The sequence below is a fragment of the Streptomyces sp. ADMS genome, from assembly GCF_033441795.1.
Classification (GTDB): Bacteria; Actinomycetota; Actinomycetes; order Streptomycetales; family Streptomycetaceae; genus Streptomyces.
On the sequence record NZ_JAVFVX010000003.1, the window covers coordinates 31,660 to 82,545 of the forward strand.

A 50,886-nucleotide genomic window follows, 5' to 3' on the forward strand; every position below is an offset into this window, starting at 1 on the left:
GGAGTTCGGCGAGTTGTTCGGGTCCGACGGGGGTGGGGCTGGGGAAGCGTTCCTGCAGGACGCCCATGATCTCGACACGCTTGATGGAGTCGATGCCCAAGTCAGCCTCCACGTCCATGCCGAGGTCGAGCATCTCGGCCGGGTAGCCGGTCTTCTGCGACACCACGTCGAGGAGCGCCGCCTGAACGTCGTCCGCCGTGACATCGGCCGACGGAGGCCCGGATACCTCGGGGGCCGCGGCGGGCGCGGGGACAGCGGCAGCAGCGGGAGCGACCGGCGGCGCGAGGGCTGCTGCGACGGGAGCCGCCGGCGGAACAGCAGACGCCGCGACCGAAACCGGAGCCACGGGAGCAGCCGGCGTCAGCGTGCCGATCTCCATCGACGCCAGGTCCCGCAGGATCTCGTTGGCCCGCAGATGCGTACGCCCGATGGCCAGCCCGTGTTCCTTCACGGTGGCCACTCCGGAGATCACCGCATCGATCCTGCCCTGTTCGTCGGCCCGTTCCAGGATGCCCATCAGGCGCTGGGCGCTGTTCAGCTGGCCGTTGAGATAGTCGTCGTGCAGGGCCAGATGGTCGGCGATCAGTCCGGAGAGCCTGTCGGTGCCCGGGGCGGGTGTTCGGTCGTGTTCTTCCACGGGTTGGCTCTCCATGATGTGGGCGGCGGGGACAGGCGGCGCGGCAGGCGCCGGCGGGTGGGCGACCGGCCGTACGGCAACCGTGTTCGCGGCGGACACGGGCGCGGGCTCGGGACCGGGCGAGGAAAGCGGCGGCGTGGCTGGGACGCCCACGGCCGCGGCACTCGCCACGGGCACGGATTCCCGGACGGCGCGCGCGGCCGCGGCGCCTGCGGCCACGTCCCCGCCCGCCACCCGGTAGCCGTTCTCAAGCGCCTCCCGGTACGCGTCCCGGCGGGACTGCGGCACATGGTTGATGCCGTTGAGCGGCACGGTCATGCCCTTCACCGGCTCGACGGCCACAGGCTCGGACACATAGCGGTCGGTGGTGGCCAACGGCAGCCCCAGTACGACGAGTTGGGCGATCGCCCGCTTCAACGCCATGTCGGCGTCGCCGCCGCTGCCCGGGTCGAGCTGGACCGCGAAGTGCTCGCGCTCGCCGAGGATGCGACGGACCAGCTGGGTCAGTACCCCCTTGGGGCCGAACTCGACGAACGTACGGAAACCGGCCGCGTACATCTCCTCGACCCGGTCGGCGAACCGGACCGGCTTGACGAGCTGGTCCACCAGCGTCCGCCGGTTGGCTTCGAGGTCCGGACCGTAGGCGGCCTCAGGGGAGTTGGCGAAGACCGGGCGGCGCGGTTCGAGGATGCTCGCGTCGGCGACGCGGCGGCCGAAGGCGTCCACGGCGTGGGCGACGAACGGTGTGTGGAAGGCTGCCGACACCGGCAGCCGCAGCGCTCGTACGCCGGCCGCGCCCGCCGCCTCCACCAGCCGCTCCACGGCGTCGGTGGCGCCGCCGATCACCACCTGGTCCGGCGCGTTGCGGTTGCAGAGGATCAGCCCGGGATGGGCGGCGAGGAGTTGCTCCACCTGCCCGGCGGAGGCGGTCACCGCGGCCATCGCCCCGGGGTCGAAGCCGGCCTCGGCGGGCGGTGCCATCGCGGCGCCCCGCGCCCGGGCCAGCGTGAAGTACGTGTCGTCGTCGAGCGCGCCCGCCGCCCACAGCGCCGCCAGTTCACCGAAGCTGTGGCCGAGGAACCCGTCGGCGTCGAAGCCCAGTTCGGCCAGATACCGGAAGTGGCCGGCGGCCAGCGCGCCGATGGCAGGCTGGGCGTACTCCGTGCGGCGCAGCGCGCTCTCCTGGGCCGTACGCGTCGCCTCGTCGAAGGCGGGCGGCGGGAACGCTACCCGGGACAAGGGGAGTTCGTGGTCCCCGAAGGCCGCGTTGGCCCGGTCGAAGGCGGCCCGCAGTGGGGGCAGCGCCAGGACCGCGGTCCGGCCGGGGGAGACGTACTGGCTGCCCTGCCCCGCGAAGAGCGCGGCCACCTTTCCGGTGGGGGCGGCGGACCGGCGGAAGTAGATCCCCCTGGGATGCGCCCAGGCGTCGGCCTCGCCCCTTGCCCGCAGTTCGGCCGCCGCGAGGGCGCGCAGCTCGGCGAGTTCCTCCTCGGTCCGGGCGACCAGGGCGAGCCGCGGATGGTTGGCCGGGGCCGGTCCCGGTCTTGACTCCGCGCCCTCGTCAAGCGCCCGTATCAGACTGTTCATGTCAGGTTCATGCCATGCATGGACTCGGCTGACCGGGAACATCACCCGCAGGTCGTCACCGTCTCCGTGCTCCTCCAGCACCAGATGGAAGTTGGTGCCGCCGAACCCGAACGAGGAGACCCCCGCCCGGCGTTGCTCCCGGCGCGGGTCACGGATCCACGGGCGGGTCTGGGTGCTGACGTAGAACGGGCTCTCGGGCCAGTCGAGCGCCGGGTTCGGGGTGTCCACGTTGATGGTGGGCGGCAGCAGCCTGTGGTGCAGGGCGAGCGCCAGCTTGATCATGCCGGCCGCGCCGGCCGCCGCCTTGGTGTGGCCGATCTGCGACTTCACACTGCCGACCGCCGCGAACTGCCGCTCCTCGGTGTGCTCCGACACCACCGCCGACAGCGCCGACAGTTCGGTCGCCTCACCGACCGCCGTACCCGTGCCGTGCGCCTCGAACAGCTCGACCGAGGCCGGGGAACAGTCCGCGTCCTCGTACGCGCGGCGCAGGGCGGCCATCTGGCCCTCCTTGCGCGGGGCGTAGATGGACTTGAACCGGCCGTCGCTCGACGAACCGATGCCACGGATCACCGCGTAGATCCGGTTGCCGTCCCGCTCGGCGTCCGAGAGCCGGCGCAGCGCCAGCATGCCGATGCCCTCGCCGATGAGGGTGCCGTCCGCGTTCTCGTCGAACGGGCGGATGCTCCCCGCCTTGGAGAAAGCGGGCGTCTTGCTGAAGCACAGGTACATGAAGATGGTGTTCTCGGCGTCGCAGCCGCCCACCAGCATCATGTCCGAGCGCCGCTCCAGCAGTTCACTGACCGCGGCCTTCACCGCCCCCAGCGAACTGGCGCAGGCAGCGTCGACGGTCATGTTGGTGCCGCCGAGGTCGAGCCGGTTGGCGATCCGGCCGGCCACGACGTTGCCCAGCATGCCGGGGAAGGAGTTCTCCTCCCAGGGCGCGAAAGCCAGCTTGAACTTCTCCGCGATTTCATCGGCGTCCCGGTCCGAAAGGCCGCAACTGCGCACGACCTCTTTGATGACGGGCGTCTGGAGCCGGGCCGACAGCGGCTGGGTCAGCTGGTTGGCGCCGGTCACGCCGAGCACGACCCCGGTCCGTGAAGCGTCGTACCACTGCTGGTCGGAGCCCGCGTCCCGGAGCAGATCGCGGGCCACGACCAGGCTCAGCAGCTGGAGCACGTCGGTGACTTCGAGGGTGTTGGGCGGCAGCCCGAACTCCAGCGGGTTGAAGGGGACGGCCGGGATGAAGCCACCCCGCCTCGAGTACGTCTTGTCGGGCGCGGACGGGTCGGAGTCGTAGTGCTCGGCCACACGCCAGTGGGTCTCGGGTACGTCCTCGATGCAGTCGGCGGCGGAGACCACGTTGTCCCAGAAGGCGCGCAGATCACGCGACTTGGGGTACAACGCGGACAGTCCGACGATCGCGATGGGGTCCCGGGCCAGCCGGCGGTCGAGTTCGGAAGGGTGCGAAGCGTTCACGGGAGGCTCTCTTGGTCGGACGGCGGGGGACGCTCGCCCCGCAGCGGTTCGGAGGAACGGCACATGACGCACGAGAGAAGAAAACGAAACGGACAGGCGGAAGGAAGAGGTGGAAGAGGTGGAAGAGGGAGGGAGAGTACCGGTCAGGACGCCTGGAGCAGCGGTGCGATCACGCTGAGCGAGTCCGGACGGGCGAGCATCGTGTAGTGGTCGCCGGGACAGCGGTACGTGGTGAGGCCGTGCGGGGCCAGCGGGCGCCAGCCGAGTGTCGGGTCGGCCGGGACCAGGCTGCGTTCGGCCTGTACCAGCACCAGGGGAAGCGGTGCGGAGCCGGCGCGGTGCGGCGCCGTCAGACGGTTGTTGCGCAGCAGACCGTCGACGTAGGTGTCGTAGAGCTTGCGCAGACCCGGCAGCGGGGTGCCGGGCAGCAGCGCCCCGGCGGCGGTCGCGGCGTCGAGGACGGCGGTCAGCCCCTCGTCGGTCCCGCACCCGGCCAGCCGGTCCATGTCCAGTGGTACCGGACGGCCCCGCTTGGCGCCCAGGTACATGGCGAACCAGCTGAGCAGCAGATCCGGCCGCAGGGCGTCGTCGGGCTGCTTGTACTCCTCGACGGGGGCGATGCTGTCGAGGAGAACCAGACGCCCGGGCCGCCGTCCGGCGGGCATCAGCCGGGTTGCCGCCAGGGCGAGCACCCCGCCGAAGGACCAGCCGGCCAGGCTCCAACTCCCCTCTGGGGCAGAGCCGTTGTTCTGCCAGGTCCGCTCCAGCGCGGCCAGCAGCAGGGCGGCCAGATCCTCCACGGTGGTCGCGGCCCGGCCTCCGGTCAGCGCCGCGTCCGCGTACTCGGGGACCGCGCCCAGGTCGAGCACGGTGAGTCCGGTGCCGTCCGGCAGTGCGCCCGCGAGGCCCTCGTACACCTGGACCGCGAGGGCGCCGGGATGGACGACGTACACTGTGGGACCGCCGGGCGCGGCGCCGCGGAAGATGCGGGCGACCGGCGGCGGACCCTTACGCGGTGGCCGCACGACGGCCGCACTCCTCGGCTATGTACGCCGCCAGGTCCTTGACCGTGGGGTGGTACCAGAGGGTCGTCGTGCTCAGCTCGAAACCGAGCCAGTTCTCCATCTCGCCCGCGAGGATCAGAGCCTCGGTCGAGTCGAGGTCGAGTTCGTCGAAGTACACCTCGGGCGAGACCTCGCCCGTCGTCACACCCATCCGGTGGGCGATCTTCTCGATCAGCCAGTCCTGGGCCTCACGAGCGGTCACTACGGCCATGATGCGTCGTCCTTCCCTGCGGCGCTCCCGGCGGGGACCCGGGGCGCGAGTGGATGGTGAACGCTTCCGACTGAAAGGGCCCTTGGGCCCGATTCGGGAGCGCACTGTTCCGACCCGGTGTCAATCGGCGGACCGGTACGGAAACGGTCGAGATAGGCGGCAGCGGTTTTGGTGACTTACTTCACCGGGAGACAGGTGGGGTAGGAATCCGGTCTTCTGGTCCGGACATGCGGCTTCACATGAAAGGAGCTGCGTTCGGGAGTGGCCGCCCGAAGCATGCAGGCCACAGTCTTGCCAGCTCACTGAATCTTGGACAACCACTCTTCCGGAGAGTGGAAAGAAATCGTGGTTTACGGGCGTAGGACGCGAGCGAAATATGTTACCGGTGAGTGAACTCCTGGCCGGGAGGCTTCGGGTTCGACGCTAATTCTGTGGATCGACGCCGCGCCGGAATGTGCCGGGTGTCATATTCACCCGTCGCGCGAAGAACTTGCCGAAGTTGGTGACTTCGGTGAACCCGAGCTGGCGGGCGATGGTGCCGACGGGGAGATCCGTGTGAACCAGCAGACGCTTCGCCTCCAGGGCGACGCGGGCGTCGATCAGGTCCTTGGTGGAGGTGCCGGCGACGATGCGGCAGGCCCGGGACAGGGTGCGGGGCGTGCAGTTGAGCGCGGCGGCGTAGTCCTCGACCAGCCGGGTCGTGCGGTAGGAGCCCTCCAACTCGCGCCGGAAGCGCACAAACAGTTCGCCGTTCTCGCCGGAGGGGGTGTCGCTTCGCGCCGGGTCCCTGTCGTGACCGCGGCACATCTGGTCGATGTGCAGCAGGGTGACCGCCAGCAGATGCTTGAGGATGTCCTCTCCGAGGCCCTGGTCGGGCCGCTCGAACTCCTCCTGCATCAGGTCCAGCACCCGTCCGAAGGTATCCAGGTCGTCGTCGCAGAGCTGCCAGTGGCAGGGGCGCAGGACGTCGTCGAGCATCTCCATGTGGGCGCGGAGCCGCAACGGGAACGTCTCGGTGAACATGACGAGGCGGGCTTCCATGTCCGACGCGACTGCGAACTGGATCACCTGGTTCGGCCGGATCCACAGCAGGGAACCCGCCCGGCACGGGTAGCGCACGGAGTCGATGGTGAAGTCTCCGGTACCCTCCCCGACCAGCATGAGCTGGTGGAAGGCGAGCCGGTGGGGGACGGTGGTGGAGTTCAGGCAGAGCTTCATGCGCACCTCGCTGAGCGAGGTCATCGCCAGGCCGATGCCGGGTCTGAGGGTGGGGGTGTACGGGACCACGGGGATCGGTAACGTAGCGAAATCGACCATGAGCGTTCCGGAATCGACCTTTCTCGTGCTTCTTCAAAAATAAATGATAGGCGTGGCCGCCCGTAGCCAGATCACTTCTGGCACATGCACGAGTAACCGTCCCCACATGATGTGCAGGTGAAGGGAAGTAGACGGGATGACCACCCACCCCGGCGCCCCCGAGCGCTCGGTTGTCGACCGGACGCTCAGCATCCTCGGCGTCTTCGACCGCGACAACCGCACCCTGACGCTGAGCGACATCAGCCGGCGCTCCGGTCTTCCGGTCGCCACGGTCCATCGCATCGTCAGCAAGCTCCATGGCTGGGGCGCACTGGAACGGAGAGAGGAAGGCGGATACAGCATCGGCCTGAGGCTGTGGGAGACGGCGACGCTGGCCCCCCGCTACTCGGGCCTGGCCGAGGCCGCGCAGCCCCACCTCGTGGAACTCCACGGCCAGTCCGGCGGCGCGGCGGTCCTCGCCCTGCGCGACGGAACGGAGAGTGTCTGCCTGTCCTTCCTCTCCAACGACCGCGGTCTTACAGCGTATTGGGGCGACCCCGGCTGCCGGCTCCCGTTGCACGTCACCGCGGCGGGTCTGGTCCTGCTGGCGAACGCGGGCATCGTTCTGCAGGACGAGATCTGTGCCGGCCCGCTGCGCGCATACACCGCGGCCACCATCACCAACGCCACCACCCTGCGGAACTCGCTGAACAAAATAAGACACGAGGGGTACGCGATGGTCTGCGGCACCCTGCGCGAGGGCCGTGGAGCGATCGCGGCCCCGGTGCGCAACGCACGCGGCACGGTGGTGGCGTCGGTGGGCGTCGTGGGCCCACTGGAGATGCTCCAGCCGTCCCGACTGGCGCCGCTGGTGCTGGCCACGGCCGAGGCGGTCTCCCAGCACGACCGCACGGAGGGCTGGCGGATGGCCGGGGTGGGCGCTTAGAACCTGCCCCGGCCCACGAACGCCGTCCCGCCCGGCCGCCGCGTCGACGCGATCCGCCGATGGGCACGCGGCCGTTCCAACTCCGTTACTGGGGGCAGAGGTTCCTCCCGCAGGGGTGGAGCATGTCGCGCAGCTGGGACAGGCCGGCGGGGGCGGCCCGGCAGCCAGAAGTGGAGGTGTGCGCCACCGTCGCCCCACCGGTTGAGCGCACCCGTGCGACGCCGTCCACGGCGAGGGCGGCCCGTTCGGCGCGCTGCGAGCAGCGGACCCAGCACGGCCGACCGGGAACGGGAAGCTCGGACCCGGGGCGCGGGGAACCGCGCGACAGGCCCTCACCGGCCCGCAGCGCACGAGCCGCATGCCCAGTGGAGTACGTACGCACTGTCGCCGCGCCCGCCGGATACTGGCACGCTCACAGGCGAGACCGACACGACGCACCCACGAACGGAGCGTGTATGAGGACGGACCGTGCCACGAACGGCGAAGTACAGCCGACAGCCCGCGAGTTGGGATCGGCGAACACCGCCGCAGTGGAGGTGGGGCCCGTCGCCGGGCACATCGGCGCCGAGATCTCGGGCGTCGACCTGACCGAGCCCCTGGACGACGCCGTGGTCGCCGCGATCAGGGCGGCCGTCCTGCGCTGGAAGGTGGTGTTCTTCCGCGGCCAGCGGCTGGACCACGCCGCACACATCGCGTTCGCGCGCAGGTTCGGCGAGCCGGTCGTCCTCGGCCGGCGCGGCGGCGCCTCACCATCCGGCTTCCCCGGGATCGAGACGACCGCCGACCGGCTTGAGCTGGGCGGACGCTACGGCATGGAGCACGCCGAGTGGCTGGAGCGGCGCCGCCACTCGCTGCTGCGCGGCTGGCACTGCGACCACGGGGCCCGTATCGACCCGCCCGCCGCGACCATCCTGCGTGCCGAGACCGTACCGCCGTACGGCGGCGACACGACCTGGTCCAACCTGGCTGCCGCGTACGCCGGACTCTCCGCCCCCGTACGGGAGTTCGTGGACGGCCTCAGGGCCGAGCACCGGCTCGGCGTCGGCTACCGGTCGCGGCCCGGCGACGACGCCTACCTCCGGCATCTGCTGGACCACCAGGTCGCCTCGGTGCACCCGCTGGTGCGGGTCCACCCGGAGACGGGGGAGCGGGTGCTGTTCGTCAACGGCTACTACCTGGAGCAGATCGTGGACGTCTCCCGGGCGGAGAGCCGACTGCTTCTGGAGATGCTCCTCGAACAGGCCACCAGGCCCGAGTACACGGTCCGTTTCCGCTGGGAGCCCGGCAGCGTCGCCTTCTGGGACAACCGGGCCACCATCCACCTCGCCCCCAGCGACAACGCCCACCTCGGCCACCCCCGGGTCATGCACCGCGTGATGCTGACCGGCGACATCCCGGCCGGTGTGGACGGCAGGCCGTCGGAGCCGGTCACCGGTACCGAACCCGGGCGGTGGTGAGGTCGCTTCAGCCGGTGGCCGGCCCATCGCGGAACCGAGGCGGGTCGCGATGTCCGTGAGGATCTGGACGTAACCCTCATGGAGAAAGCCCGGTCGGCGCAGCGGTTGTGAGGGGGACGGCACGGACTCCTGCAACGATCGTCGTACGGACGATCACGCCTCGCCGATGGTGCCGGCCGGCCGGATCAGCGGGATGACGACCTCGTCCTCGACCGGCGGATCCAGCTCCTGCCTGAGATTGCCGGTCGCGGAGAAACAGCGCAGCCGGACCGACTCCGGGGACACGTCGAGCCGCAGGAAGCTCTTGAAGAACGGCGGGGTGTACGTCGCCGAACCGGGCGAGAACAGCTGCGTGTACGCCTTCCGGACCGGGAGCCGCAGGCGCCGGGCGCGGTCGGGACGGCGGGCCGTGCCCAACAGGCCGGCGACCAACCGGATGCGCCGGGTGAGCCGCACGGGTTCGCCCGGGGCGCGTGTCGGCCGGATGCCCAGGCGCTCGGCGGTCACGGCCGCGGCCTCGGCCTCGGAGAGGGTGAAGAAGCGGCGCAGATGCAGCCGGCTGCCGTAGACCCTGCTGTAGAAGGCCAGGGAGTCGCCGCGCAGCGGATAGCAGCGGAAGTCGTCCTCGGTGACGTCGGCGACCGAGACGCGCTTGATGGTGTGGGTGGCGTGCGTGAACGCGCCGCCGCCGCCCGAGACCACATACTGAACGGTGCGGCCGTTCACCCCCACCGGATAGCGCTGGTAGTTGTGGATGTCGCCGCCTATCGCGGCCACGAAGTTCCGCTCGGGATCGCGGACGAGGTCGTCGACCGTGCCGCCGCCTTCGATCGGGCAGGGGTGGTGCTCGCCGTCCACGTACAGGGGCGACCCGGTGATGAGGATTTTCGGGACCGGTCCGGCGGACACCTGATCGAGCCAGCGGCCCTGCTCGGCGTCGAGCGTGCCCAGCAGACCGGTGTCGATGCCTATGACGCGCACTGGTCCGGCGTCGATCGCCCAGTACGGGCCGGGCTGGACGGCCTGTTGGGCGGGGGCCGACCGCAACTTGCCTGTCTGGGTGAGGCGTTGCTCGTCGACGGCGCTCGGCCTGTGCCACAGGAGCGAGCGCAGCCAGGCGCGGGTGAGCGGGCGGGGCGGGGGGTCCGCCGGGAGGGGCGGGGCGTCGCAGAACACGCGCATGAACCCGTTCAGGTCCTCGTACCAGTCGTGGTTGCCCGGTATCGCGTAGATGGGCGCCGGGTAGTCCTGGTAGGGACGGAAGAACTTGGTGCCGTAGTCGTCGGTCGCCCCGACCGGGTAGATCACGTCACTGGCGACCACGGTGAACGCCGTGTCATGACCGACCTTCAGCAGGCCCGGCACGACGGCGTATTGGGGTGCGTCGCCCTCGCCGGTGTCGCCGATGACCAGGAAGGAGAAACGGTCCGCGTCGGTACGCCGGACCACCTTGTCGGCGGGCGCGCCCGCGGCCGTCCGCTGCTCGGACCAGCGGCTCCGGGTGCGGCCCGTGGGGTCCCCGAACCACGAGGCCAGCACGCCGTTGCGGGCGGGCCACAGTGTCCGGGGATCGAGCCAGGAGAGTTTCTCGACCTGGCGTGGCATCAACTCCCGGTAGGCGCCCGGTTCTTCGGGGCCCCAGCCTGCGCCCTCGGCCGTGTCGCGGGACGAGTGCGCCCGTGAAGAGTCAACCATCGGGGCACCGTACCAATGTCCTACAGGCGAAGATCCGTCCGGGTCGGGGTCCGCTGCCAGCTGGGGGAAGGCTGTCCCGTGTCCTGCTGTGCCGACTGCCTCGGTAGCGGCATCTGTTGCGCGGGCTGCTGCCGGGCGGCCCTGCCGCCCCACTCCCCGTCGCCCAGGACCAGCAGCGGGTCGAACATCACCACGACCGCGGCCAGCAGCAGGAAGATGACCGGGCCGATCAGCATCGGCAGCAGCAGCGAGGTCGGTGAGTCGCCGGTCCAGGTGGTGACGGCCGAGTCGTGCAGATGCACGCTGACGGCGGCCATGCCCGTGTAGTGCATACCGCTGACGGCCACACCCATCACCAGGCTGGCCCCGAGGCTGGTCACAAAGCCCCGGATGGAGACGGCAGCCCACAGCGCGGCGGTCGCGGCGACGATGGCGATCACCACGGAGAGCGCCACGGTCACCGTGTCGTAGAGGATCTCGCCGTTCAGATGGAGCGCCGCCATGCCGAGGTAGTGCATCACGGCGACACCGAGACCGGTGACGGTTCCCGCGACGGAGAGCGCGGCGGGCGTGGCGCCGCGATATCCGACGACGAACACGCCGATACCGACGACGACAATCGCGACGACGAGGCTGGTGACGGTCAGCCCGACGTCGTACCGGACCGCGGTCTCCTCGACCTGGAACCCGATCATCGCGATGAAATGCATGGTCCAGATTCCGCACCCGATGGCCGCCGCTCCCAGCGCCAGCCAACCCGGCTTCCAGGAATCCTGGTTGAGCAGTGTTCTGACCACGCAGCGTAGGCCCAGAGCGCCCCCGAGGCAGGCCATGACGTAGGCGGCCACCGGGGTGACGAATCCATAACTGAATCCGTCAATTGTTCCTTGCATATGCCAATTCCCCCCGAGGTGCAACCTGTTGAGGGGGGAAATTCTCGCGTCAGGCGCGAGTAAAGCAAGCAGTTACCGCGAGTACCCGGTCAATTTTCTTTGACTGAAGGTCAAGATCGGGCGATAAGGGATGAGACTCGGCCGGAATCCCTGGTTCCGTTGGTGGTGCTGCCGCCCGGCCGGTCGATCGCTATGCTGCGCGGCAATGCGTTCAAACGAACATTCCGGTGCACGGGTACGCAGGTGTCCGGACGTGAGGGAGCGAACGGTATGCGCGAGCCGGTCGAACTGAGGCGGCAGCGGATTCTGGCCGCCGTGCAGGCGCGCGGAACGGCCCGGGTGACGGATCTCGCCACCGAGCTGGAGGTCTCGGTGGTCACCGTCCGCCGGGACGTGGAGGAACTCGCCCGCGAGGGCAGGCTCCGGCGTGGCCACGGCGTCGCCCGCTCCGCGCTACCCGTGGCGGACGCCCAGCCCGAGCGCGTCGGAGCGTCGGGGGGCGGTGACACCGTCGTCCTGGTCGTACCCGCCCGCCACTCCTACCTCTACGAGACCCTGCACGGCGCCCGGCCCGTCCTGGAAGAGGCCGGCGTACGCATCGCCCTGCACATCGCCCCCCAGGTCCCCGGCGCCGAACAACCCTTGGTGGAAAGGGCGCTGACGGACGGCGCCCGGGGGGTACTGATCGCCCCCCGCTGGCGCACCCTCGCCAGTGAGGAGGCCGACGCGCAGTGGCTGTGCGGGCTGGGTGTGCCAACCGTCCTGATGGAGCGCAGGCCGCGCCCCGGCAGCGCGCTGCACGCCCTGGACTCCGTCTGCTCCGACCACTGGTACGGCGCCCATCTCGCCGTGGAACACCTGGTCGCCCTCGGTCACCGCAGAATCGTCTTCGCCACCCGCGACGACAGCCCCACCGCACGGGCCCTGCGCGCTGCCCTCGCCGGGATCGCCGGGGCCCGTCCGGAACTCGACGCGTGGACGCTGACGCTCAGTTCCCCCGACGCGGGCCCCGACCGCGCGGTGGGCGCGGACCGTCCGGCTGTGCACCTGCCCGGTGTCCTGCGCGAACTGGAGGCCACGGCGTGCGTGCTGCACGGCGACGTGGACGCCCTGATGCTGGTCCAGGACCTGGCGGCACACGGCGTCCGGGTGCCGGAGGACTGCTCGGTCGTCGCCTACGACGATGTCGTGGCGGCCCTCGGTGTTATCCCCCTCACCGCCGTGTCCCCGCCCAAGGGTGAGGTCGGCCGGGCCGCCGCCGAGCTGCTCCTGCACCGGCTGGGGGACCCGCGGGGGAGCGGGGCGGCACCGGCGCGGCGGGTGGAACTGCTGCCGGAGCTGAAGGTGCGCGGGTCGACGCGGGAACCCGGTTCCCCGGCGTCGGCACACAGCATGGAATGAGCGTGTGACTGTTTTGTTTTCTTCTGATCGATCTATTGACCGTTTCCGGTGAGGCGATCAGGATTCCCGTATCTCGAACAGGACATATATCGGCTCGTCACACCGGAGTTCCCGACCAGCAAGGAGTAACCGACCTCGTATGACCGCGTCCTCGCCGGGCCCCGGCTTCCGCCCCCGGGCCGCCCTCGCCATGTCCCCGGACGCCGCCGCCGCCGTCCTCGACCCCGCCTCGCTGGCCGCCCTCGGCGCCGTCTGCGACCTCGCCCCACTGCCCGTACTGGACGACTTCCGCACGGACCGCGCCCGCGGGATCCTCGCCGACGTCGACCTTCTGGTCACCGGCTGGGGCTGCCCCGTACTGGACGCCGACGCCCTCGCGGCGGCGCCCCGGCTGCGGGCCGTCGTGCACACGGCGGGCAGCGTCCGCCCGCATGTCACCGACGCCTGCTGGGAGCGCGGCATCGAAGTGTCGTCCGCAGCCGCCGCGAACGCCCTGCCGGTCGCCGAGTACACCCTCGCCATGATCCTGCTCACCGGCAAGCAGGTCCTGGAACGGGCCCACGCCTACGCCGCCACCCACACCCGCGACAACTGGCTGCGCACCTCCCGGACGATCGGCAACTACCGCCGGACCGTCGGCATCGTCTCCGCCTCCCTGATAGGCCGCCGTGTCATCGACCTACTGCGCCCCCACGACTTCGACATCCTCCTGTACGACCCCTGCGTCACCGATGCCGATGTAGCGGAACTCGGCGTGGAACGCGTCGAGTTGGACGCGCTGTTCGCCCGCTCCGAGACGGTCAGCCTGCACACCCCGCTGCTGCCCACCACCCGGGGCCTGGTGAGCCGTGCGCTGCTCGACGCCATGCGTCCGGGCGCCGTGTTCATCAACACCGCCCGGGGAGGCGTCGTCGACCAGGACGCCCTCACCGACGCTGTCCGGGAACGCCGCATCCGCGCCGTGCTCGACGTCACCGACCCCGAAGTCCTGCCTCCCGAGCACCCGTTGTGGAACTGCCCCGACGCTCTCCTCACTCCCCACCTCGCAGGCTCCCAGGGCAACGAGTGGCGCCGCCTGGCCGACCTCGCCGTCGCCGAGACGGAACACTGGGCAGCCGGCGCGGGATTCCGCCATCCCGTACGACGCGAAAGGCTGGCCTTCCTCGCATGAGCAGCACGACCCGCCTCAGCAGCAGGGGCATCCCCTTCGAATTCCCGCCCGAGGACCGCGAGTCGAGCCCGCACACGGGGTACACGCGGGCCCACTGGGAGGCCGTGGCGGACGGGCTGCTGGCTGCCGCGTGGCGCTGGAGCACCCCCGGCAGCGCCCTGCTCGACCTGCCCGGCGCACCCTCGCGCTCGGGTGCGCGCTCCGACGGCCTCGAAGGCTACGCCCGGACCTTCCTCGCCGCCGCATTCCGCGTCGCGGGCGCCGGCGGCGACGACCCGCACGGCTGGCTCGGCCGGTACGCCCAGGGGCTCGCGGCGGGCACGCGCACCCCCGGCCGCGCGGACACCGAGTCGTGGCCGCTCATCCTCGACCACGACGTTCAGGGCCAGCCGATGGTCGAGTCGGCCTCCGTGGCCCTCGGCCTCAGGCTTACGGCGCCCTGGCTGTGGAAACGGCTCGACTCCGCCGTACAGGACCGGGCGGAGGAATGGCTGCGGGGTTCGCTGCGGCATTCGCCCGCCCCGAACAACTGGTACCTCTTCCCCTGCACGGTCGCCGGTTTCCTGGAGTCCGTGGGGCGCGGCGACGCGGAGACGGCCGGGGCGCGTGAGCGAGCCCTGGAGCTGATGGAGACCTGGTACCGGGGCGACGGCTGGTACGCCGACGGAGACGGCCGGGCCTTCGACCACTACAACGGCTGGGCCCTGCACCTGTACCCGGTCCTCGACGCCCACCTCGGCGACGACCAGGAGATGTCCGCCCGCTACGGACCGCGCCTGCGCGAACACCTCGACGGCTTCGCGCTCATGTTCGGCGGAGACGGTGCGCCGATCCACTTCGGCCGCTCCCTGTCGTACCGTTTCGCCGCCTCCGCCGCCGTCGGCCTGGGCGCCCTCACCGGCCACACCCCGCTCACCCCGGGGGCGAGCCGTCGCCTCATCAGCGGCAGTCTCCGCCACTTCCTGGACCGAGGAGCCCTCACCGAGGACGGCCTGCTGACCCTCGGCTGGCACGGCCCGCACCAGGCCACCCTCCAGACCTACTCGGGTCCCGCGTCGCCGTACTGGGCCTCGAAGGCGTTCGTCTCCCTGCTCGCCCCCGCCGACGCCCCGCTGTGGACGGCCCGCGAGGAGGCGGCGCCGGTCGAGGACGGGGACCGGGTGCTCGCGCTGCCCGCACCGGGGCTGCTGGTCCAGTCGACCCGCGCGGACGGGATCGTACGGCTGCACAACCACGGCAGCGACCACGTCCGCCCGCACGAGGGCGAGACGGCGGCCGAGGACGATCCGCACTACGGCCGCCAGGCCTACTCGACGCACTCCGGTCCGACGGCCCCCGCCAACATCGCCGACAACCATCTCTCCGTGGAGATCGGCGGCCGGGGCAGTGTGCGCCGCCGTATCCACCCGCTGGGGGCGGGCCACGGGGACGGCTGGGGCTGGGCCGCGTCCTGGCACCGGCCCGTCTTCACCTCCGGACCGCCCATGGTGCCGGGGCTGCGGGTGGAGAGCGTCACAGTGGTACGAGGCCGCCACGAACTCCGCGTCCACCGCGTGACCGGCGCTCCGGCCGGCGCGCGCGTCACGCACACGGGCTGGGCGACGGGCCCCGATGAGGAGCTGACCTCATCGCTGCACGGCCTGTACGGATGGAATCCGGAGGCGGAGGAGGCACGGGCCCCGGAGGGCACCGCCTACACGCGCTGGGCCCTTGTCCCGCGCCTGACCGGCGAGACCTCCGGCACCTCACTGCACGTGGCACTGGCGGTTCTCACGGCAGACCCCGAACCCCTCGTTCCCGGGCGGGTGGTGTCCGGGGTCGAGGTGACCGGCACGGCGGTCGAGGTGCGGTGGGCCGAGGACGGGGTCCGAACGAGGATCACCTTCGAGCCGCCGGCAGTACAGCACGGATCGCAGGACTAGCGGGTCCGGCGAAGTCGCGCGGTCGGCAGGGCCCCGAAAGGGCGCGGGGCCGGGTCGACTGCGGCGCCGCCGCGATGGGGGTCCAGCCGCTCGAGCGAAGCCGGGAGTGGGGGAGCGGCAGCACCCACCGGCCCGCGGCCGGCGAACCGCGTACTCGGTGGGGTATCGAACAGCTGACCGTTACGGCAGCAGTTTGTCCAGCGCCGCAGTCCCCTCCTCCGCCAGCTTGCGCTCCGCCCAGGCCAAGGTGCGCGGAGTGAGGTCACGGCCTGTGGCGAGCACCAGGTCCTCGGCCGACGCCCCGTGCTCGGCACCGGTGTGCAGCAGGGCGTCGGGGGTCGTGACGTCGTCGGACGGAGAGGGTGAATCGGAGTTCTGGATCGGCATGACGTCTCCTTGCTCGACCGGACCTCTTACCACCATGCACAGCCCACGCCCCTCGCGCACCCCGCACCGGAATCCCCCGCTCCTCGACCGCCCGGGTGAGAGGCCCCGTCCGAGGGCGGAACGATCCCGGGCAGCCGATTCGACGAGGACGGCGACGGGGGCGACGCAATCGTGCCCGGCTCGGCTCGGCTCGGCCGTGCCCGGCTCGGCTCGGCCCGGCCTTGCTCGGCTCGGCCTTGCCCGGCTCGGCTCGGCTCGGCTCGGCCTTGCCCGGCGGCCGTCGATGGCTCCGGGGCCGGGCACGGAGGTGTGGATCGACGTCGGAAGGACCGGGTCCGGGAACTCGGACCGTTACTGGAGGCGCCCGAGCCGCCAGTAACGTCGCAGCCCGCAGCCGATGACCAATGCCGCGCTGGTGGCGCTCACCGTGTCGGCGCTAGCGTCAGCCGTGCCAGGCACCCGCTCGAAGCCGCCGCGCACGCGGCCCTCGTGCCGAGCCACCCGTCGGCGGACGCCCCGTCACCGTCGTACGGGCCCGGCAGCGACGCCGTGGCGGCAGGGGCCTCTGTCCGCGCGGGTGCCAACTCGCTCCAGCCACGCGGACGCACGACCTCAGGGAGCCGTCACTCGAACCGTGATGTGTCTCCGGCGCCCCGCCGTACGATCTCGGCCTCGCCGCTGGAGAAGTCGACGACCGTCGTCGGCTCCGTGCCGCAGTCTCCGGAGTCGACGACCCCGTCCAGGACATGGTCGAGACGCTCCTTGATCTCCCAGCCCTGTGTCAGCGGCTCCTTCTCGTCGGGCAGCAGCAGCGTGCTGGACAGCAGCGGCTCGCCCAGCTCGGCCAGCAGGGCCTGCGCGACAGTGTGATCGGGAATGCGCACGCCCACGGTCCGCTTCTTCGGATGCAGCAGCTTGCGCGGCACTTCGCGCGTCGCCGGGAGAATGAACGTGTAGCTGCCCGGCGTCGACGCCTTCACGGTCCGGAACACATCGTTGTCGACCTGTACGAACTGGCCGAGCTGTGCGAAGTTCTGGCACACGAGGGTGAAGTGGTGACGGTCGTCGAGCTGCCGGATCGACCGGATCCGGTCGATGCCGTCACGGCTGCCGAGCTGACACCCCAGCGCGAAGCAGGAGTCCGTCGGATACGCGATCAGCGCCCCGGAGCGGATGCTGTCGGCCACCTGACTGATCGTGCGGGGCTGCGGGTTGTCGGGATGGACGTCGAAGTACCTTGCCATCCAACGAGCTTAAGCGGTCGGGCCGCCGAACCCACGCAGCCCCGGACCGGCCACCGCGCAGCGAGGGGGCCCGTGCCTCCCGTGTGGGGTAAATTCCGGATCGTGATGCGGTGTGGACGTGATTGATCAGAGAAGGGCCGTCGTGCCAGGCAGCGGGGCCGACGACGGGCACGACGGCGTGGGCGGCGAACCCTCCGGCAACTGGGCGGACGAACTCCTCGACCACCTGCGCCCGGCCTCACGTGACCTCGGCAGAGTGACCGGCTGGCTCGCCGGAACCATCGAGGCGGAGGTGTCTCTCCAGGACGTGACCGGAGCTTTCCTCGCCGGCACGGGAGTGTGCGCGGACGACGAACTGGTGAGGGAGGTGGCCACCGGCAGAATCGCTTCTGCTGCGGTGCACACGGAGGGACGGCATGTGCGGCTGGCCGGACTCGGACACCCCGTCACCAGGGGTGTCCTCACGGTGGCCCGCACCCGGCCCTTCGACCAGCGCGCCACAGAGATTCTGGCCCGCACGGTCTGGGTGCTCGAACTGCTCCTGCGGGAACGCGGGACGGTCAGCGCCGAACGCCGGCTCGACCGGGCTACCTCCGACCTCAGACTCGCCATCCTCCAGCTGCTGATGGTGGGTGACATCATCGCGGCCCGCCGGGTCGCCGCCGGCCTCTGGCCCGGCCTGTTCGACACCGACACCGCCTGCGTCTACGTACTGGAGGGTCACGCCGCGAAACGCGACACCCTCGCCGAGGACTGCCAGGCGGCGGCGGAGGGGCACGCGCTCATTGTCCGCTGCCCGGCCGTGGACGAGCATCTGATCGTCGTGGCGCCCATCGACCGGGGCCAGGACATGGCCGGTCCGGAACTGCGCTCGCTCGTCGGTGAACGCCCCGACACCTTCATGGGCGGCAGCGTCCGGCAGAGCCTGGCCCAGACCGCCACGGCGTACGGACAGGCCGTCAGCGCCCTCGCCGTGGCCCGCTTCCGCCCGGACAGGGCCGCCGTGTACGCCGAACGCACGCACCCCGAGCGGCTGATGAATTCGCTGGCGCTGCGCGGCTGGGCGGACCGGTTGCTGAGCCCGCTCGACGAACTGCCCCACCACACCCGCGCCGAACTCCTCGCCACCACCCGCCTCGGTTTCTCCTTCACCGCCGTCAAGACGGCGATCATCCTCGGCGTCAGCCGCAACACCGTGCGCGCCCGGATGGAACGGGTCGAAGGCCTGCTCGACGCGGACTTCTCGGACCTCACCACGCGCGCCGCCGTCCAACTGGCCCTGAACACCCAGGCCTCCGTCCCGGATGGACCGCGCCCGGCCCTGGCCCCGCCGGCCGGACTGACCGAGCTGCTGCGCACGGACCCGCTTCTGTCCTGGGCGGACAGTCTCCTCGACCGCCTCACCGCGGACACCCGGGACCTGCGGCGGACGGTCCGCACCTGGATCGCCGCCGGCGGCAACGCTGAGCGCACCGCACAGGTGCTCGGCATCCACGCGCAGACCGTGCGCGATCACGTACGCGGCGCGGAACCCGTCCTCGAACGCGAACTCCTCGCCGGCGGCAGTGACCTGTACGAGGTCGTCCTCGCCCATCTGGCACTCGGCGACCTCGACGAACCATCCGTCGGCCGGGCGAAGCGGGACCATCCGGACGTGACTGTGCACGAGTGAGTCCTCGGCGCGGGAGAGAGGGCACTGGCGAGATACACACCCTGCCCGGACCCACGTAGCTTCATCTGGACGCCGGTGCTCCGGTAAGCGCACCTTCCCGAAGGGTGTGCCGGAGCGCCGGTGCCCGTGACGTGGTGCCTGGCCGAAAACCGGCCCTGAGGACCCGTGGGTGCGGGGGCGGCCGGCACGGGGGTGCGGCCGTACCCCCGCACCTGCGTATTTTCCCCCGCATACCGGGTCGCAGGGTGCGGCGGGAGTAGCCGACCGGTTCAGGGGCACTCGGCGACCATGAACACGGCAGAAGCAGCAGCAGAGGCGGGACAGGTACTCGCCGCATCGAGCAACGTACTCAATGTGATCGCCGCCTTCGCCGGTGGCCTGATCGTGGTGGCCCTGCTGATCTGGGCCGTCCGGCTGGGAGTGCGGGCGAAGGAGGCGGAATCGCCCCCGCCCAGGCCGGACGAGCAGCCCACGCTGCCGGAGTCCGGGCCGGTGCACGAGGAGCGGGAGAGGCGTGAGCCCAACGAGGTGCCCCGCGCTTCTGAGGAGAGCGAACGGCTCAATCCGCACAACCTCGATTCGTCCGGCACGAAACGCGGCGAGGACCAGTCCCGCCCGCGCTGGACGCCCGGCAACAGTGGCTCCTTCGGCGGTGGGGGCTCCGGCAGGAAGTGACTCCTGGAGTGGTCGCGTGGGGGAACCGGCGAACACAGGACCGACTTCCGGGGCCGTTGCCCGCTGGGCGGATTTTCTGGCGGCGCCATGTGCTGGAGTGCGACGGCGGATCCGGCGGCGGGCGCGGGCATTCCCACCTCGGGGCCCGGCGAGCGTGGCAGTGGTGGCCCGGGCGGGCAGAGGCCGCTCCCCGGTACTGCCGGCCCGGGCACGGGGGCGCACGCTGTCACGGCACTGACGCGGGCGCCCCCGTACGTGCTACGCGGCGTCGGCTCCGGCCCCGACGAGCGCACGGACCTCGAACTCCTCGTACGAGGAGGTCTCCTGACGAGGAGTCAGGACCGTACCGAGCCAGCCGAGGAAGAAGCCCGCCGGGATGGAGACGATGCCGGGATTCTGCAGCGGGAACCAGGCGAAATCCGCCGACGGATAGATGGAGGAGCCGGTCGACGAGACCACCGGGGAGAACACGACCAGCAGCACCGAACAGGCCAGCCCCCCGCACAGGCTGAGCAGTGCGCCCCGGGAGTTGAAGCGCCGCCAGAACAGGCTGTAGAGGAGCGTGGGCAGTAGCGCGGACGCGGCGATGGCGAAGGCGAGGAAGGCGAGGGTCGAGACGTTGGTCTCCCACGACAGCAGGGCCAGAGCCATCCCCAGCACGCCGATGAGGACCGCGGCCAGCCTGGCCACGCCCAGTTCCTCGGCCTGGGTGGCGCGCCCCTTGCGGATGACCTCGCCGTACAGGTCGTGGGCGAGGGAGGAGGCCGCGGCAAGGGTGAGACCGGCGGCCACCGCGAGGAGCGTGACGAAGGCCAGACATGACAGGAGCGCGGTGAGCACTCCGCCGCCGATGGACTGCGCGAGCAGCAGGACGGCCGCGTCGCCCTTCGGGTCGGTGTCGACGATGGACTCACGGCCCACGAGGGCGGTGGCGCCCAGGCCGAGGATGCCGGCGGCCAGACAGACGAAGCCGACGAGACCGGCGGCCCACACGACCGAGGAGCGCAGGACGCTGGTGGAGCGCGGGGCCAGCAGACGCATCATCACGTGGGGGAGTGCGGCGAGACCCAGCACGATGGCCAGCTGGAGGCTGAGGAAGTCGAGTTTGCTGGTGGTGCTGGCGCCGTAGCGCAGACCGGGTTCGAGGAACCGCTGGCCGATGCCGCTGTTCTCGGTGGCGGCCGCCAGCAGCGCGTTGAAGTTCCAGTCGAAGCGGTTCAGCACCATGACGGCCGTGACGGCGACGCCGAAGATGAGCATCACGGCCTTGACGATCTGGATGAACGTGGCGCCGGGCATCCCGCCGAGCGAGGCGTACACGATGACGATGGTGCCGATGACCACGACGCACAAGGTGCGGGTGGTGGTGCTGGGCACACCGGTGAACTGGGTCAACAGGGCGACGCTGCCCACGAGTTGGGCTACCAGATAGAGACAGCAGATGGTCAGGGTGCAGATGGAGAGCGCGAGCCGGACCGCCCGTCCGCCCTGGGGCAGCCGCAGCGCCAGGGTGTCGCCGAGGGTGAATTTGCCGGTGTTGCGCAGCGGTTCGGAGATCACCAGGAGCACCATCATCCAGGCGACCGTGGTGCCGCCCAGGTACAGCAGGCCGTCGTAGCCGGTGAGAGCGACCAGCCCGGTACTGCCCAGCAGGGTCGCGGCCGACAGATAGTCCCCGCACATCGCGAGCCCGTTCTTCAGGGGCGACATCTCCCGGTTGCCGAGATAGAACTCGCCGACCTCGTCGCGCTGCGGGGCGATCAGCAGCGCGGCGAACAGGGTGACCACGACGACCGACAGGAAGAGCACGAAGGTCAACTGCCGGCTGAACGGATCGACGACACCGGCACCGATGGTCACCACGTGCGGTACTCCCTCGTGTTCTGCGGACGGGCACCGGCCTGCTCGGCCGGACGGTGCTGCCCGGGCCGACGCTGCTCCAGGTGGGCGCGCAGCCCCTCGGCGACCGGATCGAAATGGGTGCGCATCCGCCGTACATGGCGCCAGGCGGTCACCCCCATCACCGCGAACTGCCCCAGCCCGAGTGCCAGGCCGAGCGTCAGATGACCGACGAGTGGCTGATTCATGATGCCGGGCGCGAAGCTCGACAACAGGACGTAGAGCAGGAAACCGCCGACGGCGACCGCTGTCGACAACGCTGCGAAGCGCCGGTAGCCGTTGCGCAACGACTGAAATTCAGGATGACTGTGTATAACCCGCCCAGGTGCGGGTTCGGGATACGTCGGGCTGTATGTGGGCGGCTCGTCCGGCCGCGTGAAATAATTGGACATAAACGCACCTTCTTCGCTGCATTATGTCGCGCATCCAACTCTTCCGAGCCGTGATCATCCAGCTCGCCGAGGTGACGGAAAACGCCGGAGTCACGTTCTTGTGCGGACTTGGTGGGGGAATCGTGAATCCGGGCGTTACGCCGAGCGAATTCCGGTGAGGACCCCGCCAGGGGTGACGACGGGTTAGAAAGCGGATTATGGCAGCGGCGCTCCGGAACAATCAACTCACTGTGAATTACTCTTGAGTACTGGCTCGTTCGCGCTCTTGGTGATCGCTTTGCCGCCCGGTGTAACCTGCGGAAATCCGCTGCGGCGGCATAAGGTCCGTACTTTCCCCTCGCCTCGGGCTGTCTCAAATGTGCTGTACGTGAGAGGTGCAGGGGCCGTGGTGTGGAGGCATGGTGAAGGGGAAGTCGAGGGGTAAGAAGGACCGGACAAAGGCAAGCGGAGAACGGCGGAGGAACGATGGATTCCACTACGACGGTGATCCTGGTCGTCGCGGTCCTGGCGGCGGCTGTGCTGGCCGTGGCGGGCACTCTGCTCGTGCGGCTGGTGCGCACCCGCCGGGATCTGCGCCGGGCGGGCCTGCCGACGGGCCCGCGCTGGGTCTTCTGGGGCGCGGTTCTCTACCTGGTGCTCCCGACCGACCTCGTGCCCGACCCCGTCTACCTGGACGACATCGGCGTACTCCTGCTGGCCCTGCGCAGTATGCGCACCCAGGCGCGGGAACCGGGGAGCGGACTGCCGCCGGAATCCGCTCCGGCGGGCCGCCCGGACAAACTCGGGTGAGGGACGACAAAGGCTCGGCTCGCGGTGTCCCGCGAGCCGAGCCCTGCTGAACTGTCGAGGCCTTGCCTACGCCTCGCTGGCGCGGAGCATGTCCTTGCGCTCCACGATCTTGACGCGCTCGCGCCCCTGGGGTTCGCCCAGAGCCTTCTCCGCGGCGTCCAGCCGGTGCCAGCCCTCCCATGTGGTGAAGCGGACGTCCCGCTCGCCGAGAAACGCGTCCACGGCCTCCGGGGCGGGCGAAGCAGGCGCGGGGAGACGGCCGTTCGCGTAGTCGTCGAGCAGATTGGCGACGGTCTCGTTGGCGTCGCCCTTCGTGTGCCCGATCAGCCCTACGGGGCCGCGCCGGATCCAGCCGGTGACATACATCGACGTGAGGTGCTCGCCGGTCTCCTCGACCACCCGGCCGCCCCGGTCGGGGACGGTCCCGGAACCGACGTCCCAGGGCAGCTTGGGCAGCTTGTCGGACAGGTAACCCACGGCACGGTAGACCGCGCTCACGTCCCAGTCCTTGAAGGTTCCGGTGCCCTTGACGTTGCCCGTGCCGTCGAGAGCGGTCCGTTCCGTACGCAGGCCGACGACCTTGCCGTCCTCGCCGAGGATCTCGGTCGGCGACTCGAAGAAGTGCAGGAACAGCTTGTGCGGCCGGTCGCCGCTGTCGCGGATGGCCCAGTTCTCCAGAGTCTTGGCGACCATGTCGGCCTGCTTGTTGCCGCGCCGGGTCGCGATCGAGCCTTCGTCGTAGTCGATGTCCTCGGGATCGACGATGACCTCGATGTTGGGGGAGTGGTCCAGCTCGCGCAGCTCCATCGGGCTGAACTTGGCCTGCGCCGGGCCACGGCGGCCGAAGACATGGACTTCGAGCGCCTTGTTGGCCTTGAGCCCCTCGTGGACGTTCGGGGGGATCTCGGTCGGCAGCAGTTCGTCCGCCGTCTTGGCCAGGACGCGCGCCACGTCGAGCGCGACGTTGCCGACCCCCAGGACCGCGACCTTCTCCGCGTCGAGCGGCCACGTACGCGGCACGTCCGGATGCCCGTCGTACCAGGAGACGAAGTCGGCGGCCCCGTACGAGCCGTCCAGCTCGATGCCGGGTATGTCGAGGGCGCGGTCGGCCGTGGCCCCCGTGGAGAAGATCACCGCGTCGTAGAAGGCGCGCAGATCGTCGAGGTTGATGTCGCCCGGGTAGTCGACATTGCCGAAGAGGCGGATCTGCGGCTTGTCGAGCACCTGGTGCAGGGCCGTGATGATGCCCTTGATGCGCGGGTGGTCGGGGGCGACGCCGTACCGGATCAGACCGAACGGGGCCGGCATCCGCTCGAAGAGGTCGATGGAGACACCGGGATCGGCGGCCACTGCGGACTTCAGCAGCGCGTCGGCGGCGTAGATCCCGGCCGGGCCGGCTCCGACAATGGCCACCCGCAGAGGGCGAGGCATGATCAGGTTCCCTTCGAGCGATGAACAAGAGATCTTCGAAGGAAGCCTAAACTAAGGCAAGCCTAAGCTGGTACGGGGGTCGGGGTTATGAGCCCATAAGGCGGACTTATGGGCCGTCCTGGGCGTCCCTCTCCTTGGGAGTTCCTGTGAATCCCTGCCGCGCTTGAACGCCCGGGGGTCCGTCCGCGTATGGGACTGGGGGCATTTCCATGTCGAACCGGCTATGAGCGCAGGAGTACTTCTGTGGGACGCAATACGCGCAGACGCCCAACAGGTCCCCGCCGCGCCACCTTTGCGGCGGTCGCCCTGATGCTGGGCGGAGGTGGACTGGTCGTGGCGAACGTGTACGCCTCGGCCACCGAAGGCGGCCTGGGCGGCGACTCGGCTCAGCAGAGCCGGACCGACCGGACGTTGTCCTCGGGGGCCGCCACGATCGACTGCCCGGATGTCGGCGACCAGTTGGTGACCGTACCGGACGGAGCGCGGCCGGAGGTCGACAGGGAACTCGCCGCCCTGGACCAGCAGATCGCCGACGCCTACCAGCGGCTGCAGAGCTCGACGCAGGCGATGCGGCAGGACAGTGGCTTCGCCGACTCCGCGATCATGAATCCCCTGCAGGAGAAGCGGGCGGCGACCATAGAACGGATCGCGATCGCCATCGGCCGCGTGGGAGAACGCCCGGAGGGACTCGACGCCCTGGCGGCCTGTACGTTCCGTGCCTCCGGCAACCAGCCCGGGCAGGGGGAGGGCCAGACCGGCGACCAGGCCGGCGAAGGCCAGGACGGTCAGGGCGAGGGCGACGGCGAGGGCGACGAACAAGGCGGCCAGGAAGAGGAGCCGAGCGGCAACGGCGGCCAGGCCGGGAACGGTCCGGTCGCCGGCGACTTCGCGGACATCACCACCGTCCAGCCCAGCGTGCAGAACCCGGCCCCGGAGAACAACGCCTCACGCGGCACCTTCGCCACGAGCTGCGGTGTGAACGAGAACGGCCTGTTCAACTCGGACAACGTCATCGTGGCCCCCGGTGTCTCCAACGGCGCACACCACTTCCACGACTACGTCGGCAACCAGGCCAACGACGCGTTCGCGAGCAACGAGGACCTGGCCGCCGCGCAGACCAGTTGCGTGGACCAGGGCGACAGGTCCTCCTACTTCTGGCCCGTCCTGCGCCTGCAGAACGGAACGCAGGAAAAGGACGCCAACTCTCCCGGCGGCGGTATCGAAGGCAACGCCGGTGAGATCGTCACGCCCCGGGAGGTCACGATGACATTCGCGGGCAACCCGAGCGGCCCGGTCGTGGCCATGCCCAGGCTGCTGCGCATCATCACCGGTGACGCCAAGGCGTTCGTCAACGGCACCGCCAACGCCAACGCCTCCTGGAGTTGCACCGGGTTCGAGGACCGGCAGCTGAAGGACAAGTACCCGCTCTGCCCCCAGGGCAGCGACGTGGTGCGCACCTTCAGGTTCCAGAGCTGCTGGGACGGCAGCAACATCGACAGCGCCAACCACCGCACCCACGTGGCGTTCGCCGACGCCGCCGGAAACTGCGGAAACGGCTTCCAGGCGATCCCGCAACTGGTGCAGCGCATCGTCTACGACGTCGACGCGCCCAGCCTTCAGGACGGCGGCCGTACGGTCCCGCTGTTCGCGGTCGACTCCTTCCCCGAGAACCTGCACAAGCCGGTCACGGATCACGGCGACTTCATCAACGTCTTCGACGAGAACCTGATGCGGGAGATGGTCGACTGCATCAACACCGGACGGCAGTGCGAGGCCGGCTCCTCGAACGGTGAGGATCCCGGGAACAGCCCGTCTCCGACCCCCGACCCGCCGTCCGGAGGGGGCGAGGAGCCGGCCCCCGAGCCCACGGACACCTCGAGCGAGGACGACACCCCGGACCCCTCGGCCTCTCCCTCCCCGGCCACGCAGACCCCGGACCCGGCGGGCGCCACTCCCCCGAAGGAGCCCGCGGAAGCGGAGCCCAGGGCCTACACGACACCGCCGGCCACCCAGCGGGCCGAGTCGGCCGTGTCGCCGACGGACGACGGTGACGGTGAAGTCGGCAGCGCGGCGACCGCCGACGAAGGCAACGGCGACGATGCCGCCGCGCAGCCCGAACCGCAGGCGGTCACCGGCGATCTCGCCGACACGGGAACCCAGCTGTGGCCGGCCGCGCTCGGAGCGCTCCTCCTGATCGTCGGTTTCCTGATGCTTCGCCGTATCAGGCACGGATCACGATGACGACCGGGGGCGCGACTGTTCAGGGCCGGTAGGACTGCTGCTGCGGCGGCGTGTTCGTCCGGCCACCGGCGCCGCCGCTCTGCATCTGCTCCGCCTGCTCCTCGGTCACTTTCTGCTCCGCACCGCAGAAGGTGCACTGCGTCGTGTACTTCGTCGAGAAGGGGAACAGGGGCACGAAGAACAGAGTGAACTTGGTGACACGCCTGCGGAGCGCGTGTGCGGAGGGATTCCCGCAGTGGCCGCACACCAGAGTGAGTATCGCGAGCTGGTACAGGTACCCCTTGGTGCCGAAGATGATCATTTGCTGAGTCCCGTCGTCGGTACGTCTGTTGTCGGCCTGGCCCCCTCGGAAGGGGGTAGTGGATTATGTCCGTCCGGTTCATGGTGGGGGCATGACCGAACCGCAGACCTTCCCACTGCCCCCGACCGTTGAAGGCAGTGACGCCGACCGGTTACCCGGTCGGGCTCTCACCGCCGCCTGGCAGGCCGACGACATCTTCCAGGTCCAGGCCACGCCTGAACAGGATGCTGCCACCGGACGAACCCTCGGCGCATCCCGCACCTTCGTCAGCCGCGCGCTCAAGGAGAAGGCCCAGCACGTGTCCGACCTTACCCACAGCGGATATGCCGCTTCCGGTGAGGAGACGGCCGACGACAGGGTCAGGTGCTCGGCGACCACCACGTAGGACGCTGGGAGGCCGAGCGCGGCCGGGTCGACGGGGTGGCGGTCCCGGTGAAGAAGCGCAGGGGCCGGGGCACCGGCAGGAGGAGGAACCCGACCGGGCCGCAGACCTGGTCACGGCCCGGGTGCCGGACTCCGACCCGCGCCGGGCCGCCCGCGACGAGATCCGCGAGCTGCTGGGCCGCGGGCACCGGGGCGACACCCCGGTGCCCGCCCGCCCGGTCCGGTGGACCGGGCTTCCAGGGGCTCAGACGGCGTCCAGCTCGGCCGACTCCTCGGCGGAGAGCACCAGGTCCACAGCGGCGGCGGAGTCGCGGATGGTCTCCGGGCGGCTGGCACCGGGGATCGGCACGACCACCGGCGACTTGGCGAGCATCCAGGCCAGGCACACGCGCTGCGGGCTGACGCCGTGGGCCGCGGCGATCCGGGCGAAGGGCGCGTACGCCGAACCGAGCCCGCCGGCCCGGGAGATGCCACCGAGCGGACTCCAGGGCAGGAACGCGATGCCCAGTTCGCCGCAGAGCCGGAGTTCCGGTTCGCTGGAGCGGAAGGCCGGGGAGAACTGGTTCTGCACGGAGACCAGCCGTCCGCCGAGGATCTCGTTCGCCAGCCGGATCTGGTCCGGGTCGGCGTTGGAGATGCCCGCCATGCGGATCTTCCCCTCGTCCAGCAGGTCCCGGACCGCGCCGACCGACTCCTCGTAAGGGACCCTGGGGTCGGGACGGTGGAACTGGTACAGCCCGATGGCCTCCACACCCAGGCGGCGCAGCGAGGCCTCGCACGCCTCCTTGATGTGGGCGGGGGAGCCGTCCAGGGACCAGCTGCCGTCGCCGGCACGCAGATGGCCGCCCTTGGTGGCGACCAGCACGTCCGTACCGCGCTCATGAGAGGCGAGTGCCTTGGCGATGAGGGTCTCGTTGTGACCGACCTCGCCGGCGTCCCGGTGGTAGGCGTCCGCCGTGTCGATCAGTGTCAGGCCCGTGTCGAGCGCCGCGTGGATGGTGGCGAGGGAACGGGCCTCGTCCGGCCGTCCCTCGATCGACATGGGCATCCCGCCCAGACCGATCGCGCTGACCTCCACGTCACCGATGCGTCGAGTGTGCATGTGCTCGTGACCTCTTTCGGGTGTCGCGAAGAAAAAGTTGCGCTCCAGCCTTGCTCGCCGGCGCCCTGGGGTCCAATAGAGGAATACGAACGCATTCAGTACCCGGGCAGCTGAATCCCGGTGGCTCCCTCGCCCTCGCGAACACCCGCCTGGCCAGGCGTGCTTCACGCATCAGCACGCTGACGATCCGTCACCACCGAGTGCACATCGCGTGGTTGGACGGCGCCCATGACTTCGCAAAGCTTTGCGCGTCCTGACGACGGCGCGCAGAGCGGTCATCAAGGGCACGGCGGCCGCACCGTTCGCCGGCGCGGGCGGAACCGTGCTTGCTCCTTCCACCGCCCACGCGTCGGCCGTCGGAAGGAGCCGGCGAGCACGTCATCCGGAACCTGAGCGAGTACGCCAGGACGCGCCACCTCTACGCGGTCCGCGCCGACGGCTCCCAGCGACGGCACCGGCCGAAAGGCCACCGCTGATAAAATGGCACCGCGCTTCGACACCGCCGGGGCCCGTACCAGGGGGTACGGGCCCCGGCGCATTGGGGGCGCCAGACCAGGAAGGTTCCTCATGAACGCCAGACCGCCGGCTCCCACAGGGCCGCTGGGCGAGCTCACCACCCCGCAGACGGGGGTCCCGGGCCTGCCGCCGGCGGCGTCCTTCGACGCGCTCGGGCTGCCGCCGGAAGTCATGGAGGTGATGGGGCGCCTCGGGGTGACGGAGCCCTTCCCCATCCAGGCGGCGACCCTGCCCAACGCACTGGCCGGCCGTGATGTCCTGGGCCGTGCGCGAACCGGCTCAGGCAAGACGCTCGCCTTCGGGCTCGCGCTGCTCGTCCGGACGGCGGGCCTGCGCGCGGACTCCAAGCGGCCGCTCGCGCTGGTGCTCGTACCGACCCGGGAACTCGCGCAGCAGGTGGGCGAAGCGCTGGCGCCCTACGCGCAGACGCTGAACGTACGACTGGCCACGGTGGTCGGCGGCCTGTCCATCAACAAGCAGCAGGCGCTGCTGCGCACCGGCGTCGAGGTGGTCATCGCGACCCCGGGGCGGCTGACCGACCTGGTGTCGCGCCGGGACTGCCACCTGGACCAGGTGCGGATCACGGTGCTGGACGAGGCGGACCAGATGTGCGACCTGGGGTTCCTGCCGCAGGTCTCGGACATCCTGGACCAGGTGCGCGCCGACGGACAGCGGCTGTTGTTCTCGGCGACGCTCGACCACAACGTCGACCAGCTGGTACGCCAGTACCTGCGTGACCCGGTGCTCGCGTCGGTCGACCGGGTGGCGGGCTCGGTCACCACGATGGAACACCACGTGCTGAACATCCACGCCGCCGACAAGTACGCCACCGCGACCGAGATCGCCGCCAGGGACGGCCGGGTACTGATGTTCCTGGACACCAGGACAGGCGTGGATCAGTTCACCCGTCATCTGCGGGCCAGCGGGGTAAGGGCCGGCGCCCTGCACAGCGGGAAGTCTCAGCCCCAACGCACGCACACGCTCGGCCAGTTCAAGGACGGCGAGATCACCGTGCTGGTGGCCACCAACGTCGCCGCGCGGGGCATTCACATCGACGCGCTCGACCTCGTCGTCAATGTCGACCCGCCGGCCGACGCCAAGGACTACCTGCACCGTGGCGGGCGCACGGCGCGCGCGGGTGAGTCCGGGAAGGTCGTCACCCTGGTCACCCCCAACCAGCGGCGCGACGTGAACCGGATGATGTCCGACGCCGGGATCCGGCCGACGGTCGTACAGGTGCGCTCCGGCGAGGAGAAGCTGACCGCCATCACCGGGGCGAAACGCCCGCCGACCGGGACGAAGACCAACACCGGCAACGCCCCCTTCCGCGGCATCGGCACCCGCCCGGGCCGACCCGCGAAGGAGTCCCGCAAGGCCGCCGAGGCGCGCAAGACGGCGGAAGCCCGCGCGGCGGCCCGGGTACGCAAGGGTCGCTGACGCCGGACGGGCCGCGTTTCGACGTCCGGTGCGGCCGGCGGGCGCCCCGGCCGTACGGTTCCGGAGCTGCAGTGGCTACGGCTTGGCCCTGACCAGTCCGGCGTCGTACGCCGTGATCACGGCCTGGATGCGGTCGCGTGCGCCGATCTTGGCTAGGACACGGCCGACGTGCTTCTTGACGGTGGACTCCGTCAGGACGAGCCGCTCGGCGATCTCGCTGTTGGTCCAGCCCTGCGCGACGGCGACCAGCACCTCGCGCTCGCGGTCGCTGAGTGTCTGCAACCGGGGGTGGACGGCTTCCGTGGCGCCGGCGGGTGCGAGGACCTGGTGGGCGTAGGCGTCCAGCAGCCGGCGGGTCAGCCGGGGCGCCACGACGGCGTCGCCGGACGCGACCGCGTGGATGCCGGCGACGAGTTCCTCGGGGCGGGCGTCCTTGAGGAGGAAGCCGCTGGCTCCCGCCCGCAGACCTTCGTAGGCGTACTCGTCGAGGTCGAAGGTGGTCACGATGAGGACGCGGGTGCGGCCGCCGGTGGCGATGATGCGGCGGGTCGCCTCAAGGCCGTCCATGCCGGGCATACGGATGTCCATCAGCACGACGTCGGGGCGCAGTTCCGATGCCAGGCGCACGGCTTCGGCGCCGTGCGCGGCCTCGCCGACGGGCGTCAGACCGGGGGTGCCCTCAAGGAGCATGCGGAAGCCCATGCGCTGCAGAGGCTGGTCGTCGGCTATGAGTACGGTGGTCATGGCATCTGCTCTCCTGGTGCCGGCGGGGCGGGCCCGGAGGGTACGTCGAGCACGACGTCCACGAGCCAGCCGAGGCCGGTGTCGCGCGGTCCGATGGTGACGGCCCCGCTGTACATGGCGGCCCGCTGACGGATACCGACCACCCCGTGCCCGGCGTCGCCGGTGTGCGGCGGCGACTCCGCAGGTACGGGGGCGCCCGGTGGTACGCCCGTGTCGGCGACGCGTATCCGCACCTGGCCGGCGTCCGCAGTCACGGTGACCTCGGCGGAGGAGCCCGTACCCGCGTGCTTGAGCGTGTTGGTCAGTGCTTCCTGGACGATGCGGTAGACGGTGAGCTGGACACCGCTGCCCAGTGAGTCGAGCTCACCCACTGTCCGGTAGGTCACCGCCGGTCCCGCCGCGCGGACCCGGGTCAGCAAAGGGTCCAGGTCCCGGATGCCGGGCTGGGGGCTGAGCATCCGTACGTCCTCCTGCTCCTCGCGCAGGACGCCCAGCACACGGCGGAGCTCGCCCATGGCCTGGCGGCCGGTGTCACCGAGGATGCGCAACGCCTCGGCCGACTGCTCACCCCGGTTGGCGGCGAGGGTCGCGGCGCCGTCGGCGAGGGAGACCATGACGGACAGGTTGTGGCCGACGATGTCGTGCATCTCGCGTGCCACCCGGGAGCGCTCGGCGGCCGCGGTGAGCTGGACACGTTGGTCGCGCTCGATCTCCAGGCGTCCGGCGCGGTCCTCCAGTGCCGCCAGATACATCCGGCGGATACGGAGGGTCAGACCGATGGCGATGGCCGCCGTCGCCGTGCCCAGCAGGAAGAACATGCCGAGCAGCGGACGCTCGACGGGCACCAGGACGCACACCGCCAGAGCGACCTCTGCGCCGGTCAGCGCGGCGGCCCAGCCCAGCATCCGCAACGACCCGTGCAGGGCCAGGGTGTACAGGGCGACGAGCATGCTGATTCCGGACTGCTGCCAGATGCCCAGGGACCACTGGAGGAGGGACACCAGCGCGACCACGAGAAAGGTGACGGCCGGGGCTCTGCGCCGCCACCACAGCGGCACGATGAGCGCGGCGGAGAAGACGAGCAGGACGACGAACGGATGATCGCCGTTGTGGGCCGTTCCCTCGAAGGGACCGTGTCTCTCGCCGGCGAACAGATCGGGCAGGCTGACGAGGGCGATGACCAGTACCACCGCGGTGTCGAGCAGCCATGGATGCCGCCGGTCCAGCCGCTGCCGGCGGCTCTGGTCGCGCAACAGGCGGCCCAGGAGCGGATGTGTCCAGGCGGCGTCGAACCCGGAGGACGGCGCGAGCGCCGCCCCCTGGGTCGTGTGCGCGGCGGCTGCCGCCCGCTTCGGGATCATGGCCCTCATTGTCCTCGGCCCGCGGTTCACGCGTCTGATCGGACCAGCCGGTAGGCCGCCCCCGCGAGGGTCAGCGCCACCCAGCCGGCGAAGACGGCGAGTCCCGCGCCGGGGGAGAGGGCGCCGGAGGACTGGTGCAGGGCGTAGACGGCCTGGCCCGCGTTGCTGGGGAAGTAGGGACTGAGGGTGTCGTACCAGGAGTCGGGCAGCAGCGAGGCCAGGCCCGGCAGGATGAGCAGGACGCCGACCAGAGTCGCGATGGCCCCGGCGGAGGAGCGCAGCAGCACGCCCAGGGCCACGCCGAACACGGCGACCAGGCCGAGGTAGACGCCGGCGCCGAGCAGGCTGCGCAGCACCCCGTCGTCGCTCATGGACAGGGCGATCTCCTCGCCGTCGAGGCCCGGTGTGCCCAGCTGGAACGCGGCCAGCGCGGCGAGGGTGGTGAGGACCAGAGCGACGGGGCCGATCACGGCGCTCTTCGACCACAGGACCGGCAGCCGGCGCGGCACCGCGGCGAGCGTGGAGCGGATCATCCCGGTGCTGTACTCGCCCGCGGCCAGCAGCACCCCGAGGACGCCGATGGCCAGCGAGGCGAAGGTGACGCCGGTGAGGGCCAGGCTGACGGCGTCGACGGCGCCGCCTGAGCTCGGGCCGGGCGGTCCGTCGGTCGCCACGGCGTCCGGGTTGTAGGTGTAGGCGGCCACCGCCCCGAAGAGGACCAGCAGGAACAGGGCGACGCCCAGGGTGATCCAACTGGAGCGCAGCGACCAGAACTTGGCCCACTCCGAACGCAGTACCCGAAGGCCGGTGACCTTGTGCACCGTCGTGCGGGCGGGAGCCGCGAACAGGGTGTCGGCAGTCATCAGGCGGCCTTTCGGGCGGAGTCGGCGGGGGCGCTCTGGTATTCGACGGCGTCGTGGGTGAGAGCCATGAAGGCCTCCTCCAGGGAGACGGCCTGCGGGGTGAGTTCGTACAGCGGAATCCCGTGCTGGGCGGCGATCGCCCCGATCTCGCGCGCGCCGCGTCCGGACACGAGCAGTTCCCCGGCGGAGGAGGAGCTGATGCCGACATCGGGGCCGGCCAGCAGCGAGCGCAGCCTCGTGGTCTCGGCGGTGGCGACCTTCACGCCTCCGCCGCCGGCCTCCCGGGTGAAGTCGTCGACCGTGGTGTCCGCGAGGAGTCGGCCGCGGCCGATGATCACGAGGTGGTCCGCGATCAGTGCGGTCTCGCTCATCAGGTGCGAGGAGAGCATCACCGCGCGGCCCTCGGCGGCCAGGGATCGGAGCAGGTTGCGCACCCACAGCACGCCCTCGGGGTCGAGGCCGTTGACCGGTTCGTCGAGCATGACGATCGCCGGGTCGGCGAGGAGGGCCGAGGCGATGCCGAGCCGCTGGCCCATGCCGAGCGAGAACGCGCCCACCCGCTTGTCGGCCACGCTCGTCAGTCCCGCCAGCTCGATGACCTCCTCCACCCGGCGGCGCGTGATGCCGTGAGTGTGGGCGAGTGCCATCAGGTGGTTGAACGCGGTCCGTCCAGGGTGGACGGACTTGGCCTCCAGCAGGGAGCCGATCTCGTGCAACGGCGCCGGGTGCTTCGCGTAGGAGCGTCCGTTGACCGTGACCGAGCCGGCCGTGGGGGAGTCCAGGCCGATGATCATGCGCATGGTCGTGGACTTGCCCGCTCCGTTGGGCCCCAGGAAGCCGGTCACCTCTCCCGGTTTGACGACGAAGCTCAAGTGGTCGACGACCGTCCTGTCGCCGTACCGCTTTGTCAGCTCACGCGCTTCGATCATGGAAGTGGCCTTTCCCGCCTCGACAGGCGCCGCGGATGCGTCGATGCGCCTGATGTCGAAGCTATGAGACCGGCCGGCCGTGACTGTGGGCCCACAGGGGACACTTCGGCAGCAGAGGTGTACCGCGGTACCACGGGCATGTCCTTCGGCGGCGGTACTTTCATGGAAGGACAGCCGGCGCGACTGTCGTCGCCGGTCAGTCACCGTTCCTGCCGGTTGCCACGCATCGTCGCTGCGGAGGGAACCATTCCGCCGTGGCGCCGTATCTGGCTCGGCGTGAGTCCACTGATGTTGTTCTTCGGGCTGTGCTTCATGGTCGGGTGGACGGCGGCCGTCGCCGCGCTGGTGTACGCCGGGGTTGTGCTGGTGCGCGTCTGGCCGAGTGACTGGGTGCGGCGCCAAGGACCCCTGGCGGTACGGGTGCTGGTGCCGACGCCCGCGTATCTGCGCCTCGACGTGGCGTTCACCGTGTTGGCTCTGCTGGTCGACCTGTGGCTCGTGTCGGCGGTGATCGTGTTCGGGTCGGACGGGGTCTTCACCGAGGACTGGATGGGTTATCCCGGCATGACGGATCCCGAAGGGCAGGGGTTCCAGGCCGGAGCGGTGAGCGCACTGCGGACGACGGCGTGGTGGACCTCCGGGGCCGCGGTCCTGTGCCGGTGCTGGACCACGGCCGCCGCGCAGGTGTGCGTGTTGCCGCCCGCGGCATGGTGGATCGGATCGTTCGACACCTACTACACCTGACCCGCGCGACCGGCCACGGGCCTCGGCCTCCCGGTCGCGTCGAGGACACGAAACGACGCCCCCGCAGCGGAGTCGGGCCCCAGGAGGCATGATCCCCGCCGAGGCCTCACACCGTCGATCCCGTTCGGCCGGAGCACTGGTGAGCGGGTCACGGTTTGCGGGCGAGTCCGCCGTGTTCGCCGATGACCTGGGGCGTGGGAGCGGTGGTGTCCGGGCGCCAGAGCGGGACGGAGACGACACCTGGGTCGAGCAGCTCCAGCCCGTCGAAATATGACGTGATCTCCTCGACGGTGCGCAGGTTGTAGGGAACGGCACCGCTCTCGTTGTACGCGGCCTGGGCCCGCTCGAAGACGGGGTCGACGCCTGCCGAACCGTCGTTGACGGAGAGGTGGCTGCCGGACGGCAGCGCGCTCATCAGGTCGGCGACGACCGAACGGGCCAGTTCGCAGGTGGCCACGTGTCCGAGGATGTTGCTGAGGATCAGGGCCGTCGGCCGGGACAGGTCGAGCGTCTGCGCGGCGGCCTTGAGGATGCGGTCGGTGTCCAGCACGTCGGCGTCGATGTACGCGGTCGCTCCCTCCGGCGTGGAGTGGAGCAGGGTGCGGGCATGGGCGAGGACCATCGGGTCGTTGTCGACGTGGACGATCCGGGTCTCGGGAGCGAGGCGCTGGGCGACCTGATGGGTGTTGTCGGCGCTCGGCAGACCCGTACCGACGTCCAGGAACTGCCGTATGCCGGCCTCGGTGACCAGGTAGGTGATGTTGCGGGCCAGGAAGGCACGGCTGCTGCGGGCGATGGTGACGATGCCGGGGAAGACGTCGGTGTAGGCGTCACCGGCCGCCCTGTCGACGGGGTGGTTGTCCTCCCCTCCCAGCCAGTAGTTCCAGATACGTGCCGAGTGCGGCACCGAGGTGTCGATCTTCTGGTGTTCCAGCGGTTCGGGTGTGGCGGCCTTCTCGGTCATGGGCAGCGTTCCGTCCTTGGGAAGGGCATGAGCCATGGGCAGGGAGAGGGATGTCGCAACCGGGCTGCTGACCGGTGGTCAGAGGCTGAGTCCCTCGGTCAGGCGCACGCTGTAGCCGTCCTCCTCCATCAGGACGACGGTGAGGCCGAAGGGGGAGGGATGGTCGAGTTCGAGCGGGACGAAGGAGTAGTCGACCGCGGCTCGGACCGGGGGGACCAGTTCGGCGCCCGGCTGGGGTGCGGGTGCGGGGAGCCACAGCGGTTCGGCCGTGGCCGGGCCCTCGGGGGAACGGGCACGGGACTGCTCGGCATAGGGGAACTGGTGCAGGGTGTGGCCGTCCTTCGTGGCGTGCACCAGGTTCAGGCACGGCACCGGGCCGGTGACCGGCAACTCGCAGGCGGCGGCGACGTCCTGGGTCTCCCAGGCGAGGACGACTTCGTCGGCACCGGCGGCCGCGGCGATGTTCGACAACCGGGCGATACCGGTGAGCGCGTCCTTGCCTGTCTCGACGGGACGGAGCCAGATCAGGCCGACCAGCTCACCGCGGACCAGCGGCATGATGACCGGACGGGGCACCGCCCCCTCGCCCGGGCCCGCGGTGTACGCGTTCTTCATCGATGCGGCCAGGGCGTCCCAGGTCTGCGTGTCCACGAACTTCCTCTCACCAACAGCATGTTCACGATCCAGCCGGCCCTGCCATGACGGCCGCACCGGCGCGTACCCGACCCTACGGGCAAGTGGCCCTCAGCCGGGACCCGTTGCCGGTGGGAGAGACATGACCAGAGGCAGGAGCGGCCGGTCCGGGAGGGAACTCGGGACGCGCTCCAGGACGCCGCCCGCGAACACGTCGTACAGCGGCAGCGTCTCCAGATGCACATATCCGATGTGGCAGTCGCACACCTCCAGGGGACAGGCCCGTGGGCGGAGCGCGGCACGGTAGGAGCCGTCGTACAGATTGCCCAGCTCAGCGCGGACGAAATGACAGCGTCGCACCGTACCCTCGCCGTCCACCGAGAGCACCGACTCACCGGTGCGGCACGGCAGGCCCGCCGAGCGGTGCGGGTGGCGGCTGAACGGGAAGAGCGGGTCCAGCGCGGTCCACCGGCCGGCCTGCTCGTCGGTGTAGGTGTGCCCTTCGGCGGCGTTCACCCACAGATAGACCTGGTCAGGCAGCTCAGCGCGCAGCTGTCGAGCGTGTTCCAGATGCTCCGGTACGCCGACGATGCCGACGCTGAAGCGGACCCCGAGGGCGGACAGCTCGTACGTCCTGGCCAGGAACCGTCCGATGGGTGTCTGCCCCGGGTGGTAGGTGCACCACAGGGCGACGGTGTCGCGGTCGGCGTCCGCCAGCCAGTCCGTGCGGCAGCTCAGGTTGGTCTGGATGGCGACCCGGCGTACGTGCGGCTGGTGCGAGAGCTCCACGAGAGCGCGCCGGTACCAGGAACGGACCAGCCCCTCACCCCACGGGGTGAAGAGCACCGACAGCCGGTCCTCCCGCTGCTCGCACACCCACGCGGTGAACCGTTGAAGTGCCGCGCGGTCGGCGCGCAACTGCGCCGTGGTGTCGCGTCGCTTCGCGAACGGGCAGTAGGGGCAGTCGTAGTCGCAGGAGGAGAGCGGCCCGCGGTACAGCAGCGTCAGATCCACCGGGCACCTCTCACTTCGTCTCGTAGGCGGCCATCGCGGCGCGCACGTCCGGTGAGAAGAACTCCGGGCCGATGGCGTCCGAGTGGGCCAGCCCCTCGGCGGAAAGACGCAGCCGCTCCGCCCGGTCCCCGTCGAGCCAGCCATGGGCGGTGAGGGTGTCCAGCTCGCCGGGGAAGTCGTCGTACGGGTCGGAACCGAACCGGAGCCGGTACTCCGCCAGAGGCAGGCCCTCGGCCTGGAGCAGCGACTGCAGCAGATGCCGGCGCCGAGCCTCGTCCTCGTCGACCCATCTGCCGTGCGGCGCGTGCGAGAAGTCCCCGGTGGCGGTGTAGTCGTCGATGATGCCGCGTATCTCCCGCATGGAGACGGCGTAGTCGAAGGAGTAGTGCAGCCGGGAGGTGTACGAGCGGGCGCCGCAGCCCAGGCCGATCATGCCGTCGGTCTGGCAGGCGTGGTCGTCCGGACCCTGCGGCGGTGCGTCCGAACGCCGGAACATGCGCATCGACACCTGTTCGTAGCCGTGGGAGAGGAGATGGTCGCGGCCCTCCCGGTAGCGGCGCAGGCGTTGTCCGTCCCATTCCCGGTCCGCTGCCGGCGGGTCGGTGTGGCGGCCGAGGCCGGTGAGCGGGCGGATGTAGAGGGGGTACAGGTAGATCTCCTCGGGGCGCCACGCCAGGGCCGCGTCGAGGGAGTAGCGCCAGCTGGCCGCGGTCTGGCCGTCGATGCCGTAGATCAGGTCGATGTTGAGGACGGGCACCGCGGCCTCCCGGATACGGGTCAGCGCAGCCTCGACGTCGGACCTGTGCTGCGGGCGTACGGCGGCCCGCGCCTCCTCCTCGACAAAGCTCTGCACGCCGAGACTGAGGCGGGTGGTGCCCCGCTCGGCCAGCACGGCCAGCCGGTCGGCCGTGGCCGTCGACGGGGACGCCTCCACGGACAGCGGGACGGCCCGCAGATCCACGCCCATCTCCCGCTCGGCGAGGTCGCACAGCCGCTCCAGCTCCGCGGCCTCCAGAAACGTCGGAGTGCCGCCACCGAACGCGGCGTTGGCGAACCGCAGCGGCCGGGCGTCTCCCAGGGCCTCGCGGACGGCGGCGGCCTGGCGCTGCAGGGCGTCCAGGTAACGGCCCGTCAGACCGTCCGGGGCGCCGATGCGGGTGAACAGGTTGCAGAAGCCGCAGCGGACCTCGCAGAACGGGATGTGCACATACAGCGACAGTGCCTGCCGGGACTCCCCGGCCCACAGGTCCGCGAGCCGGGGCCCCGGAGTGAGCGGCCGGTAGGCGGTCTTGTGCGGGTAGGCGTACGTATAGCTCTGGTACGGCCGCGGCGGGCGGACGGAGGTGCCCGCGGAGGTGACGGTCATACGGACGGCTCCAGGAAGAAGTGGCCGTAGGGCACGGTCCACACGGATTCGTGGCCGAGGCGATGGCCGGTGTAACCGTCGTCCCCGTAGGCGGTGCCGTGGTCGGAGCAGACGATGGCGAAGCAGCGGCGGCGCGAACTCATCGCCGCGAACAACCGCCCGACGTGACGGTCGACGTACTCCAGCGCGGCGGCATGGGTGAGCCGGCTGTCGCCCGCCTCACGGGTCGCGCCGGGAAGGTGGAACCAGTTCGGCTGGTGCAGAGCGGAGGCGTTCAGGAAGAGGAACAGCCGCTGCTCGGGCGGCAGTTCGGACACCGTCTTCTCGGCGTGTGCCACCTGCGCCTCGAAGGAGGTGGGGGAGGCCACGGAGAACTCCGGCTTCCAGTGGCTCTCCTGGAAGTACCCGGGCAGTACGCCGCCGAGGGCGCCCTGCTTGTTGAAGAAGCCGACGCCGCCGATGCACACCGTCCGGTAGCCACGGGCGGCCAGGCCGGACACGAGGTCCGGGGTGTCGAAGACGTACGTGCCGTCCGCTGTCGTCTCGCTGCCGGCGAACCGGGCCGCGAACAGACGCGGATGCGGCCCGGGCGCGGCCGGGGTGGGCAGGAAACCCGCGAACATCGCCTGGTGGGAGGCGTAGGTGAAGTTCCCCGGGGCGTGCCGCTTGTCCCAGGTGCCGCCCGGCAGGTGCGCGGACAGGTTGGGCAGCCTTCCGGCGGCGGCGAGTTCGGCGGCCACGTCGTGGCGGAGGGTGTCCAGGGTGAGCAGCAGCAGGTCGTCGCGGCCCACCACCTGGTTCATGTCCGGCTGGACGGCCGGGCCGGGAAGGGGCTCAGACGGAGGCATGGGTGTTCCTCGGCAGCTCGTGCGGTGGTACGGGTGGTGCGGCCCCCGGCCCCGATGTCCCGGGGAGGGGGCCGGGGGAGAAGGACACGGCGGCGGCGATCTGCGCGGCGTATGTGCCCAGGCCCTCCGCCCCGCTGCCGGGAAGGCCGGTGAGGCGGGGGAGGAGGTCACCGAACGCGTTGACCTCTCCGACGGCGAAGCGGCGCCAGCCGACGGCCGGCAGCAGATCGACGCCCACGCACAGGGTGCCGGGAAAGCAGGCCGCGGCCCGCTCACCGGTTTCCAGGGCCGCCGTCCACCGGTCACCGGCCAGCGCCCGTACGGCCGCGAGGTCGCCGCGCGCCCCGCCGAGATGCAGATTGGTCAGCGGGGAACGGCTCGTACGGACCACGGCGTGGGTGGCCCGGCCGCCCACGACCACGATGCGCAGATCCGCCGACCGGACGCCGAGCGAGGCCTTCGGCAGCCACCGCTCGATGTGCAGCCCGTCCGGGGCGAGAGTGTCGACGATCGCGGCGATCTCCCTCTCCTCGGTGTAGCGGCGCACGCGCAGGGAGTTGTGGAGCCGGCCCTCCCCGGTCCGTTCCACGGACGTGGTCGCGCGGATGCGCCCCGACCCGGTCGTCTCGACCGCCAGGACACCGGAGGCGGACGAACCGTGCGCGAGCTTGACGAACACTCGCCGCAGGCCCGCCTCCTCCATGAGACCCCGTACGTCCGACCAGTCCCGTACAGGCGTCACGCCCCCGGAGGTGGGGGACGGCGGCACCGGCACGCCCGCCCGGGCGAGCCGGTCGTGACAGAGCCGCTTGTCGAACATCACGGCCAGATCCACCGCGTCGTCGAGCCGCCGTCCGCCGCGCAACGAGGACACACCCTCCAGAAACCGCCCGTACCAGCGCGCGGACCCCTCCACCCGTGTCGGATCGTCCACACCGCGCAACAGGGCGTCCACCTCGGCACTCTCCCCGGGAGAGTCGAGGCGGACGAACTCGTCGCCGGCGAAGTCGTGCCCGCCCTCACGCAGCACGTCACGCCACTCGACCACACGAGGCGTGCCGTGACCGGCGGCCTCGGTGGCCGCGGCGAACAGGCCCACCCGACGGTTGTCCCCGTTGGCGACCACAGCCCACCTCGGCGAGGCACTCCCCGGCTCCGTGCACCGCATGCAGCTCACCCTCCCCCTACGCGCCTTCGTTCCTCTGTTCGAACCCTGGTGCGCTATTCGCCCACCGCGACGAAACGCCAGACCGTGTCGTCGTCGCTCTCGTCGGAATCGGCGTCGCCGGTATCGACGTCGACCTCCACACCGGCCGGCTGCAGTGTCTCCAGCAGCCGTGTACGCAGCGCCTCACTGACGTAGTTGTGGTGCAGGTCGAGCTTCTTGAGATGAGTCAACGGCTGACCGGTCAGCAGCGCCGTCGCGCCCTCGTCGGTGAGCACGCCCATCGACACGTCGAGAACCTTCAGGCGCGCCACCACCGGCGCGGACGCGAGCGCCGTACAAACGGCGTCCTGGATCTCGCTGTTGCGCAGGGCGAGGTGCGTGAGGCTCGGCAGTCTGGTGCCCGCGAAGAAGGGCTCCAGGTCGGCCACCTCGGCATCGCCCCCGTACTCGGACGTGCCCAGCCACAGGTCGAGTTCGCCGAGGGCGGGCAGGTCGCTGCCCGCGATGCCGCGCACCACCTCGACGGGCATGCCGCCGGTCTCCACCGTCAGCCTGCGCAGCCGCTCGTGACGGACCGCGGGGAAGGCCAGTTGGCTGCCGCCGCGGACTCCGAACTCCTCCAGGCCGGGAAAGGCCTTCAGAAGCGGAGTGACGTCGTCCTGGACGATCCAGGAGATCTCGCACTCCTCCATCACGATGTCGGCCAGGAACAGGGCGCGCAGGGCGGGCAGTTGGTCACGGGCCGCCACCAGCGCCCCGATCACCTCTGCGGGACCGCTGTCGTAGACCTCGCTCCACGCGCCGACGACCAGGGCACGGACCTGGCGGGTGTCGACGGCCTCCAGGAACCGGGCGAAGGCATCCTCCCACTCCTCCTCGGCGTCGTAGGAGTCCACCGCGATGCGCCAGGCGACGGACTCGGGCGACGGAAGTGCGGACCCGTCCGCCGATGCGTCACCGGCGTCGGGAAAGGTGAAGGCCGGCAGGCCGTGGAATTCCCTGAGGTGGCTACCGATGGTCATGCGTGCCTGCTCCCTGATGCCGAGGCCGGTGGATCGGCGGTCGTGGTCGTGGGCCTGGCGCGCGCCGGTCGCATCCAGGTATGAGGAGTTCTACCAAGCCCCACTGACAACGCTGCGGACCGGGGCCCCCGCGTGGCACAACGGCCCTTCGACGAGCCGCGGACGGCCGCACGCCGTACCTGGCCACGGCCGCCGGAACCTGAGCATCAGCATCAATGTCAGTGCCCGCCCCTACGGTCTCCCCATGGCACACGGCGTGCCCCGTCTGGAGGGAGACCCATGTACCGGCAAGGAGACGTACTGATCGTGGCGCTGGCGGAGGACACGGTGCCGGAGTACGCGGTCGACGCCGCTTCCGAACCGCGCGACGGCCGCGGCCGGCTCGTCCTGGCGCTCGGTGAAGTCACCGGGCACGCCCACGCGGTGGCCGGACCGGGACGGCTGATCCGAGAGGCCGGCGTGTTCGGGCCGATGCTGCTGCACGTGCCCGAGGGCGCGCGCGTCGTGCACGAGGAGCACGCGGCGATCTCGCTGCCGAAGGGCTGGTACCGGGTGATCCGGCAGCGCGAGTACGTGCCGGGCTCGGTGCGCGTCGTCGCCGACTGACAACCCCCGGGCACACGGGCGAAGCGAAGACCGGGCGGCACGGGGATGCGGGCCGGCACAGCACTGGGAGAGGAACAGCGTTGATGGACCAGGCCAGTTGGCGGGCGGCGGCAACAGCGACGGGACCGGGCGACCGGGCGGCGGCCGAGGAAGGCGTCCGGCTCGCCTACCGGCGCGCCGGACTCCCCGAACCCGACCGCATCGTGTGGGCGCGCTCGCCCCTCGACGCGACACGGATACTGATGACGGCGACGCACCCGGACGGTCCGGAGCCGGACACCCTCGGCGCCGGTGTCCGCGACGCCGTGCTGGGCGCGCCCTGGGCCGCCGAACGGGAGCGGCTGCACGCACAGTTGGGCCCGGAGAGGTGGAGCGGGCACTGGCGTGCCACGGGCGCGGGCCTGTGGGAGTCGACCCGCACCCTGGTCGACCGGGTACGGGCGGCGGTCGTCGAGGAACTCGCCACCGGCCGTCAGGAGGAGGCTCGGGTCCGCCTGTTGCTCCTTGATGCCGCGCTGGGGCAGCACGACGCGGCCTGGCTGTGCGCGTTCGACTCCGGCGACGACAGCCCCCTGGCAGGCCTTGCCGCCGTGGCCTGCGAGGCGGGCTGGTGGTGGCCCTACGAGAAGACGGCGATCGTCAGCGAACGCCCGCTGGCCCTGCACCGCGACGAAGCGGGCCGTCTGGACCGGGGCGACGGCCCGGCGCTCGGCTACGCGGACGGATTCGCGCTGTACGCCTGGCGCGGTATGCCCGTCCCACGGGACTTCCTGGACGAGCTGACCGCCCTGACTCCGCAGCGGATCCGCGGCGAGGAGAACGCCGAACTCCGCCGGGTGATGCTGGAGTACTACGGCTACGACCGGTACCTGGAGGAGTCCGGAGCGAAACCCGTCCACCGGGACGAGACGGGCGTGCTGTGGCGGGTCGAACTCCAGGGCGACGAGGACGTGGTGATGGTCGAGGTCGTCAACTCCACACCGGAACCGGACGGTACGAGCCGCACCTACTGGCTGAGGGTGCCGCCCACGACCCGTACGGCCCGAGAGGGAGTGGCCTGGACGTTCGGTGTCGGGGCGGACGCGTACGAACCGTTGCGGCAGACGTGAAGGGAGAAGGTCCGCTCTGTCTGGGGTGACGGGCATGTCGACCTCGACGTTCGGTCGACCGCCCTCAGTTGATCCCGCAGAGCTGATTGCCAACCCCTACGCGGAGTACGCGCGGCTGCGCGAGGCCGGGCCCGTCCATAGGGTCACCGGAACGGACGGGCTTCCGGCCTGGCTGGTCACGCGCTACGACGACGTACGCCTGGCCATCGCCGACCCCCGGCTCTCCCTCGGCACACGCAACGCGAAGACCGGCGGGTACCTCGGGCTCGCTCTGCCGCCGGCGCTGGACGCGAACCTGCTGAACACGGACCCTACGGATCACACCCGAACAGGCGCCTTGTGTCCCGGGCGTTCACCCCGCGGCGGATCGCCCTCCCGCGTGAACCCAGCAGGAGGACCGCCGGCTTACTGCTGGACACCGTCGCACCGCTCGGCCACGCCGACCTGATCGCCTCCTGCGCCGCGCCGCTGCCGATCACCGTGAATCTGCGAGGTGCCGGGCGTGGCCCCGCACGGCCGCCAGGATTTCCGGAGCTGGACCGATGCCCGGGTCCAGGGGTGAGCGGCCCGCCTGGCGGGCGGCCGTCCCGTCGTGGAACCGGGCCGGATCTCCGCCGAGATCCGGCCCGGCCCGCGGGTCTCGCCGACTAGCCGACGACTCGGCCCAGTTCGATCCGGTCGATGTTCGGGGCCCATGCGCCCGCGTTCCCGAACGTCACCTTGTTGGCGCCCGCCTTCAGGTCGACGGGGACGCCCAGCGTCCAGTAGTCGTCCCAGCTCCAGGTGTTCTTGAAGGTGACCTTCGGGGCGGCGGCGGTGCCCACTGTGATGTCCGCCGTACGGGACATGATGTCGGTGTTGTAGGAGTGGCCGTTGTCGCGCCGGTCGTTGTGCGCGTAGTGGATGACCAGCATGTAGCGGCCCGGCCTGGGCGCGTCCACGGTGAACTCGGCGGTGCTGGAGGCGCTGTTGCCGAGCCAGCCGATGTAGGAACGGGCGGAGGCGTGGACGGAGTCGACGAGCCTGGCGCCGCCGGCGAGCGTGGCCGAGGCGCCCTCGTAGGCGAGGGTGCCGGACGTCGAGCCGTTGCCCGAGACGTCGAGGGAGTGGACGGAGGCGCCCTTGGCCGTCATCGCGACGCGGTTGTTGCCCGCCACCAGGTACAGCCGCAGGGCCTTGCCGGGCACGGCCGTCACCTTCTGGCCGTGCAGTTCCAGCCGCACCGGCGCCGAGGATCGCGGCACCACCGTGTAGTAGCCGTCGCGCGGTGCGTAGGCGTCGAAGACCGCCTTGTCGCCGGGGCGCAGGACAAGGGCGCCCGTGCCGACGCCGGCGGACGAGGAGTAGTCGAAGGACGGTCGGCCGCTGATGTCCGCGAAGGTGGCCTCGTACGACGCCGAGGGCACGGCGGAGGTGCGGGCGGTCAGGTCGACGCGGTCGAGGGTGACCTCCGCGTCGCCCTTCGCCAGCGTCAGCACGTGCCGGCCGGCCGGGAGGTCGACGGTGACGTCCTTCTTGGCGCGGTAGGTCCAGTTCTCGGTGGAGGGATAGGAGACCGTGGTCGCGGCCCGGCCGTCGATCGACAGCTGCTGCGTGGCGGGGGTCCCGGACTGGTTGCCGTACAGGATCGCCAGGTCGTAGGTCCCGGCCGCGGGCACGTCCACCGTGAAGTCGACCTTGCTGGTGGCCGTGTTGAGCGAGCCGACGTCCTTCGTCCCGGAGGCCGCGTAGCCGTTGGCGTTGCTGACAGTGCCCTGGGTGTAGACCCTGCCGTCGGTGATGGCCGCGTCCTCGGCCTCGTACGACGCCGACCAGGGGACGGACGCGGCGGACGGGGTGCCGGAGCCGCCGGGGGTGAGCGCGATCCGGTACGCGGACATCTTGTGCATGCCACGCAGCGGGACGGTCACCGTACCGTCGGCCGCGACCTTCACCTTCGTACGGGTGAGGACGCGGGGCGTCGCGTGCTGTCCCTCGTAGCCGGACCAGGCGGCCTCGGCGACGGTCGCGGTGACCGTGCGGCCGAAGGCGGACCGGGAGACGTTCTGTACGACGACGTCGGCGTCACCGGCCGAGCCGCCGAGCAGGACCTGCGCCTGGCGGCGCTTCCTGTCGTAGGAGGCCAGACCCTGGAGCGTGTCGACGGTGTTGGCCTGCGGCGGGGTCACCTTGACCGTGTTGCCGGTCAGCCCCGCGTACCAGCGGAAGAACCACCAGCCGCCGTTGGGGATGTTGCTGCGTACGACGTTGCCGTCGAGGTTGCCGGCTGCGTCCCAGTAGGCCTGGTTGGCGTACACCTTGTTCCGCTCGAACATCGAGACCCACTGGGCGAGTTGACCCGGAACGGACAGGTCGCGGCGGTTGGCGTACTCATCGATGTTGATCTTCAGGGGTGCGATGCCGAGGTCACGTTCGATCGAGCGGTAGTTGTCGTGGTTCCCCTGGAAGTTCTTCAGCGAGCTGGAGTCCAGCTCGTGCCAGGTCATGATCTGGGGCAGGACGTTCTCCCGCTTGGCGAAGGCGAGGAAGTCGGTCAGCAGGCGCGTGTGGTAACCGGACTCGTTCGGGCCGGCGATCCTGGCGTCAGGGTCGATCGCGCGGATGCGCTGGTACACCGTCTTCCAGTCCTTGAGGAACCGGTCGCGGTTGACCTCGTACTGCGCCTGGTCGGAGGTGCCGAGGTTGTACCAGATCTGGTCGGGCTCGTTGAAGGGAATGTAGACGAAGCGCTCGCTGTTCGGGTCGGCCGCCACCTCGCTGACGATCTTGTCGACCTTGGGGAGGTAGTCCTCGATGCCGAGGTCCTCGTACGGCCACTTGGAGTAGATGTCCTGCATCATCACGTTGATCTCGCCGCCGCCGTTGCGGAAGAACGACGAGGAGACGGTGAGCGCGTCGCCGTTGGGGTGCTGGGCGCCGCCCTCCGGCTTCTGCGAGATGCTGGTGATCTTCAGGGGTGCCAGCATGGCGTCGCTGGGCACACCGTCGTCGCTGAGCCCGTACAGGGTGCCGTTGGCGCCGAGCATCACCGGCCCTTCGGACGCGGCGAGGTCGACGGTGACGCGCTGCGCGCCGGCTGCCGCCGCGGGCCCCGCGGCGGGGAGGGTGCCTGCCATGGCGGATGCTCCAAGTACGGCTGTGGCAAAGACAGTTGCGGTACGGGATCTCGTGCGGGCTCTTGTGGGGGTGGGGGTGCTCACGCTGGGGGACCTCCGGTCATTTGACGGCTCCACTGGTGACTCCGGACACGATCTTTCGCTGGGCCACCAGGAAGATGGCGACCATGGGCAGGCTCATCACCACGACGTACGCGAAGACGAGATGCCAGTTGTTGAGGTAGAGCTGGGCGCTGGCGACCTTGTAGAGATTGAGCGGCAGGGTCGCCTTCTCTCCGCCGCCGAGGACGAAGAAGGCATAGAAGATGTCGCTCCAGGCGTAGAGCATCACCATGATCGTCGCAGTGGCGATGACCGGCCTGAGCAGCGGCAGGATGATCTGCCGGAAGATCCGCAGCGGCGACGCTCCGTCCATCCGGGCCGCCTCCTCCAGCTCCACCGGGATGGCCCGGATGAAGCCGGTCATGAAGAAGATCGACGTGGACAGGTACATCCCGGTGTAGACGGCGATCATTCCGGGCCGGGTGCCCGCGAGCCCCAGCTGCCGCAGTTCCATGACGATGGTGATGACGGCGGGCGGCAGCAGCAGTCCGCTGATGCAGATCGCGTACGCCGCCGAGACCGGCTTCGACTTGCGGCGAGCGAAGACCCAGGCGGCGCCGGCCCCCAGGACGAGGACCAGGGCGACCGAAGGCACCACGACGAGCAGGGAGTTGAGGAAGCCGCGCAGCATCTCGCCCTGGCTGACTGCCTCTTCGTAGTTGCTGCCCGGCTGCCAGCGATCCGGCAGGTCCAGGTTCGGGGTGATCGCTTCGGCCTGCGGCTTGGCGGAGGTGATGGCGACCAGCCACAGCGGTACGCCGACGGCGAGCACGGCGAGCAGCAGCACGAGCGCCGGACGGCCGTACCGCCAGGCGGGGTTCGCGGCGGATGCCCGATTCACGACCGATGCGGAATGCACAGCGGTGCTCACAACAGCTGCTCCCTTCGGCGCAGTCCGATGACGAGGGGGATCGCGACGGCGACCACGACCAGGAAGAGGACGAGGCTCATCGCGGAGGCCTGGGCGTACAGGCCTTGTCCGAAGATGCGGAACATGTAGATGTTGAGGACCTCCGTGGAGCCCGCGGGCCCGCCGCCCGTCGTGGCCTGCACGATGTCGAAGGTGTTCATCGAGCCGATCAGCGCCGTGGTGACGTTGAAGGTGAGGGCGGGCGCCAGCATCGGCCAGCGCACCGACCAGAAGGTCCGCCACGGCCCGGCGCCGTCGCACTTCGCGGCCTCCAGCATCTCGCCGGGGATGCCTTTGAGGCCGGCGAGGTAGATCAGCATGGACAAACCCATCCACTTCCAGCCGTGGATGACGGTGACGAGGACCAGTGTCCAGGTCGTCGAGCCGAGCCACGGGATGTCCGTGCCCAGCAGGCCGTTGACGGCGCCGTCCTGGTTGAAGAGGGACTGGAAGACATAGCCGGTGGCGAGCGCGGAGATCAGCACGGGCAGGAAGAAGACCGCGCGGAAGAACCGGTTGAACCGCGTGTCCGCCTCCAGCAGCAGCGCCAGACCCAGCCCGAAGCCGTTCTGGAAGAGCGCCGCCAGCAGCGCGTAGAGCAGGGTCGTGCGGATCGCCCGAAACAGTGAGCCGTCGTCGGCGATGGTCGTTAAGTTATCGAGGCCGGTGAAGGCGATGTCCGGGTGGTACGAGGACCAGTTGGTGAACGGGTAGTAGAAGTTGAGCAGGTTCGGCACCAGGAAGAACGCCGCGAAGACGACGATCGCCGGGAGGGCGAACCACCAGGGGTGGTGGACGGCGGCACGGGGCAGCCGTCCCGCCTTTCCCGCCCGGCCCCTGGCGGGAGCCGGTTTCTGCGTGCGCGTGCGTATGGCCGTGTCCGCCATCGGAAAATCCTTGCCCGTCGGGTCGGTCGGTCCAGAAGTCGCTCTAGAAGCCGGGCGCTCCCTGGGCCTTGGCCACCTGCGCGAACTGGTCCTGGATCGCCTGCGCGACCTGCTGCGGACTCTTCTTGCCGTAGAGCATGTCGGCGAGGTACAAGTGCGTGTCGGGCGCGACGATCGCCTTGGCCTGGAAGACACCGATGGCCGTGGGAAGCGCCGCGACCTGGGCCATCGAGGCCTGGGGAAGGCCGTCGGGGGTCGGCACGGACGGCTGCACGGACGGGATCTTCATCGTCTTGATGTAGTCGGCGTAGTCCGGACCGAGCCAGAAGGCCATGAACTGGCGGGAGGCGTTCTGCCGCTTCTCGTCACCGGTGTTGAATGCGACGACGCCGTTGGTCTGGTCGGGCGAGTACATGCCGGTGGCCGACGAGTTGGCGATCGGGAACCAGCCGATCTTCCTGTCGATCTCGGCCGTGGAGTACTTGGCCTGCAACTGGCTCTGGAACGACGTGACGTTGAGGACCATGCCCGACTCGCCCTTCCAGAGGGAGTCGGCCTGCCCGGTGAAGGTGCCGGTTCTGTAGTTCTTCTGCGCGAGCCCGGCGCCGAGCAGCTTCTCCCTGTACTTCCTGATGGCGCCGACGACGACGGGGTCGGTCCACTTCACCCTGTTCTGGTTGAGGTCGGCCCACCACTGCTTGTCGAGGTCGGTGAGCTGGACCTGCATCTGCCACTGCAGCGGCCACTTGTCGCCGCCGGCCTCGTAGAAGCCGGCGGCGTCGGTCCTGTCCTTGACGGTCTTGCCGAGGGCCAGCAACTCGTCGTACGACGTGGGGAAGTCGGCCTCGCTCAGCCCGGCCTCCTCGAAGACGTCCTTGTTGTAGTAGACGCCGAGCATGGCGGGACTGGTGACGATCGCCGCGTACCGCTTGCCGTCGATCATGCCGAGCGACTTCTCGGTGTCACCCAGCTTCGACACCCACTCCTCGCCGTCGAGTTGGAGCAGGTTCTGCTTCGGCTGGATGAAGGGCAGTGTGGAGATGGACGGCTGCCAGAACATCAGGTCCGGCCTGTCGCCCGAGGCGAGCTTGGTCGGCACGTTCTGCTCGTACAGGTCGGGGATCGCCTGTGTCCCGACCTCGGCGCCGGTCGCCTTCTCGAATGCGTCGATGACCTGCTCGGGCGCGCTGAGGGTGTTCTGCGCGGTCCACATGGTCAGCTTCACGCCGTCCAGGCGGGCGGTCGGGTCGACCTTCGTCTGCGTGCCGCCCGAGTCCGAGGAGGAACCGGTGCCGCCGGCGGTGGGGTCACTGCATGCGGTGGCGGACAGGGCGGCGGCGCATATGAACGCCAGCGCGGGCAGGGCTCTTCTCGTCATGACGTGCCTTTCGCGAGCGGGCTCAGGTGGGCGGATCGGTCGAGCGGTCCGGCTGAGGGGGTGCGAGCGGGCGGTTCGGCGGAGCCAGTGAGGGGGAGAGACGGAGTGCGGTACAGGCGGAGCGGGAGCGGGTTCACCCGCGTTCGGGCGGTGGCCCCGAGCTCTCCCGCACCACCAGCTCCGGTACGGAGACGGGGTGCGGGGCGATCTGCGCGGACTCCTCCAGCACACCGTGGAGCAGGGCGAACGCGGACCGCCCGAGGCCGGTGAAGTCCAGGCGTACGGTCGTCAGGGACGGGGTGAGATAGGCGGAGTGCGGGGCGTCGTCGAAGCCGGCCACGCTCACCTCGCCGGGGACCGCGCGGCCGGCCTCGTGGAGGGCGCGGATCACCCCGAGAGCGAGATCGTCGTTGCCGCACAGGATCGCGGTGACACCGGCGTCGCCGGCGAGCTTCAGTCCCGCCGCGTGACCGCCCGCCGGACCCCAGCTTCCCTGCAGGGGGCGGGGTTCCGGTGCTCCGGCTTCCCTGAGTGCCTGCCGCCAGCCGGTCGTCCGGGCGCTGGTGCGCCGGGTGCTGGACGGGATGGCGACGTAGTGCACGGTCTCGTGGCCGAGGGAGAGCAGATGCCGGGTCGCCTCGTGGGCGGCCTCGCGGTCGTCGGTCCACACCCAGGGGCGGTCGCCGCCGGGCGGACTCGCGGGCGTCTCCACCACGCCGACGACCGGCAGTCCGGCGGGAACGGCACCCAGGGCACGTACACCGGCCGGATCGTATGCGATCACGATCAGTCCGCCGCCCGCGTCCGCCGCCCGCTGCACCTGGGCGGCGATGGTGGCCCCGTCGGCCCCGTCGGCCCCGTCGGCCCCGTCGGCCCCGTCGGCCCCGTCG

Annotated in this window: 43 protein-coding genes and 1 pseudogene; 15 read left to right on the plus strand and 29 right to left on the minus strand. The window is 70.5% G+C overall.

Annotated elements, in window-relative coordinates:
* The 4 genes from RB628_RS01895 to RB628_RS01910 all read right to left on the minus strand — a co-directional run.
* On the minus strand, positions 1–3,706 hold a 3,706-nt coding region (locus RB628_RS01895), incomplete at its 3' end, for a beta-ketoacyl synthase N-terminal-like domain-containing protein (protein WP_318318464.1).
* A gap of 143 nt (positions 3,707–3,849) precedes the next feature.
* A complete protein-coding gene (locus RB628_RS01900; RefSeq protein WP_318318465.1) occupies positions 3,850–4,731 on the minus strand; it encodes a thioesterase domain-containing protein in 882 nt (293 codons plus the stop codon).
* Positions 4,715–4,981 carry an acyl carrier protein gene (locus RB628_RS01905; RefSeq protein WP_318318466.1) on the minus strand — a complete coding sequence of 89 codons (267 nt, stop codon included), beginning with the start codon at positions 4,979–4,981 and terminating at the stop codon, positions 4,715–4,717. Before RB628_RS01905 ends, RB628_RS01900 begins: the two co-directional genes overlap by 17 nt.
* A gap of 423 nt (positions 4,982–5,404) precedes the next feature.
* A complete protein-coding gene (locus tag RB628_RS01910; RefSeq protein WP_318318467.1) occupies positions 5,405–6,268 on the minus strand; it encodes a helix-turn-helix transcriptional regulator in 864 nt (287 codons plus the stop codon).
* Between the two features lie 166 nt (positions 6,269–6,434).
* Between RB628_RS01910 and RB628_RS01915 the strand changes: the two genes are divergently transcribed.
* Positions 6,435–7,223, plus strand: a complete 789-nt coding sequence (locus RB628_RS01915) for an IclR family transcriptional regulator (protein WP_318318468.1) — start codon at positions 6,435–6,437, stop codon at positions 7,221–7,223.
* 455 nt (positions 7,224–7,678) lie between these two features.
* On the plus strand, positions 7,679–8,680 hold the full coding sequence (locus tag RB628_RS01920) for a TauD/TfdA dioxygenase family protein (RefSeq protein ID WP_318318469.1): 1,002 nt from the start codon (positions 7,679–7,681) through the stop codon (positions 8,678–8,680).
* 153 nt (positions 8,681–8,833) lie between these two features.
* Here the strand turns inward: RB628_RS01920 and RB628_RS01925 are convergent, their stop codons facing one another.
* Together RB628_RS01925 and RB628_RS01930 are read right to left on the minus strand one after the other, a co-directional pair.
* On the minus strand, positions 8,834–10,375 hold the full coding sequence (locus RB628_RS01925; protein WP_318318470.1) for a metallophosphoesterase family protein: 1,542 nt from the start codon (positions 10,373–10,375) through the stop codon (positions 8,834–8,836).
* Between the two features lie 20 nt (positions 10,376–10,395).
* Positions 10,396–11,268, minus strand: coding sequence for an MHYT domain-containing protein (locus tag RB628_RS01930; RefSeq protein ID WP_318318471.1), 873 nt, complete (start codon positions 11,266–11,268; stop codon positions 10,396–10,398).
* Positions 11,269–11,538: 270 nt separating this feature from the next.
* Here RB628_RS01930 and RB628_RS01935 point away from each other — a divergent pair, with 270 nt between their 5' ends.
* The 3 genes from RB628_RS01935 (at position 11,539) to RB628_RS01945 (ending at position 15,762) form a co-directional block, all read left to right on the plus strand.
* Positions 11,539–12,669: a substrate-binding domain-containing protein gene (locus tag RB628_RS01935; RefSeq protein ID WP_318318472.1), complete on the plus strand. Its 1,131-nt coding sequence runs from the start codon at positions 11,539–11,541 to the stop codon at positions 12,667–12,669.
* A gap of 139 nt (positions 12,670–12,808) precedes the next feature.
* Complete coding sequence (locus RB628_RS01940; RefSeq protein ID WP_318318473.1) at positions 12,809–13,840, plus strand: hydroxyacid dehydrogenase; 1,032 nt, start codon at positions 12,809–12,811, stop codon at positions 13,838–13,840.
* Positions 13,837–15,762, plus strand: coding sequence for a DUF2264 domain-containing protein (locus RB628_RS01945; RefSeq protein ID WP_318318474.1), 1,926 nt, complete (start codon positions 13,837–13,839; stop codon positions 15,760–15,762). The genes RB628_RS01940 and RB628_RS01945 overlap by 4 nt, the downstream gene beginning before the upstream one ends.
* 180 nt (positions 15,763–15,942) lie before the next feature.
* Here RB628_RS01945 and RB628_RS01950 read toward each other — a convergent pair whose 3' ends face one another.
* Both RB628_RS01950 and RB628_RS01955 read right to left on the minus strand, forming a co-directional pair.
* Complete coding sequence (locus tag RB628_RS01950; protein WP_318318475.1) at positions 15,943–16,149, minus strand: hypothetical protein; 207 nt, start codon at positions 16,147–16,149, stop codon at positions 15,943–15,945.
* Positions 16,150–16,772: 623 nt separating this feature from the next.
* Positions 16,773–17,393, minus strand: coding sequence for an L-threonylcarbamoyladenylate synthase (locus tag RB628_RS01955; RefSeq protein ID WP_318318476.1), 621 nt, complete (start codon positions 17,391–17,393; stop codon positions 16,773–16,775).
* Between the two features lie 142 nt (positions 17,394–17,535).
* Between RB628_RS01955 and RB628_RS01960 the strand changes: the two genes are divergently transcribed.
* Positions 17,536–19,065 (plus strand): helix-turn-helix domain-containing protein, encoded by a 1,530-nt coding sequence (locus tag RB628_RS01960; RefSeq protein WP_318318477.1) that lies wholly within the window; start codon positions 17,536–17,538, stop codon positions 19,063–19,065.
* 288 nt (positions 19,066–19,353) lie between these two features.
* On the plus strand, positions 19,354–19,740 hold the full coding sequence (locus tag RB628_RS01965) for a DUF6479 family protein (RefSeq protein WP_318318478.1): 387 nt from the start codon (positions 19,354–19,356) through the stop codon (positions 19,738–19,740).
* Between the two features lie 258 nt (positions 19,741–19,998).
* Here RB628_RS01965 and RB628_RS01970 read toward each other — a convergent pair whose 3' ends face one another.
* Complete coding sequence (locus RB628_RS01970) at positions 19,999–21,603, minus strand: cation acetate symporter (RefSeq protein ID WP_318318479.1); 1,605 nt, start codon at positions 21,601–21,603, stop codon at positions 19,999–20,001.
* A complete protein-coding gene (locus RB628_RS01975; protein WP_318318579.1) occupies positions 21,597–21,953 on the minus strand; it encodes a DUF485 domain-containing protein in 357 nt (118 codons plus the stop codon). The genes RB628_RS01970 and RB628_RS01975 overlap by 7 nt, the downstream gene beginning before the upstream one ends.
* 543 nt (positions 21,954–22,496) lie before the next feature.
* Here RB628_RS01975 and RB628_RS01980 point away from each other — a divergent pair.
* Entirely contained in the window at positions 22,497–22,820 is a 324-nt protein-coding gene (locus RB628_RS01980) for a YkvA family protein (protein ID WP_318318480.1), read from the plus strand.
* Positions 22,821–22,886: 66 nt separating this feature from the next.
* Here RB628_RS01980 and RB628_RS01985 read toward each other — a convergent pair whose 3' ends face one another.
* The gene (locus RB628_RS01985) at positions 22,887–24,251 is read right to left on the minus strand and encodes an FAD-dependent oxidoreductase (RefSeq protein WP_318318481.1); all 1,365 of its coding nucleotides are present in this window, start codon (positions 24,249–24,251) and stop codon (positions 22,887–22,889) included.
* 243 nt (positions 24,252–24,494) lie between these two features.
* On the opposite strand from RB628_RS01985, the gene RB628_RS01990 reads away from it, so the two are divergent.
* Positions 24,495–26,492 (plus strand): DUF1996 domain-containing protein, encoded by a 1,998-nt coding sequence (locus RB628_RS01990; RefSeq protein WP_318318482.1) that lies wholly within the window; start codon positions 24,495–24,497, stop codon positions 26,490–26,492.
* A 19-nt stretch (positions 26,493–26,511) separates the two neighbouring features.
* Here the strand turns inward: RB628_RS01990 and RB628_RS01995 are convergent, their stop codons facing one another.
* Positions 26,512–26,793 carry a zinc-ribbon domain-containing protein gene (locus RB628_RS01995; RefSeq protein WP_318318483.1) on the minus strand — a complete coding sequence of 94 codons (282 nt, stop codon included), beginning with the start codon at positions 26,791–26,793 and terminating at the stop codon, positions 26,512–26,514.
* A 91-nt stretch (positions 26,794–26,884) separates the two neighbouring features.
* Between RB628_RS01995 and RB628_RS02000 the strand changes: the two genes are divergently transcribed.
* On the plus strand, positions 26,885–27,178 hold the full coding sequence (locus tag RB628_RS02000; RefSeq protein WP_318318484.1) for a hypothetical protein: 294 nt from the start codon (positions 26,885–26,887) through the stop codon (positions 27,176–27,178).
* A 243-nt stretch (positions 27,179–27,421) separates the two neighbouring features.
* On the opposite strand, the gene RB628_RS02005 is transcribed toward RB628_RS02000, so the two are convergent.
* Positions 27,422–28,279, minus strand: a complete 858-nt coding sequence (locus tag RB628_RS02005; protein WP_318318485.1) for an aldo/keto reductase — start codon at positions 28,277–28,279, stop codon at positions 27,422–27,424.
* 567 nt (positions 28,280–28,846) lie between these two features.
* Here RB628_RS02005 and RB628_RS02010 point away from each other — a divergent pair.
* Complete coding sequence (locus RB628_RS02010) at positions 28,847–30,232, plus strand: DEAD/DEAH box helicase (RefSeq protein WP_318318486.1); 1,386 nt, start codon at positions 28,847–28,849, stop codon at positions 30,230–30,232.
* 75 nt (positions 30,233–30,307) lie between these two features.
* Here the strand turns inward: RB628_RS02010 and RB628_RS02015 are convergent, their stop codons facing one another.
* Genes RB628_RS02015 through RB628_RS02030 form a run of 4 tightly spaced genes read right to left on the minus strand, consistent with a single transcriptional unit; the run spans position 30,308 to position 34,129 of the window.
* On the minus strand, positions 30,308–30,976 hold the full coding sequence (locus RB628_RS02015; RefSeq protein ID WP_318318487.1) for a response regulator transcription factor: 669 nt from the start codon (positions 30,974–30,976) through the stop codon (positions 30,308–30,310).
* Positions 30,973–32,337 carry a sensor histidine kinase gene (locus RB628_RS02020; protein WP_318318488.1) on the minus strand — a complete coding sequence of 455 codons (1,365 nt, stop codon included), beginning with the start codon at positions 32,335–32,337 and terminating at the stop codon, positions 30,973–30,975. The genes RB628_RS02015 and RB628_RS02020 overlap by 4 nt, the downstream gene beginning before the upstream one ends.
* Positions 32,338–32,363: 26 nt before the next feature.
* On the minus strand, positions 32,364–33,200 hold the full coding sequence (locus RB628_RS02025; RefSeq protein WP_318318489.1) for an ABC transporter permease: 837 nt from the start codon (positions 33,198–33,200) through the stop codon (positions 32,364–32,366).
* A complete protein-coding gene (locus RB628_RS02030; protein ID WP_318318490.1) occupies positions 33,200–34,129 on the minus strand; it encodes an ABC transporter ATP-binding protein in 930 nt (309 codons plus the stop codon). The genes RB628_RS02025 and RB628_RS02030 overlap by 1 nt, the downstream gene beginning before the upstream one ends.
* 276 nt (positions 34,130–34,405) lie before the next feature.
* On the opposite strand from RB628_RS02030, the gene RB628_RS02035 reads away from it, so the two are divergent.
* Complete coding sequence (locus RB628_RS02035; RefSeq protein ID WP_318318491.1) at positions 34,406–34,873, plus strand: hypothetical protein; 468 nt, start codon at positions 34,406–34,408, stop codon at positions 34,871–34,873.
* A 148-nt stretch (positions 34,874–35,021) separates the two neighbouring features.
* Here RB628_RS02035 and RB628_RS02040 read toward each other — a convergent pair whose 3' ends face one another.
* The 7 genes from RB628_RS02040 to RB628_RS02070 form a co-directional block, all read right to left on the minus strand.
* A complete protein-coding gene (locus RB628_RS02040) occupies positions 35,022–35,837 on the minus strand; it encodes an SAM-dependent methyltransferase (protein WP_318318492.1) in 816 nt (271 codons plus the stop codon).
* A 78-nt stretch (positions 35,838–35,915) separates the two neighbouring features.
* Positions 35,916–36,488 carry a hypothetical protein gene (locus RB628_RS02045; protein WP_318318493.1) on the minus strand — a complete coding sequence of 191 codons (573 nt, stop codon included), beginning with the start codon at positions 36,486–36,488 and terminating at the stop codon, positions 35,916–35,918.
* Between the two features lie 93 nt (positions 36,489–36,581).
* Positions 36,582–37,484: an STM4011 family radical SAM protein gene (locus RB628_RS02050; protein WP_318318494.1), complete on the minus strand. Its 903-nt coding sequence runs from the start codon at positions 37,482–37,484 to the stop codon at positions 36,582–36,584.
* Positions 37,485–37,494: 10 nt separating this feature from the next.
* Positions 37,495–38,850: an STM4012 family radical SAM protein gene (locus RB628_RS02055; RefSeq protein ID WP_318318495.1), complete on the minus strand. Its 1,356-nt coding sequence runs from the start codon at positions 38,848–38,850 to the stop codon at positions 37,495–37,497.
* Positions 38,847–39,653 (minus strand): STM4013/SEN3800 family hydrolase, encoded by an 807-nt coding sequence (locus RB628_RS02060; RefSeq protein WP_318318580.1) that lies wholly within the window; start codon positions 39,651–39,653, stop codon positions 38,847–38,849. Before RB628_RS02060 ends, RB628_RS02055 begins: the two co-directional genes overlap by 4 nt.
* A gap of 31 nt (positions 39,654–39,684) precedes the next feature.
* Positions 39,685–40,866 carry an STM4014 family protein gene (locus RB628_RS02065; RefSeq protein WP_318318496.1) on the minus strand — a complete coding sequence of 394 codons (1,182 nt, stop codon included), beginning with the start codon at positions 40,864–40,866 and terminating at the stop codon, positions 39,685–39,687.
* A gap of 53 nt (positions 40,867–40,919) precedes the next feature.
* The gene (locus RB628_RS02070; protein ID WP_318318497.1) at positions 40,920–41,888 is read right to left on the minus strand and encodes an STM4015 family protein; all 969 of its coding nucleotides are present in this window, start codon (positions 41,886–41,888) and stop codon (positions 40,920–40,922) included.
* A 279-nt stretch (positions 41,889–42,167) separates the two neighbouring features.
* Here RB628_RS02070 and RB628_RS02075 point away from each other — a divergent pair, with 279 nt between their 5' ends.
* From RB628_RS02075 to RB628_RS02085, 3 genes and pseudogenes are all read left to right on the plus strand, one after another.
* Positions 42,168–42,494: a hypothetical protein gene (locus tag RB628_RS02075; RefSeq protein ID WP_318318498.1), complete on the plus strand. Its 327-nt coding sequence runs from the start codon at positions 42,168–42,170 to the stop codon at positions 42,492–42,494.
* An 83-nt stretch (positions 42,495–42,577) separates the two neighbouring features.
* Positions 42,578–43,603 (plus strand): DUF6745 domain-containing protein, encoded by a 1,026-nt coding sequence (locus tag RB628_RS02080; protein ID WP_318318499.1) that lies wholly within the window; start codon positions 42,578–42,580, stop codon positions 43,601–43,603.
* 34 nt (positions 43,604–43,637) lie between these two features.
* A pseudogene (locus tag RB628_RS02085) lies at positions 43,638–44,156 on the plus strand (cytochrome P450); the annotation flags it as partial.
* A 94-nt stretch (positions 44,157–44,250) separates the two neighbouring features.
* Here the strand turns inward: RB628_RS02085 and RB628_RS02090 are convergent.
* The 5 genes from RB628_RS02090 to RB628_RS02110 form a co-directional block, all read right to left on the minus strand.
* Entirely contained in the window at positions 44,251–46,719 is a 2,469-nt protein-coding gene (locus RB628_RS02090; RefSeq protein ID WP_318318500.1) for a CBM35 domain-containing protein, read from the minus strand.
* A 100-nt stretch (positions 46,720–46,819) separates the two neighbouring features.
* Positions 46,820–47,662 carry a carbohydrate ABC transporter permease gene (locus RB628_RS02095; protein ID WP_318318501.1) on the minus strand — a complete coding sequence of 281 codons (843 nt, stop codon included), beginning with the start codon at positions 47,660–47,662 and terminating at the stop codon, positions 46,820–46,822.
* 26 nt (positions 47,663–47,688) lie between these two features.
* Positions 47,689–48,618: a sugar ABC transporter permease gene (locus RB628_RS02100; protein ID WP_318318502.1), complete on the minus strand. Its 930-nt coding sequence runs from the start codon at positions 48,616–48,618 to the stop codon at positions 47,689–47,691.
* A 43-nt stretch (positions 48,619–48,661) separates the two neighbouring features.
* Entirely contained in the window at positions 48,662–49,996 is a 1,335-nt protein-coding gene (locus tag RB628_RS02105) for an ABC transporter substrate-binding protein (RefSeq protein ID WP_318318503.1), read from the minus strand.
* 133 nt (positions 49,997–50,129) lie between these two features.
* A partial coding sequence (locus RB628_RS02110) for a substrate-binding domain-containing protein (RefSeq protein ID WP_318318504.1) occupies positions 50,130–50,886 on the minus strand: 757 nt, incomplete at its 5' end.

Bases quoted from the DNA above. Each gene is read 5' to 3' on its own strand.
- RB628_RS01915 (WP_318318468.1), top strand. From the start codon at position 6,435: ATGACCACCCACCCCGGCGCCCCCGAGCGCTCGGTTGTCGACCGGACG.
- RB628_RS02100 (WP_318318502.1), bottom strand. From the start codon at position 48,618: ATGGCGGACACGGCCATACGCACGCGCACGCAGAAACCGGCTCCCGCC.
- RB628_RS01945 (WP_318318474.1), top strand. From the start codon at position 13,837: ATGAGCAGCACGACCCGCCTCAGCAGCAGGGGCATCCCCTTCGAATTC.
- RB628_RS02070 (WP_318318497.1), bottom strand. From the start codon at position 41,888: ATGACCATCGGTAGCCACCTCAGGGAATTCCACGGCCTGCCGGCCTTC.
- RB628_RS02080 (WP_318318499.1), top strand. From the start codon at position 42,578: ATGGACCAGGCCAGTTGGCGGGCGGCGGCAACAGCGACGGGACCGGGC.
- RB628_RS02000 (WP_318318484.1), top strand. From the start codon at position 26,885: ATGACCGAACCGCAGACCTTCCCACTGCCCCCGACCGTTGAAGGCAGT.
- RB628_RS02015 (WP_318318487.1), bottom strand. From the start codon at position 30,976: ATGACCACCGTACTCATAGCCGACGACCAGCCTCTGCAGCGCATGGGC.
- RB628_RS01950 (WP_318318475.1), bottom strand. From the start codon at position 16,149: ATGCCGATCCAGAACTCCGATTCACCCTCTCCGTCCGACGACGTCACG.
- RB628_RS01925 (WP_318318470.1), bottom strand. From the start codon at position 10,375: ATGGTTGACTCTTCACGGGCGCACTCGTCCCGCGACACGGCCGAGGGC.
- RB628_RS02105 (WP_318318503.1), bottom strand. From the start codon at position 49,996: ATGACGAGAAGAGCCCTGCCCGCGCTGGCGTTCATATGCGCCGCCGCC.
- RB628_RS01985 (WP_318318481.1), bottom strand. From the start codon at position 24,251: ATGCCTCGCCCTCTGCGGGTGGCCATTGTCGGAGCCGGCCCGGCCGGG.
- RB628_RS01980 (WP_318318480.1), top strand. From the start codon at position 22,497: ATGGATTCCACTACGACGGTGATCCTGGTCGTCGCGGTCCTGGCGGCG.
- RB628_RS01965 (WP_318318478.1), top strand. From the start codon at position 19,354: ATGAACACGGCAGAAGCAGCAGCAGAGGCGGGACAGGTACTCGCCGCA.
- RB628_RS01930 (WP_318318471.1), bottom strand. From the start codon at position 11,268: ATGCAAGGAACAATTGACGGATTCAGTTATGGATTCGTCACCCCGGTG.
- RB628_RS01995 (WP_318318483.1), bottom strand. From the start codon at position 26,793: ATGATCATCTTCGGCACCAAGGGGTACCTGTACCAGCTCGCGATACTC.
- RB628_RS01955 (WP_318318476.1), bottom strand. From the start codon at position 17,393: ATGGCAAGGTACTTCGACGTCCATCCCGACAACCCGCAGCCCCGCACG.
- RB628_RS02055 (WP_318318495.1), bottom strand. From the start codon at position 38,850: ATGACCGTCACCTCCGCGGGCACCTCCGTCCGCCCGCCGCGGCCGTAC.
- RB628_RS02025 (WP_318318489.1), bottom strand. From the start codon at position 33,200: ATGACTGCCGACACCCTGTTCGCGGCTCCCGCCCGCACGACGGTGCAC.
- RB628_RS01920 (WP_318318469.1), top strand. From the start codon at position 7,679: ATGAGGACGGACCGTGCCACGAACGGCGAAGTACAGCCGACAGCCCGC.
- RB628_RS01905 (WP_318318466.1), bottom strand. From the start codon at position 4,981: ATGGCCGTAGTGACCGCTCGTGAGGCCCAGGACTGGCTGATCGAGAAG.
- RB628_RS02040 (WP_318318492.1), bottom strand. From the start codon at position 35,837: ATGACCGAGAAGGCCGCCACACCCGAACCGCTGGAACACCAGAAGATC.
- RB628_RS02010 (WP_318318486.1), top strand. From the start codon at position 28,847: ATGAACGCCAGACCGCCGGCTCCCACAGGGCCGCTGGGCGAGCTCACC.
- RB628_RS02030 (WP_318318490.1), bottom strand. From the start codon at position 34,129: ATGATCGAAGCGCGTGAGCTGACAAAGCGGTACGGCGACAGGACGGTC.
- RB628_RS02065 (WP_318318496.1), bottom strand. From the start codon at position 40,866: ATGCGGTGCACGGAGCCGGGGAGTGCCTCGCCGAGGTGGGCTGTGGTC.
- RB628_RS02090 (WP_318318500.1), bottom strand. From the start codon at position 46,719: ATGGCAGGCACCCTCCCCGCCGCGGGGCCCGCGGCGGCAGCCGGCGCG.
- RB628_RS01935 (WP_318318472.1), top strand. From the start codon at position 11,539: ATGCGCGAGCCGGTCGAACTGAGGCGGCAGCGGATTCTGGCCGCCGTG.
- RB628_RS02005 (WP_318318485.1), bottom strand. From the start codon at position 28,279: ATGCACACTCGACGCATCGGTGACGTGGAGGTCAGCGCGATCGGTCTG.
- RB628_RS02020 (WP_318318488.1), bottom strand. From the start codon at position 32,337: ATGATCCCGAAGCGGGCGGCAGCCGCCGCGCACACGACCCAGGGGGCG.
- RB628_RS01940 (WP_318318473.1), top strand. From the start codon at position 12,809: ATGACCGCGTCCTCGCCGGGCCCCGGCTTCCGCCCCCGGGCCGCCCTC.
- RB628_RS02060 (WP_318318580.1), bottom strand. From the start codon at position 39,653: ATGAACCAGGTGGTGGGCCGCGACGACCTGCTGCTGCTCACCCTGGAC.
- RB628_RS02075 (WP_318318498.1), top strand. From the start codon at position 42,168: ATGTACCGGCAAGGAGACGTACTGATCGTGGCGCTGGCGGAGGACACG.